The organism is uncultured Empedobacter sp. (assembly GCF_937930195.1).
Classification (GTDB): domain Bacteria; phylum Bacteroidota; class Bacteroidia; order Flavobacteriales; family Weeksellaceae; genus Empedobacter; species Empedobacter stercoris.
Window position 1 is genome coordinate 1 of sequence record NZ_CALGVK010000175.1, and the last position, 50,816, is coordinate 50,816.

At 32.7% G+C, this 50,816-nt stretch carries 61 protein-coding genes and 1 other RNA gene; 12 read left to right on the forward strand and 50 right to left on the reverse strand.

Annotation, left to right across the window (positions count from 1 at the left end; translation table 11 throughout):
* Positions 1-112: 112 nt before the first annotated feature.
* Both Q0616_RS10025 and Q0616_RS10030 read right to left on the reverse strand, forming a co-directional pair.
* Complete coding sequence (locus tag Q0616_RS10025; protein WP_298776821.1) at positions 113-946, reverse strand: GLPGLI family protein; 834 nt, start codon at positions 944-946, stop codon at positions 113-115.
* Positions 947-1,016: 70 nt separating this feature from the next.
* Positions 1,017-1,259, reverse strand: a complete 243-nt coding sequence (locus tag Q0616_RS10030) for a hypothetical protein (protein ID WP_298776822.1) — start codon at positions 1,257-1,259, stop codon at positions 1,017-1,019.
* 255 nt (positions 1,260-1,514) lie between these two features.
* On the opposite strand from Q0616_RS10030, the gene Q0616_RS10035 reads away from it, so the two are divergent.
* Complete coding sequence (locus tag Q0616_RS10035) at positions 1,515-1,931, forward strand: hypothetical protein (protein ID WP_225541315.1); 417 nt, start codon at positions 1,515-1,517, stop codon at positions 1,929-1,931.
* 69 nt (positions 1,932-2,000) lie between these two features.
* On the opposite strand, the gene Q0616_RS10040 is transcribed toward Q0616_RS10035, so the two are convergent.
* From Q0616_RS10040 to rpsL, 37 genes are all read right to left on the reverse strand, one after another.
* On the reverse strand, positions 2,001-3,293 hold the full coding sequence (locus Q0616_RS10040) for a glycosyltransferase (protein ID WP_298776824.1): 1,293 nt from the start codon (positions 3,291-3,293) through the stop codon (positions 2,001-2,003).
* A 7-nt stretch (positions 3,294-3,300) separates the two neighbouring features.
* Positions 3,301-5,946, reverse strand: coding sequence for a YfhO family protein (locus Q0616_RS10045; RefSeq protein ID WP_260544473.1), 2,646 nt, complete (start codon positions 5,944-5,946; stop codon positions 3,301-3,303).
* Positions 5,936-6,193, reverse strand: a complete 258-nt coding sequence (locus Q0616_RS10050) for a hypothetical protein (RefSeq protein ID WP_171623158.1) — start codon at positions 6,191-6,193, stop codon at positions 5,936-5,938. The genes Q0616_RS10045 and Q0616_RS10050 overlap by 11 nt, the downstream gene beginning before the upstream one ends.
* 1 nt (position 6,194) lies before the next feature.
* Positions 6,195-7,262, reverse strand: a complete 1,068-nt coding sequence (locus tag Q0616_RS10055) for a DUF6263 family protein (RefSeq protein WP_284584154.1) — start codon at positions 7,260-7,262, stop codon at positions 6,195-6,197.
* A 164-nt stretch (positions 7,263-7,426) separates the two neighbouring features.
* Positions 7,427-8,074, reverse strand: coding sequence for a porin family protein (locus Q0616_RS10060; protein ID WP_260544475.1), 648 nt, complete (start codon positions 8,072-8,074; stop codon positions 7,427-7,429).
* Between the two features lie 99 nt (positions 8,075-8,173).
* Positions 8,174-8,647: a 50S ribosomal protein L17 gene (rplQ, locus tag Q0616_RS10065; RefSeq protein WP_171623156.1), complete on the reverse strand. Its 474-nt coding sequence runs from the start codon at positions 8,645-8,647 to the stop codon at positions 8,174-8,176.
* Positions 8,648-8,659: 12 nt separating this feature from the next.
* Complete coding sequence (locus tag Q0616_RS10070) at positions 8,660-9,652, reverse strand: DNA-directed RNA polymerase subunit alpha (RefSeq protein WP_171623155.1); 993 nt, start codon at positions 9,650-9,652, stop codon at positions 8,660-8,662.
* 22 nt (positions 9,653-9,674) lie between these two features.
* The gene (rpsD, locus tag Q0616_RS10075) at positions 9,675-10,277 is read right to left on the reverse strand and encodes a 30S ribosomal protein S4 (RefSeq protein WP_171623154.1); all 603 of its coding nucleotides are present in this window, start codon (positions 10,275-10,277) and stop codon (positions 9,675-9,677) included.
* 47 nt (positions 10,278-10,324) lie between these two features.
* Positions 10,325-10,714 (reverse strand): 30S ribosomal protein S11, encoded by a 390-nt coding sequence (rpsK, locus tag Q0616_RS10080; protein ID WP_019974178.1) that lies wholly within the window; start codon positions 10,712-10,714, stop codon positions 10,325-10,327.
* 11 nt (positions 10,715-10,725) lie between these two features.
* Positions 10,726-11,103, reverse strand: a complete 378-nt coding sequence (gene rpsM / locus Q0616_RS10085) for a 30S ribosomal protein S13 (RefSeq protein WP_038335547.1) — start codon at positions 11,101-11,103, stop codon at positions 10,726-10,728.
* 12 nt (positions 11,104-11,115) lie between these two features.
* Positions 11,116-11,232, reverse strand: coding sequence for a type B 50S ribosomal protein L36 (ykgO, locus tag Q0616_RS10090; RefSeq protein ID WP_013598490.1), 117 nt, complete (start codon positions 11,230-11,232; stop codon positions 11,116-11,118).
* A gap of 75 nt (positions 11,233-11,307) precedes the next feature.
* Entirely contained in the window at positions 11,308-11,523 is a 216-nt protein-coding gene (gene infA, locus Q0616_RS10095) for a translation initiation factor IF-1 (RefSeq protein WP_171623153.1), read from the reverse strand.
* Between the two features lie 22 nt (positions 11,524-11,545).
* Entirely contained in the window at positions 11,546-12,916 is a 1,371-nt protein-coding gene (gene secY / locus Q0616_RS10100) for a preprotein translocase subunit SecY (RefSeq protein ID WP_171623152.1), read from the reverse strand.
* A gap of 15 nt (positions 12,917-12,931) precedes the next feature.
* The gene (gene rplO, locus Q0616_RS10105; RefSeq protein ID WP_171623151.1) at positions 12,932-13,387 is read right to left on the reverse strand and encodes a 50S ribosomal protein L15; all 456 of its coding nucleotides are present in this window, start codon (positions 13,385-13,387) and stop codon (positions 12,932-12,934) included.
* A 29-nt stretch (positions 13,388-13,416) separates the two neighbouring features.
* Positions 13,417-13,596 (reverse strand): 50S ribosomal protein L30, encoded by a 180-nt coding sequence (gene rpmD / locus Q0616_RS10110; RefSeq protein ID WP_135835261.1) that lies wholly within the window; start codon positions 13,594-13,596, stop codon positions 13,417-13,419.
* An 11-nt stretch (positions 13,597-13,607) separates the two neighbouring features.
* Complete coding sequence (gene rpsE / locus Q0616_RS10115; protein WP_280062069.1) at positions 13,608-14,132, reverse strand: 30S ribosomal protein S5; 525 nt, start codon at positions 14,130-14,132, stop codon at positions 13,608-13,610.
* Positions 14,133-14,145: 13 nt separating this feature from the next.
* Positions 14,146-14,499, reverse strand: a complete 354-nt coding sequence (gene rplR, locus Q0616_RS10120) for a 50S ribosomal protein L18 (RefSeq protein ID WP_284584155.1) — start codon at positions 14,497-14,499, stop codon at positions 14,146-14,148.
* Positions 14,500-14,512: 13 nt separating this feature from the next.
* Positions 14,513-15,058 (reverse strand): 50S ribosomal protein L6, encoded by a 546-nt coding sequence (gene rplF / locus Q0616_RS10125; protein ID WP_171623149.1) that lies wholly within the window; start codon positions 15,056-15,058, stop codon positions 14,513-14,515.
* A gap of 22 nt (positions 15,059-15,080) precedes the next feature.
* Positions 15,081-15,482, reverse strand: a complete 402-nt coding sequence (rpsH, locus tag Q0616_RS10130) for a 30S ribosomal protein S8 (protein WP_135835489.1) — start codon at positions 15,480-15,482, stop codon at positions 15,081-15,083.
* Positions 15,483-15,746: 264 nt separating this feature from the next.
* Complete coding sequence (gene rpsN, locus Q0616_RS10135) at positions 15,747-16,016, reverse strand: 30S ribosomal protein S14 (RefSeq protein ID WP_135835265.1); 270 nt, start codon at positions 16,014-16,016, stop codon at positions 15,747-15,749.
* Between the two features lie 6 nt (positions 16,017-16,022).
* The gene (gene rplE, locus Q0616_RS10140) at positions 16,023-16,586 is read right to left on the reverse strand and encodes a 50S ribosomal protein L5 (RefSeq protein WP_188319624.1); all 564 of its coding nucleotides are present in this window, start codon (positions 16,584-16,586) and stop codon (positions 16,023-16,025) included.
* 2 nt (positions 16,587-16,588) lie between these two features.
* Positions 16,589-16,903, reverse strand: a complete 315-nt coding sequence (gene rplX, locus Q0616_RS10145; RefSeq protein WP_171623147.1) for a 50S ribosomal protein L24 — start codon at positions 16,901-16,903, stop codon at positions 16,589-16,591.
* Positions 16,904-16,912: 9 nt separating this feature from the next.
* On the reverse strand, positions 16,913-17,281 hold the full coding sequence (gene rplN, locus Q0616_RS10150; protein ID WP_171623146.1) for a 50S ribosomal protein L14: 369 nt from the start codon (positions 17,279-17,281) through the stop codon (positions 16,913-16,915).
* Positions 17,282-17,289: 8 nt separating this feature from the next.
* Positions 17,290-17,544 carry a 30S ribosomal protein S17 gene (gene rpsQ, locus Q0616_RS10155; RefSeq protein ID WP_171623145.1) on the reverse strand — a complete coding sequence of 85 codons (255 nt, stop codon included), beginning with the start codon at positions 17,542-17,544 and terminating at the stop codon, positions 17,290-17,292.
* Between the two features lie 16 nt (positions 17,545-17,560).
* On the reverse strand, positions 17,561-17,749 hold the full coding sequence (gene rpmC / locus Q0616_RS10160) for a 50S ribosomal protein L29 (protein ID WP_038335494.1): 189 nt from the start codon (positions 17,747-17,749) through the stop codon (positions 17,561-17,563).
* A 22-nt stretch (positions 17,750-17,771) separates the two neighbouring features.
* Positions 17,772-18,191 (reverse strand): 50S ribosomal protein L16, encoded by a 420-nt coding sequence (gene rplP / locus Q0616_RS10165; RefSeq protein WP_171623144.1) that lies wholly within the window; start codon positions 18,189-18,191, stop codon positions 17,772-17,774.
* Positions 18,192-18,227: 36 nt separating this feature from the next.
* A complete protein-coding gene (gene rpsC / locus Q0616_RS10170; protein ID WP_019974200.1) occupies positions 18,228-18,950 on the reverse strand; it encodes a 30S ribosomal protein S3 in 723 nt (240 codons plus the stop codon).
* Between the two features lie 5 nt (positions 18,951-18,955).
* Positions 18,956-19,372 carry a 50S ribosomal protein L22 gene (gene rplV, locus Q0616_RS10175; protein WP_171623143.1) on the reverse strand — a complete coding sequence of 139 codons (417 nt, stop codon included), beginning with the start codon at positions 19,370-19,372 and terminating at the stop codon, positions 18,956-18,958.
* Between the two features lie 9 nt (positions 19,373-19,381).
* A complete protein-coding gene (gene rpsS / locus Q0616_RS10180; RefSeq protein WP_171623142.1) occupies positions 19,382-19,660 on the reverse strand; it encodes a 30S ribosomal protein S19 in 279 nt (92 codons plus the stop codon).
* Between the two features lie 3 nt (positions 19,661-19,663).
* Entirely contained in the window at positions 19,664-20,488 is an 825-nt protein-coding gene (gene rplB, locus Q0616_RS10185; protein ID WP_225541310.1) for a 50S ribosomal protein L2, read from the reverse strand.
* Between the two features lie 15 nt (positions 20,489-20,503).
* Positions 20,504-20,788, reverse strand: a complete 285-nt coding sequence (gene rplW, locus Q0616_RS10190; protein ID WP_171623140.1) for a 50S ribosomal protein L23 — start codon at positions 20,786-20,788, stop codon at positions 20,504-20,506.
* A 10-nt stretch (positions 20,789-20,798) separates the two neighbouring features.
* On the reverse strand, positions 20,799-21,428 hold the full coding sequence (rplD, locus tag Q0616_RS10195) for a 50S ribosomal protein L4 (RefSeq protein WP_284584156.1): 630 nt from the start codon (positions 21,426-21,428) through the stop codon (positions 20,799-20,801).
* Entirely contained in the window at positions 21,419-22,048 is a 630-nt protein-coding gene (rplC, locus tag Q0616_RS10200) for a 50S ribosomal protein L3 (protein ID WP_026357390.1), read from the reverse strand. Before rplC ends, rplD begins: the two co-directional genes overlap by 10 nt.
* Positions 22,049-22,298: 250 nt before the next feature.
* Positions 22,299-22,604 carry a 30S ribosomal protein S10 gene (gene rpsJ, locus Q0616_RS10205; protein ID WP_019974208.1) on the reverse strand — a complete coding sequence of 102 codons (306 nt, stop codon included), beginning with the start codon at positions 22,602-22,604 and terminating at the stop codon, positions 22,299-22,301.
* 10 nt (positions 22,605-22,614) lie between these two features.
* Positions 22,615-24,738: an elongation factor G gene (fusA, locus tag Q0616_RS10210; RefSeq protein WP_260544489.1), complete on the reverse strand. Its 2,124-nt coding sequence runs from the start codon at positions 24,736-24,738 to the stop codon at positions 22,615-22,617.
* A gap of 6 nt (positions 24,739-24,744) precedes the next feature.
* Positions 24,745-25,221: a 30S ribosomal protein S7 gene (rpsG, locus tag Q0616_RS10215; protein WP_019974210.1), complete on the reverse strand. Its 477-nt coding sequence runs from the start codon at positions 25,219-25,221 to the stop codon at positions 24,745-24,747.
* Between the two features lie 12 nt (positions 25,222-25,233).
* Positions 25,234-25,617: a 30S ribosomal protein S12 gene (gene rpsL / locus Q0616_RS10220; RefSeq protein ID WP_019974211.1), complete on the reverse strand. Its 384-nt coding sequence runs from the start codon at positions 25,615-25,617 to the stop codon at positions 25,234-25,236.
* A 219-nt stretch (positions 25,618-25,836) separates the two neighbouring features.
* On the opposite strand from rpsL, the gene Q0616_RS10225 reads away from it, so the two are divergent.
* The 4 genes from Q0616_RS10225 to Q0616_RS10240 all read left to right on the forward strand — a co-directional run bounded on the left by Q0616_RS10225 (position 25,837) and on the right by Q0616_RS10240 (position 31,154).
* A complete protein-coding gene (locus Q0616_RS10225) occupies positions 25,837-27,993 on the forward strand; it encodes an inorganic phosphate transporter (protein WP_298776836.1) in 2,157 nt (718 codons plus the stop codon).
* A 186-nt stretch (positions 27,994-28,179) separates the two neighbouring features.
* Complete coding sequence (locus Q0616_RS10230; RefSeq protein ID WP_286482997.1) at positions 28,180-28,824, forward strand: DUF47 family protein; 645 nt, start codon at positions 28,180-28,182, stop codon at positions 28,822-28,824.
* Between the two features lie 23 nt (positions 28,825-28,847).
* Entirely contained in the window at positions 28,848-29,954 is a 1,107-nt protein-coding gene (locus tag Q0616_RS10235) for an inorganic phosphate transporter (RefSeq protein WP_225539827.1), read from the forward strand.
* Positions 29,955-30,056: 102 nt separating this feature from the next.
* The gene (locus Q0616_RS10240; RefSeq protein WP_260544496.1) at positions 30,057-31,154 is read left to right on the forward strand and encodes an inorganic phosphate transporter; all 1,098 of its coding nucleotides are present in this window, start codon (positions 30,057-30,059) and stop codon (positions 31,152-31,154) included.
* Between the two features lie 61 nt (positions 31,155-31,215).
* On the opposite strand, the gene Q0616_RS10245 is transcribed toward Q0616_RS10240, so the two are convergent.
* Positions 31,216-32,595: a tetratricopeptide repeat protein gene (locus Q0616_RS10245; RefSeq protein WP_298776840.1), complete on the reverse strand. Its 1,380-nt coding sequence runs from the start codon at positions 32,593-32,595 to the stop codon at positions 31,216-31,218.
* A 92-nt stretch (positions 32,596-32,687) separates the two neighbouring features.
* The gene (gene glmM / locus Q0616_RS10250; protein ID WP_188319619.1) at positions 32,688-34,070 is read right to left on the reverse strand and encodes a phosphoglucosamine mutase; all 1,383 of its coding nucleotides are present in this window, start codon (positions 34,068-34,070) and stop codon (positions 32,688-32,690) included.
* A 115-nt stretch (positions 34,071-34,185) separates the two neighbouring features.
* Here glmM and Q0616_RS10255 point away from each other — a divergent pair, with 115 nt between their 5' ends.
* Positions 34,186-34,500 carry a GlsB/YeaQ/YmgE family stress response membrane protein gene (locus Q0616_RS10255; protein ID WP_260544502.1) on the forward strand — a complete coding sequence of 105 codons (315 nt, stop codon included), beginning with the start codon at positions 34,186-34,188 and terminating at the stop codon, positions 34,498-34,500.
* 65 nt (positions 34,501-34,565) lie between these two features.
* Here Q0616_RS10255 and Q0616_RS10260 read toward each other — a convergent pair whose 3' ends face one another.
* The 7 genes from Q0616_RS10260 to Q0616_RS10290 all read right to left on the reverse strand — a co-directional run bounded on the left by Q0616_RS10260 (position 34,566) and on the right by Q0616_RS10290 (position 41,628).
* Positions 34,566-35,132: an acetate uptake transporter gene (locus Q0616_RS10260; RefSeq protein WP_171623131.1), complete on the reverse strand. Its 567-nt coding sequence runs from the start codon at positions 35,130-35,132 to the stop codon at positions 34,566-34,568.
* A 215-nt stretch (positions 35,133-35,347) separates the two neighbouring features.
* Complete coding sequence (gene yidC, locus Q0616_RS10265; RefSeq protein WP_225539830.1) at positions 35,348-37,192, reverse strand: membrane protein insertase YidC; 1,845 nt, start codon at positions 37,190-37,192, stop codon at positions 35,348-35,350.
* On the reverse strand, positions 37,170-38,822 hold the full coding sequence (locus Q0616_RS10270; protein ID WP_171623129.1) for a CTP synthase: 1,653 nt from the start codon (positions 38,820-38,822) through the stop codon (positions 37,170-37,172). The genes yidC and Q0616_RS10270 overlap by 23 nt, the downstream gene beginning before the upstream one ends.
* A gap of 82 nt (positions 38,823-38,904) precedes the next feature.
* An RNA gene (ffs, locus tag Q0616_RS10275) (signal recognition particle sRNA small type) lies at positions 38,905-39,003 on the reverse strand.
* Positions 39,004-39,127: 124 nt separating this feature from the next.
* Positions 39,128-40,252, reverse strand: a complete 1,125-nt coding sequence (locus Q0616_RS10280) for a hypothetical protein (RefSeq protein ID WP_298776845.1) — start codon at positions 40,250-40,252, stop codon at positions 39,128-39,130.
* Entirely contained in the window at positions 40,249-41,208 is a 960-nt protein-coding gene (locus tag Q0616_RS10285; RefSeq protein WP_225541302.1) for an AraC family transcriptional regulator, read from the reverse strand. Before Q0616_RS10285 ends, Q0616_RS10280 begins: the two co-directional genes overlap by 4 nt.
* A 144-nt stretch (positions 41,209-41,352) precedes the next feature.
* Complete coding sequence (locus tag Q0616_RS10290) at positions 41,353-41,628, reverse strand: hypothetical protein (RefSeq protein WP_225541301.1); 276 nt, start codon at positions 41,626-41,628, stop codon at positions 41,353-41,355.
* A gap of 178 nt (positions 41,629-41,806) precedes the next feature.
* Here Q0616_RS10290 and Q0616_RS10295 point away from each other — a divergent pair, with 178 nt between their 5' ends.
* From Q0616_RS10295 to Q0616_RS10320, 6 genes are all read left to right on the forward strand, one after another.
* Positions 41,807-42,376: a DUF4199 domain-containing protein gene (locus tag Q0616_RS10295; RefSeq protein ID WP_188319614.1), complete on the forward strand. Its 570-nt coding sequence runs from the start codon at positions 41,807-41,809 to the stop codon at positions 42,374-42,376.
* Positions 42,377-42,379: 3 nt separating this feature from the next.
* On the forward strand, positions 42,380-43,342 hold the full coding sequence (locus tag Q0616_RS10300) for a glycosyltransferase family 2 protein (RefSeq protein ID WP_298776848.1): 963 nt from the start codon (positions 42,380-42,382) through the stop codon (positions 43,340-43,342).
* Positions 43,343-43,357: 15 nt separating this feature from the next.
* Positions 43,358-44,062, forward strand: coding sequence for a DUF2807 domain-containing protein (locus tag Q0616_RS10305; protein WP_171623123.1), 705 nt, complete (start codon positions 43,358-43,360; stop codon positions 44,060-44,062).
* Between the two features lie 8 nt (positions 44,063-44,070).
* Positions 44,071-45,786 (forward strand): phospho-sugar mutase, encoded by a 1,716-nt coding sequence (locus Q0616_RS10310; RefSeq protein ID WP_286482988.1) that lies wholly within the window; start codon positions 44,071-44,073, stop codon positions 45,784-45,786.
* A gap of 112 nt (positions 45,787-45,898) precedes the next feature.
* Positions 45,899-46,486 carry an ACP phosphodiesterase gene (locus Q0616_RS10315; RefSeq protein ID WP_298776850.1) on the forward strand — a complete coding sequence of 196 codons (588 nt, stop codon included), beginning with the start codon at positions 45,899-45,901 and terminating at the stop codon, positions 46,484-46,486.
* Between the two features lie 69 nt (positions 46,487-46,555).
* On the forward strand, positions 46,556-48,184 hold the full coding sequence (locus Q0616_RS10320) for a carboxyl transferase domain-containing protein (RefSeq protein ID WP_225540365.1): 1,629 nt from the start codon (positions 46,556-46,558) through the stop codon (positions 48,182-48,184).
* A 49-nt stretch (positions 48,185-48,233) separates the two neighbouring features.
* On the opposite strand, the gene Q0616_RS10325 is transcribed toward Q0616_RS10320, so the two are convergent.
* Both Q0616_RS10325 and Q0616_RS10330 read right to left on the reverse strand, forming a co-directional pair.
* Positions 48,234-48,809: a sugar transferase gene (locus Q0616_RS10325; protein WP_298776851.1), complete on the reverse strand. Its 576-nt coding sequence runs from the start codon at positions 48,807-48,809 to the stop codon at positions 48,234-48,236.
* Between the two features lie 5 nt (positions 48,810-48,814).
* Positions 48,815-50,816 (reverse strand): polysaccharide biosynthesis tyrosine autokinase (locus tag Q0616_RS10330; RefSeq protein ID WP_298776852.1); only part of this gene is annotated, 2,002 nt, incomplete at its 5' end.

A 50,816-nucleotide genomic window follows, 5' to 3' on the forward strand; every position in this document is an offset into this window, starting at 1 on the left:
CACCAGAAACAGGTTTCCCCTCTTCATTTTTTACAACGCCAGAAATGGTAAGTTGAGCAAAAATAAAGTGAGAAATTAGAGCAAATAATAGTGTTAATTGGGTTTTCAAAAATTATAAAATAAATGGTATGGATGGGTTTAAATAAATATACTTTCTTTTTTTATTTCTTTCTTGTCTTTCTTTTATCTCTTGTTCTGTCAGTTGCAAACCTGCCTGCATAAGAATATTAGTCTTATTTTCTTGAAAAGATTTACCAAAGTTATAAACTTCATCTTTATTCATTTTAACAAAATCATTTCTTCTTCTTTGTGATATTGTTGTTTCTTTTAAATTAATGAAATCTTTTTTTGATTTATAACTCGTTAATTCGAATTTATAATTACTATTCTCATCTTCTAATTTTATGATAACTCCAGGTAAACCATAAAATAAGTATGGTGCAACCTGAATAGGTAATTCTTCTGAATAATATGCTGTCCAATTTCTACCTAAAAAAAATGTTGTTGCTTTTGTCACTTTTTTTCCATCAATTTCAGATGTTTCATTAGAAATGTTCCATATTGGTAGTTCTATTTTTTCTTCATTATAAAAAGGTAACTCTAAATTAAAGATATAGTGCTTTTGTATTTCTTTTTCTAAATCAATTTCTAAAGTATAATTTTCCACATTATTTTTTAAACCCATAGTCTGTTCCATGACAGAACTAATATTACTTGCATCAACTTTTCGCTTTGTATAAGCTATAGAATCATAAATAATATGATTTTCCCCTCTGTAAATCCGTTGTTCACCTTCAATGATAACATTCATAATATCAGTATACTTTTTTTTACTGACACTATCTTTTTTAAATTCATATAAGTATGTAAACTCATATTGAGAATAACCATTTATACTAATAAGTATAAAACTTATAACTAATACTATTTTATTTAAATACTTCATTTACGAATAAATTATATAGATATGATTTAAGAAAATTCCTAAGTCATATACTATAATTATTAATATTTAATTAATCTTCAATTTCTGGTGCATCTTGCTCATTTTCTATATCTTCACAAGCTTTATCTCTAAAATTACTTAATTTATCAGGATCAAGTTCTCCTTGCCAACAATAAATAAGCGCAATTCCACAATCATTTTTAACTCCTGTACATTGCCTATTATTATATTCTTCATCTACAAACTCTACTTCATTTGCCATTGCAAACGTTCCGATAAGTGCAAAAGCACTTGCTAATAACATTTTCTTCATTTTAATGTAATTTTTAGTTTTTAATTTTCAATTATAGTTTGCAACCTATAATTGTTGTCTTAACGTTAATTACATCAATAATAATAATAATAATAATAATAATAATAATAATAATAATAGAAAACAAATCTTTGAGTAATTTAAGTAATTAAAAACGAATAATTTGTGTTAAATTCATTCCAATTATAGCGGATTATAAGGGATAGCACCTAATATTTTGATTATCTTTATATTAATTAAAACAATGAGGATTTTATGAAGAAGTTATTAATTCTATACACAATCATAATCTCTTCTATTTGTTCTGCACAAATAAAAGAGATTTCTGATTCTTATTCCAACTATATATTGGCAACTATATACCGAACAGATTACCTAAATTACCAAATTTATAACAGAAGTCTTTTTTTGAATATTTTTTCGATAAACGATTCTAAAGGAACTTCTACTGATTCTTTTAACGAAACTGACGAAGTTTTGCAAGCGCTAATAATATCTGTATCTCCAGACGGCGATTATTATACAACAAGTAAATTATATAAAATAGATGAACTAATTTTTCCGAAAATAGTAGAAATTAATGAAACTAAATATCCAGAATTTATTATTAAAATTGAAACAGGAATGAATAATAATAGAATTGTAAAAGAATATAAAATTAATTCGAATTGATAATAAATTATAAAACCATCTTTCATGATATACAAAAGATGGTTTTCTATTTTTTTAAATTTAACAACTTTACAAACTATTGACCACTTCAACTAATTTAGAAGTCAAGTTTTTACGATTGAATTGTTGAACTTCATTTTCGTTCGTTTCAAATTTTTGGTTTGGATTTTTTAACCATTGATTATAAATCGAGAGAATATAATTTTTCATTTCCGCCACTTGTTCGTGACTAAAATAATTTCCGGCTTTAGTTTTATGAAGTATTTTTTCGACATCTGCATCAGCAGGTCCAATCGCTAAAATTGGATTTCCAGTAGCCATATATTCGAATAATTTACCAGGAATTATTCCTTTCGAAGCAACATTATCAAAGTTTGTCAAAATTAAAATATTTGCTGAATTGATCGCGTTCAACGATTCTTGATGCGAAACATATCCGTGAACAATTAAATTAGTTTGTAAACCTTGTTTAACAATTGATTGTTTGACATCATCAGCTAAAGAACCATAAAAATTAAGTTTAAAATCTTCTCTGAAAGATTGATTTTCGTTACTAATTTCAGCTAAAGCTTTCCACAAAGCAACAGGATTTCGAAGCATTTCCAAACCTCCAGAATACGTCAAATGAAAATAATTATGCTCTTTCTCTATTTGCTGTTTTACTTCTTCGAAACCATTTGTAATCACTTCTACTCGCTTTGCTCCAATTTTTTTAAAGTTTTCACCATCAGCATAACTTGTTGCTAAAACAACGTCGGCTTTTTGCATCACTTCTCGCTCTAAATCTTCGTGTTTTTTAGCAGCCCAATACGTTAATTTCAATTCTTTGTGATAACTAATTTGTGTCCAAGGATCTCTAAAATCTGCCAACCAGTTAAGGTTTGGTAATTGTTTTTTCAATTTCAAACCGATCAAATGTAAACTATGAGGCGGACCAGAAGTTACAATGGTGTCAATATTTTCTTTTTGTAAAAAATCTTTTAAATATTCTGCAGAAGGATTCACCCAAAACTTACGCGCATCAGGAATAAAGAAATTTCCTCGCACAAAAACTGACAATTTCGACAAAAAAGATTGGTTTTCATTTTTCTCGAAATGTCCACCTTTATAAGCTTTATTTTTTGGATTCAGTTTTTCAGCCAACTGATAAGGTTCCCAAATTTTGTTTTTAACGATTTTAACTTTCGGATTAATGTCTTTCGCTAAAGTTTCGTCGAGAATTGGATAAGAAGGATTTTCTGGAATATATACATAGGTTTCATATCCAAATTCAGGAAGATATTTTGTGAATTTCAACCATCTTTGAACACCAGGACCTCCCGCAGGAGGCCAGTAATAGGTGATGATTAATATTTTTTTCATTCTAAAATTAAGCCTTTTGAGTGGCTAAGTTTACATTCTCTTTTGGTGAACATTTTTTATATCCCAAATAAACACCTCCCAACACAATGATTAGAAGTAAGATATTTGAAATTATCACAATCATATTTCCTGTAGAAATAACTTGTGGCTTAAATTCCATGACAATCGTATGATTTCCTTTCTGAACTGGTACTGCACGCAATACGTAATTCGCTTTTTCGATCGGAACTTCCTTTCCATCAACTGTTGCAGTCCATCCATGTGGATAATAAACTTCTGAAAAAACTGCAATTTGATCTGTATTAGAAGACGATTTGTAGGTAATTTTCATTGGTGAATAATCAACCAATTCAATTTTCGCGTTTGCATCAGCTGAAACATTTAGGTTTTTATTCTCAACCAAATCTTTACGTAAAATAACTGTATTATTAATTGGTGTAGAATTTATGGCTAAGATTTCGTCATTTGCATTATCTGTCCATTTGATGTTCGAAGCTAACCAAGCACTACCTAAAGCAGTTGGATTTTGTTGAACCTGCGGTTCTGTAGGACTTCCATGAATAATGTATTTCGTATTCATCATATTCAATACATTAATCAAACCTGTTTCATCTTTGATTCCGTATTTTTTTAATTGCGGATCTTGCGAAAAATAGATATCTACAACGTCTTGGTATTTCCCTAATTTAGCGGCATGATAACCACCAATTGAAGGAACAAAATATGAAGTTCCAGCTTCGTTAAACGTACTCAAAACCGTATTGTACACACGGAAATGTGATTGATCTTGTTTTGCTATATTCGACAATAAGTTATTCAACGGAACCTTGTAAGCTATTTGTGCAACATTATTGTTATTTTCTGCTTCGGTTTGTAAACGTGGTGACATTTCCGTTGGGAAAGGGTTGTCAACAATATATTTTGACACAAAATTATCTTCGTTCAAATATCTTTTGTTCACTGTAAATCCATCAATAAATGCCAAAGCACCTATCGTTAATATCACAACAATTGGTTTTTTGATCAACTTGAATAAATAAGCTAACAATAATCCCATTGTACACAACACAAAAATTAGTGTTCGTAACGTATCTGCTTTAAACATTGAAATTCTATCCTGAATTAATGCTTCATCTAAACGTTTCATTAAGCCATCCCATAGTCCAACTGCATTTGGATTAGCTTGTTGAATTTGTCCGATTAATTGCTCAGTCATGAACTTTTCATTCTCTGATGTAAATGGAAAAATCATTCCACCAAATAAGAAGAAAATAATCAAAATTCCGATTGTAGAACCACCAGCTATATAAAGTACTTTCTTTTTGAAGTCGTCAGATTCATCTGAATTAAAGAAATAATATAGCGTCAAAATTGCTAAGAAAGGCATTGTAAATTCGGCAATCACCAAGATGGAAGAAACTGCTCTGAATTTATCATACATTGGGAAATAATCGATGAATAAGTTGGTAACGAATGGTAAGTTTTTACCCCAAGCCAAAATGAAACTTAAAATCGTTGCACCTACTAACCATTTTTTATAGGTCGAGTATTTTCCACGAACCATAAAAACTCCGATAATAAATAAAAATACAACAACAGCTCCTTGATACGCTGGACCAGAGGTTCCTGGTTGATCTCCCCAATAAGCACTTCTTGGTTGACTTGCTACCGCTTGAAAAACTTGTTGATTAAACTCGTCTTCTCCTAAACTATATTGTGTATTTTGTAATTCGGATATATAATGTTGTAAATCCTCTGGATCAGTTTGTGAACCACCACCCATTAAATTTGGAATAAATAGATTTAATGTTTCTAATTTTCCATAACTCCATTGTGTGATATAATCATGATCTAATCCGTTTGAATTCTTTTTCAACAACGTCATTTCAGATTTTCCACGCGTCGTCTCTTTACTGTATTCGTATGTCGATAATAATCGATTTGCATTTAATCCCGCAGCAATAATAACCGCTACAACAACCAATGCAGATGATTTGAAGAAATCGGGTAATTCTTTTCTCTTGAAACTGTCTACAAACTGAACAATTGCAAAAACTAACATCGCCAAAAACAAATAGTAGGTCATTTGAATATGGTTCGCTTGTAATTGCAAGCCCATAAATAGCGTCGTTAAAACAAAACCTGCGATATATTTTTTACGATACAACAAAAGAATACCAGCAACTAAAGGTGCAAAATAGCCTATTGTATGTAATTTCCCGTTATGTCCGGCTGCAATCAATTCGAAATAATACGAACCAAATGCAAAGAAAATTGCACCAACTAAAGCGTATTTCCACTTCTTAAAAACAGTTAAACCCAGAATAAAAAAACCAGTAAATACTAAGAAAATATAGTCTGCTGGACGTGGTAAAAATCTAAATAATCCATCAATCGTTTTGATTACATCAAAATTATATTTAGCACCTGTTTGATAGGTTGGCATACCACCAAACATAGCGTCAGACCAATAGACATTCTCACCCGTTTTTTCTTGGTAAGTCAACATTTCTTGCGCACTACCTTTGTAATTGATAATATCGGGTTGAATAACAGATTTTCCCGATAAAACTGGCGCACAATACACCAATGCAATCACCACAAAAAGTAGCAATGAGATAAGAATGTAGAGTAAATTCTTTTTATTTTTCATGCTTTTTTTCCTCGATTATTTCGTAATCTACCGTTTCGGCGTCTATATTGTATTTCGGCTTATCGAAAGACGTATTTTGTTTCGATTCGTTGTACGAATCATTCGAATTTTGACTTTGATTATAAGCATTTCTTTGCTGATTAATGGCTTCTTGAAAAACTTTTTTAACAGCAAATACTTTTCTTAAAAATCTAAAAATGAATAAGAAAATAATACTTAAAATTAAAATCCAAAGAATTGTTTTCATTTTAGTTGACTGTTGTGACAGTAGTAACCGATTCCGTCATTGTTTGTTTTTGACCTTGTGCTTCTACTGTACGTTTTAATGTTTCCTTTTTCGTTAAATTAACTTTGTTGATCCAACCAGATTTAGTGTCCAACAAAATTTTCCCATCGACATTCGCACTACTATTCGCTGACATTGTAACACCTTCTTGTGACTCATTACCTTTCAAACTCTGTGTTCCATTCACCGTAATTGTCGTATTTGTAGGTTCTACACTTGCTAAAGTTCTTTTCATCGAAATATTTCCTTTCATTGGACCTTGATCAATTTTTTGGCTATCACTCCAAGATTCTTTTAAAGCCAATGTTTTATTCGGAAAAATATTCATCGTTTCCTCAAATTGAGATGAAATCGCTTCTTTGTTTAATGAATTATTGATGACTTGCGTAAAGAATTTAAATTCTTCTGCATTTACTTGCGATTTTACAGAATTAAGAATTGACGTTTTGATAGATTCTAATCCATCAACACTTACAACTTTTCCTTTCTCATCAACTTTCATTGTATACGTTTTTCCCGTCATCGCTTTATAGATTGACCAAGAAACGGCAATATCTTTATTTGCAGGTTTTGCAGCATTTGTATCATACGAAATTGATTTTCCAGATGGATCAGTCATTTTTTCGCTATACTGTTTTGATTTTACTTCTAATGTATATACACCATTTTTAAAATCTTTTACGGTATAATCAATCTGTTTTTTACTTTCGCTTGACATTTTCTGAGATTGCTTCCCGTCAGTAGCTGAATGTGTTGTTTTAATACCTAATGTCATCGGATACGTTTTTCCGATCTCTAAATTATATTTGTATGCATATTTGTCATCAGCACCTTTTGCTATAGCTACAACTTCTGCAACTACAGGTGATTCGACTACCAAAGAATCTGTTGTTTCTGCTTTGGTAACGGTATCACCTTTTTCATTTACAATTAATTCTTTACCATCTTTATCTTTACCTACGACTTTATCCTCTTTTTTGCATGAAACTACTGTCATTGCGACAGCCATCATGAATAGTAATTTTTTCATATCAAATTTATATGTGATAATTGGTTTATTGCCAAAATCAATCCAAAAATAAGGATTTTAGTTGATTTTTTAACACTAAGATTCTAAAACTATCATACATAAATATTTACAGTATTTTCTATTTAAAAACAAAAAAGCCATTCAACTGAATGACTTTTCTTTATTTAATTAAATGGTACTGCAACTGACAAACTAAAATAGTTGTTTCGTGATTTTAAATCATCAGCTTTGTTGAAATTTGTAATTCCGTACGTATAACGTACATTAATAGAAGCACCAAACTTAAAATCATAACCAATTCCACCTACAATAGAGAAATCTAAATCTTTAAAATCATCTGTATCATTTTTCAAATCTATATTATCAGAAATTGTTTCTATAATTCCTTGGTTATTTCTGATATCAATTTGACGTGTATATTTTCCTAAATAAAAATAAGAAAGTTTAGGACCAACTTCGAACGTCATTCCGTTTTCTATTTTATACTTTGCAAGAACTGGTAAAGTTATATAATCTGTTTTAAATTTACCTTCCGATTCATAAGTTAAACCATCAAGATGAATAGTCTCTTTGGTTTTGAAACCTTGAGAAGAATATAAAAGTTCTGGTTGAATAGCAACTGATTTATTAACTGGTATATTAAAATATACTCCAACTGTAGGACCAAATTTGAATTTGGAATCTATTAAATCATTATCGTCCGAAAAATTAACATTCGACAAATTAGCTCCTAATCGCATTCCTAATGTAGTCTGTGCTTGAGAAATAGTAATAAAACTTAAAAAAGTTAATAAAGTATAGATTTGTTTCATACAATAATATTTTAAAGTAAAAATATACTTATTTTTTTAATCTTCCATATAAAAAAAGCCTCCCAATTTGGGAGGCTTTTCATATTATAATCGAATAGATTATGCTTCTTCTGTACTTTCAGTTTCAGCAGCTGGAGCAGCTTCTTCTGTTTTCGTACTTTTTCTACTACGACGTGTAGTTGCTTTCTTTTCAACTTTCGTGTTAGTGTAGATATCATTGAAATCTACTAACTCGATCATTGCTGTATCAGCACCATCACCTAAACGGAAACCAGTTTTGATGATACGAGTGTATCCTCCTGGGCGATTAGCAATTTTAGGAGCTACAGTTCTGAATAATTCAGTTACAGCTTCTTTATCTTGTAAGTATGAAAATACAACGCGACGGTTGTTCGTATCGTCTGTTTTAGACTTTGTCAATAAAGGCTCAACATATGTTTGTAATGCTTTCGCCTTTGCTACTGTTGTGTTGATTCTCTTGTGAGTAATCAACGCTATAGCTAGATTAGATAATAAAGCTCTTCTATGAGAGGCAGTTCTACCTAAATGGTTAAATTTTTTTCCGTGTCTCATTTTTTAATAAAATTATTCTACGTCTAACTTATATTTTACGATGTCCATTCCAAAGTTAAGACCTTTGCTGTCCACCAATTCTTCTAACTCTGTAAGAGATTTCTTACCAAAGTTTCTGAATTTCATTAAGTCAGACTTAGCGAAAGAAACTAATTCGCCTAATGTTTCAACTTCAGCTGCTTTTAAACAATTTAATGCTCTTACTGATAAATCCATATCTACCAATTTTGTTTTCAATAATTGGCGCATATGTAACGCTTCTTCATCGTAAGTTTCACCAGATGCAACTTCTTCCGCTTCTAATGTAATTCTCTCATCTGAGAACAACATAAAGTGGTGAATTAAGATTTTAGCTGCTTCAGTTAAAGCATCTTGAGGTGTTATAGATCCATCTGTAGTAATTTCGAAAACTAATTTTTCGTAATCTGTTTTTTGTTCTACACGATAGTTTTCAATTGCGTATTTTACATTCTTAATAGGAGTGTAAATAGAATCAATTGCTATAGTCCCGATTGGCGCAGAAGCCTTTTTATTCTCATCAGCTGGTACGTATCCTCTACCTTTTTCGATTGTAAATGTAATAGTTACATTAACTTTAGCGTCTAAGTTAGCGATTACTAATTCAGGGTTTAAAACTTGGAATCCAGAAATAAATTTCCCTAAATCACCTGCTGTTAATTGATCTTGCCCTGAGATAGTAGCAGTTACAGTTTCAGCATCTGATTCATCAATTTGTTTCTTAAAACGAACCTTTTTCAGATTTAAAATGATCTCTGTAACATCTTCCACTACTCCTGGAATAGTTGAAAATTCGTGCTCAACACCTTCAATTTTGATCGAAGTGATGGCATATCCTTCCAAAGAAGAAAGTAAAACTCTACGTAGAGCATTTCCAACTGTAATCCCGTATCCTGGCTCTAATGGACGGAACTCAAATTGTCCGAATTGCGAGTCAGACTCTACTAAGATTACTTTGTCAGGTTTGATGAAATTTAAAATAGTCATTTTATTAGTCTGATTTTAAGGTTTATTTAGAATATAACTCGACGATTAATTGCTCTTTGATATCTTCTGGGATTTGAACTCTTTCTGGAGCTTTTGTAAAAGTACCAGCTTTTTGCTCATCATTCCAAACTAACCAATCGTACTCGCTACGTGCGTGTAAAGAGTTTGTGATTGCAGTTAAAGATTTAGATTTTTCTCTAACAGCGATAACGTCACCAGCTTTCAATTGATAAGATGGGATGTTCACGATTTCTCCGTTTACAGTTACGTGTTTGTGCGATACTAATTGACGTGCAGCACTACGTGAGTTTGCAATACCTAAACGGTAAACTACGTTATCTAAACGAGATTCACATAATTGTAATAATACTTCACCTGTAATTCCTTTAGAAGCATTTGCTTTTTTGTATAAGTTAGCAAATTGTTTCTCTAAGATACCGTAAGTATATTTCGCTTTTTGTTTTTCAGTTAACTGAATAGCGTATTCTGATTTTTTAGCTCTTCTTTTGTTAGGTCCGTGTTGCCCTGGAGGATATTTCTTTTTCTCAAAAGATTTATCGTCTCCGAAAATTGGTGCTCCAAATTTTCTTGCAATTTTAGTTTTTGGTCCTGTATATCTTGCCATGATTTGTTACTATTAAATATATTAAATAATTAAATTGAGAAAAATGATTAAACTCTTCTCTTTTTAGGTGGACGACATCCATTATGTGGTAATGGAGTAACATCAACGATTTCAGAAACCTCGATACCACCGTTATGAATTGTTCTAATAGCAGATTCACGACCTTGACCTGGTCCTTTCACGAATACTTTAACTCTTCTTAATCCTGCTTCGTATGCAACTGTTGTTGCATCTTGAGCAGCTACTTGAGCAGCGTAAGGCGTGTTCTTTTTAGATCCACGGAATCCCATTTTACCTGCTGAAGACCAAGAGATAACTTCACCGTTTTTGTTCGTTAATGTAACGATAACGTTGTTAAACGATGCTTGAATATGAGCTTGTCCAGTAGCTTCAATAACTACTTTTCTTTTCTTTACTACTTTCTGATTTTTTGCCATGATCCTATTTATTATTTAGTGGCTTTTTTCTTGTTAGCAACTGTTTTCTTTTTACCTTTTCTTGTACGTGAGTTATTTTTTGTTCTTTGACCACGTAATGGTAAACCTAATCTGTGACGAATACCTCTCTGACATCCGATATCCATTAAACGTTTGATGTTTAATTGGATTTCTGATCTTAATTCACCTTCAACTTTGAAAGTTTCATTGATCGATGCACGGATTGCGTTGATTTCTTCATCAGTCCATTCGCTAACTTTAGTATCTTCTGAGATATTGTTCTCAGCTAAGATTTTAGAAGCACTGCTTCTTCCGATCCCGTAAATGTATGTAAGTCCGATTACCCCTCTTTTATTTTTAGGTAAATCTACACCTGAAATTCTTGCCATAATTCTAAATAATTAACCTTGTCTTTGTTTAAACTTAGGATTCTTTTTGTTGATCACATACAAACGTCCTTTACGACGCACAATTTTACAGTCAGCACTTCTCTTTTTAATGGATGCTCTAATTTTCATCTTTGTAAATTTATTTATAATCCGATAGAGTTAACGTATTTACATTAACTCTATCACCAGTCGTTATTATTTCTTTTAGTATCTATAAGATATTCTACCTTTTGATAAATCGTAAGGAGACATCTCTATTTTAACTCTATCACCTGGTAATAATTTGATATAGTGCATTCGCATTTTACCAGATATGTTACATGTTACAACATGCCCATTTTCTAATTCTACACGAAACATTGCATTAGATAATGCTTCTGTAATCGTACCGTCTTGTTCAATATGTTTTTGTTTAGCCATAAATCTTTTTAATAAAATCTTATTAGATATCTCTTGAAGTTCTACCTGAAGACATTAAACCATCGTAACGGTGATTTAATAAATATGTATTAATTTGTTGTACAGTATCTAAGATAACTCCCACCATAATTAACATTGATGTACCTCCAAAGAACATTGCAAAGCTTTGTTCTACACCTAATAATTTTACAATCGCTGGCAAAACAGCAAGCAAAGTTAGTAAAATTGCTCCAGGTAACGTAATTTTTGATAAAATTTCGTCTAAATAATTTGCAGTTTCTTTTCCAGGACGTATTCCAGGGATAATTCCTCCGTTACGTTTTAGATCTTCAGCCATTTGGTTTACTGGGATTGTAATCGCAGTATAGAAATATGTGAAGATAATAATTAATAATCCGAAGATCAGATTGTATTCCCATGTAAATGGATCAGCCATTTTTGCAAAAAATGCTTTCACGGCACTTCCTTCGTCTAAGAAATAACTTGCTAATGTTCCTGGTAAAAACATAATTGCTTGCGCAAAAATAATAGGCATTACACCTGCCGCATTTACTTTTAGAGGAATATAAGAACGTACAGAATCTGTAACAGATCTCATATAAGAACTACTAGAAGTTTGCGCTCTTCTTACATATTGCACAGGTACTTTACGCACAGCTGCTACAATCATAATACACATTGCAATAACTAGGATTAACCCTACCATTTCTATCAAGAAGAAAATACCATTTGAATCGTCAACTTCAAATGCATTGAAAACTGCTTTAGGTAAATCGGCTAAGATACCAATCATAATTAAGATTGAAATACCGTTACCTATACCTTTGTCTGTAATTTTTTCTCCCATCCACATGGCAAAGACTGTCCCCGTAATCAAAATGATTGTTGAAGGAAACCAGAACCAAAAGTTTGTTGGAGGAATAACATAAATAGCGTATGACGAAGCTGGATCGTAAGGTAAAATCTGAGAAGTAATTAACGTTAAATATGCTGGTGCTTGTACCAAACATATACCTATCGTTAACCACCTTGTAATTTGATTTACTTTATTTCTTCCACTTTCTCCTTCTTTTTGTAGTTTTTGGATGTAAGGTACTGCTAATCCCATCAATTGTACAACAATTGAAGCAGAGATATAAGGCATAATCCCTAACGCAAATACGGAAGCTCTACTAAAAGAACCTCCGGTAAAAGAGTTTAATAATCCTAAAATTCCTGAATTTGCATTTGTTTGGTCTGCAACAAAACGATTAACCTCGTTAATATCGACACCTGGAAGTGGAATATGAGAACCGAATCTATAAACCAACAATAGAAGGATAGTTACAAGTAACTTATCCTTCAATTCTTTTATGCTCCAGATATTTTTTATGGTCTGTATAAACCCTTTCATCTATAAAATATATTCTTAAGCGTTAACTAATTCTACTTTACCTCCTGCTTTCTCAATAGCTTCTTGAGCTGATTGAGAGAATTTATCAGCAGTTACATTAACAGCAGCTTTTAACTCTCCACGACCTAAAATTTTCACTAAGTCATTTTTGTGAGCTAAACCTAATTCTACTAATGTTTCTTTGTTTAAAGTATCTGTAATTTTATTGTTGTCAACTAATTGTTGAATTGTGTCTAAATTGATTCCAGTGTACTCAACACGGTTGATGTTTGTGAAACCAAATTTAGGTAAACGTCTTTGTAAAGGCATTTGTCCTCCCTCGAAACCGATTTTTCTTGAATAACCAGAACGAGATTTAGCACCTTTGTGTCCACGACCTGCAGTCAAACCGTTTCCACTACCTTCACCTCTACCTTTACGGAATTTATTTTGTACTGAACCAGCAGCTGGTTTTAAATTACTTAAATTCATTTTTAATAATTTTTAAAAGGTTAAAGCGATTAAGCTCTTTCTACTACTACTAAGTGTGAGATTTTACGAATCATTCCTTCGATTTGAGGAGTTGATTCGTGCTCTACTACTTGATTCAACTTTCTTAAACCTAAAGCAACTAATGTAGCTTTTTGAGATTTATCACGGTTGATTGCACTACGTGTTTGTTTTACTCTTACTTTGCTCATTTTACTTTTTTTTATCCGTTGAACACTTTAGTTACAGAAATACCTCTTTGACGTGCAATAGTTTCTACAGAACGTAAGCTTAATAAAGCGCTGAATGTAGCTTTTACTGCATTGTGAGGGTTAGAAGAACCTTTTGATTTTGATAATACATCATGTACACCAACTGATTCTAATACCGCACGTACTGTACCACCTGCAATTACTCCTGTACCTTTTGCTGCTGGACGGATGAACACTTGTGCACCACCGAAACGAGCTTCTTGAGCGTGAGGAATTGTATTGTTAAATAATGGGATACGTACTAAGTTTTTCTTAGCATCTTCGATAGCTTTAGCGATTGCAGATGCTACGTCTTTAGATTTCCCTAATCCGTAACCTACTACTCCGTTTCCGTCACCTACTACTACGATTGCAGAGAAACCAAATGCTCTACCTCCTTTTGTTACTTTAGTAACACGTTGTACTCCAACTAAACGATCTTTTAAATCTAAACCTGTTGGTTTTACTCTTTCTACGTTTTTAAATCCTAACATAATTTCTTTCTCTTTTTTAGAATTTTAATCCACCTTCTCTAGCACCGTCTGCTAAAGCTTTGATTCTACCATGATACACGAAACCGTTACGATCAAAAACGACAGTTTCAATTCCTTTTGCGATAGCTTTTGCAGCTAAAGCTTTACCAACTGATGCAGAAACTTCAGATTTTGTACCTTCTACAGCAACACCTTTTTCACGAGATGATGCAGAAGCTAAAGTTACTCCATTGTTATCGTCAATAATTTGAGCGTAAATTTCTTTGTTAGAACGGTAAACTGACAAACGAGGTTTAGTTTCTGTTCCAAAAATATTTCGACGCACGCGTCTTTTTATTTTTTGTCTTTTTTCTACTTTAGATAATGCCATTTTTCAATGATTTTTATGCAGATTTACCTGCTTTTCTTCTAATAATTTCTCCTACGAACTTAATTCCTTTTCCTTTGTAAGGCTCTGGCTTACGGTAAGAACGGATTTTAGCTACAACCATTCCTAATAATTGATTATCATGTGATGATAATGTAATAATAGGGCTTTTACCTTTCTCTGTTAAAGTTTCAACTTTAACTTCTGTTGGTAATTCGATAATGATGTTGTGAGAGAAACCTAATGACAAATCTAATTTTTGTCCTTGGTTAGAAGCTCTATACCCAACCCCAACTAATTCTAATTGTTTTTTGAAACCTTCAGTAACACCGATAATCATGTTATTGATTAATGCACGGTATAAACCATGTAAAGCTTTGTTATCTTTAGAATCATTTGGACGAACTACAGTTAAAACTCCGTCTTCGATAGTTACATCAAATCCTTCGTTTAACTCTCTTGTCATTGTAATGTTGTTACCTTTAACCGTAACTACGTTATCTTTAAATTCAACAGTCGCTGCTGCAGGGATGTTGATATGTGCGTGTCCTATTCTTGACATAATTTCTTAATTTTTTAAAAGATTAATAAACAAAACATAAAACTTCACCACCTACATTCTCTTGACGAGCTTGTTTATCTGTCATAACTCCTTTAGAAGTTGAAATAATAGCAACACCTAATCCGTTTAAAACACGAGGTAATTCTTTAGATCCTGCGTATTGACGTAAACCTGGAGTTGAAGCTCTTTTGATTTTACGGATAGCTGGCTCTTTAGTTACTTTGTCGTACTTTAAAGCGATTTTGATTGTTCCTTGAGGTTTGTCTTGTCCTTCGAATTTGTAGTTCAAGATGTAACCTTGTTCAAATAAGATCTTAGTGATCTCTTTTTTAATTTTAGATGCAGGGATTTCCACTACTTTGTGTCCTGCCATCATTGCATTTCTAACGCGTGTTAGAAAATCTGAAATTGGGTCTGTATACATAATATAATTCTATAGTATAGCGCTGATGCACTACTTTTAAAATTAAAGTTTCACCAAAATGCACTATGCATTTGGGTTGCAAATATATTGCATATTTTTTAATTACAAACTATTTATCTCAATAATTTATTTTTAATCCATTAAGGCATAAGCGAAACCTTGTTATAGTGTTATTAAAAATATTTCTTATAAAGAAATTGATTAAAAAAAAATCCTTACTCAATAAAAGAGTAAGGATTTAATATTTCTAAAGCGTTTGGTAGATTACCAAGATGCTTTTTTAACACCTGGGATTAACCCTTCGTTTGCCATTTCACGGAATGTAACACGAGAGATCCCGAAAGTTCTCATGTATCCTTTTGGACGACCTGTTAATTTACAACGGTTGTGTAAACGTACAGGAGAAGCGTTTTTAGGTAATTTTTGTAATGCTTCGTAGTCACCAGCTTCTAATAAAGCTTGACGTTTCGCAGCATACTTAGCAACTAATGCTTGTCTTTTGCGCTCACGCGCTTTCATTGATTCTTTAGCCATGACTTCTTATTTTTCTTTTGTAAATGGTAATCCGAATTTAGCTAATAAAGCTTTCGCTTCTTTATCTGTATTCGCTGAAGTTACAAAGGTAATATCTAAACCTTGAATTTTCTTGATTTTATCAATATTAATTTCTGGGAAGATAATTTGCTCTTTGATACCTAAGTTATAGTTACCTCTACCGTCGAAACCTGTAGAAGAAATACCGTTAAAATCACGTACACGAGGTAAAGCTGCAGATACTAAACGATCTAAGAATTCGTACATTTTCTCACCACGTAAAGTTACACGAGCACCAATTGGCATTCCTTTACGTAATTTGAAAGCTGCTTCGTCTTTCTTAGAAATTGTTCCTACTGCTTTTTGACCTGTGATTAATTCTAACTCTTCGATAGCGTAATCAACGATTTTTTTGTCAGCTGTAGCAGCACCTAAACCTTGAGATAATACAATTTTCTCTAATTTAGGAACTTGCATAATAGATTTGTACCCGAACTCTTCTTTAAGAGCAGCTACAATCTCTTCTTTATATTTAACCTGCGGACGAGGTGTGTATGTTGTTGTACTCATTCTTAAATAGCTTTACCAGATTTTTTAGCAATTCTTACTTTTTTACCTCCTTCTTCTTTGATTGCTACTTTCGTTGCTTTTCCAGTTTCAGGATCTACTAAAGCCAATTTACATAAATAGATTTGAGCTTCTTTTTCAACAACTCCACCTTGTGGATTTTGTGCGCTTGGCTTTACACGTTTTTTTGCAATATTAACCCCTTCAACGATAGCTTTAGCTTTGTCAGGGAATACGCGTAACACAGTACCAGTTTGTCCTTTTGAAGAACCTGATAATACGACTACTTTGTCTCCTTTTTTAATTTTTAACTTTGCCATGTTGTTCTATTATAATACCTCTGGGGCTAATGATACAATTTTCATATATTCTTTATCACGTAACTCACGAGCAACTGGACCGAATACACGAGTTCCACGCATTTCTCCTTGAGTGTTCAATAATACACATGCATTATCGTCGAAACGGATATATGAACCGTCTTTTCTACGAACTTCTTTTTTAGTTCTAACTACAACAGCTTTTGATACAGCACCTTTTTTAACGTTTCCTGCAGGTGTAGCTTCCTTGATTGCAACTACGATTTTGTCACCTACTGATGCGTATCTTTTTTTAGTACCACCTAAAACGCGGATTACTAATGCTTCACGAGCTCCTGTGTTATCTGCAACTTTTAATCTAGATTCTTGTTGTAACATAACTTATATTATTTAGCTCTTTCAATGATTTCTACTAATCTCCATCTTTTGTTTTTAGACAAAGGACGAGTTTCCATGATACGCACTGTGTCACCTTCGTTACATTCGTTAGATTCGTCGTGCGCTGTATATTTCTTCGTTTTTAAAACGAATTTCCCATAAAATGGGTGCTTTTGTTTCTTCGTTTCAGCTACAACAATGGTTTTTTCCATTTTGTTAGATGTAACTAAACCTACTCTTTCTTTTCTTAATTTTCTTTCCATCAGTTACAGATTACTGTTATGATTGTTTTTCGTTTAACACGGTATTCAAACGAGCAATTGTTCTGCGTAAGTCTCTAATACCGATTGGATTTGCTACAGGAGAAACAGCGTTCGTCAATTTTAATTGATCGTAGTTCGCTTGTTCTTCAGCTATTTTAGCTTGTAACTCCTCTACACTTAGATTTCTAATATCTGCTGCTTTCATTTTTTCTTAATTTTTGAAATTATTAATTTTGGAAATCACGTGCAACGATAAACTTAGTCTTAACAGGTAACTTCTGAGCTGCTAAACGCAATGCTTCAGATGCAACCTCTACTGGCACACCTCCTACTTCGAATAAGATACGACCTGGTTGTACAGGAGCTACCCAATATTCTGGTGCACCTTTACCTTTACCCATACGTACCTCTGCTGGTTTCTTAGTAATTGGTTTATCTGGAAATATTTTAATCCATAATTGACCCTCTCTCTTCATGAAACGAGTTGCAGCAATACGAGCTGCCTCGATTTGACGTGCTGTAATAAACGCTTCGTCTAAAGATTTGATCCCGAAAGTCCCGTAAGCTAATTGAGTTCCTCTGTGAGAAACACCTTTCATCTTACCTTTTTGGGTTTTTCTAAACTTTACTCTTCTCGGTGATAACATATCTACTTAATTCTTTATGTTAGTTGTTAAACTAAATTATCGCTTTCTATTATTAGATCTCTCACCTCCTTTTCTGTTGTTATCAGATTTTTTTTGTTTTTTCTGTAAACCAACTAATGGAGATAATTCTCTCTTACCATATACTTCACCTTTCATGATCCATACTTTGATCCCTAAACGACCGTAAGTTGTATGAGCTTCTGAAATGTGGTAATCAATGTCTGCACGGAATGTAGACAAAGGAATACGTCCGTCTTTATAAGTTTCAGAACGTGCCATCTCTGCACCGTTTAAACGACCAGAGATTTGAACTTTAATTCCTTCAGCGTTCATTCTCATTGCAGATTGAATAGCCATTTTGATTGCACGACGGTAAGAAATACGATTCTCAATTTGACGAGCGATACTATCACCTACTAAGATTGCATCTAATTCTGGTCTCTTAATTTCGAAGATGTTAATTTGAACCTCTTTACCAGTGATTTTCTTTAACTCTTCTTTTAATTTGTCAACTTCTTGTCCACCTTTACCAATGATGATACCTGGACGAGCAGTAGTTACTGTAACTGTAACTAATTTTAAAGTACGATCGATATAAATACGAGAAACACCGGCTTTAGATAAACGCGCTCTTAAATAAGTACGAATTTTTGCATCTTCTGCAATTTTATCACCGTAATCATTTCCACCGTACCAGTTAGAATCCCATCCTCTGATGATTCCTAAACGATTTCCGATTGGATTAGTTTTTTGTCCCATATCTATTAATCTTGTACTTTTTGTTTATCTTCTTTAGTTCCTAAAACCAAAGTCACATGGTTTGAACGTTTTCTGATTCTATGTGCTCTACCTTGAGGAGCAGTACGAATTCTTTTTAATTGACGTGCACTGTCAACAGAGATTTCTTTTACATATAATCCAGCTTCTTCTACATCAGCTCCTTCGTTTTTGATTTGCCAGTTAGCGATAGCGCTTAATAACAATTTTTCTAAACGGATTGAAGCGTGGTTTTTAGTATATTTTAAAATACCTAAAGCTTTTTGAATTTCAACTCCACGGATAATATCTACTACTAATCTCATCTTACGAGGAGAAGTAGGAACATTATTTAATTTCGCAAAAGCCAACTGCTTGTTAGCTTCTTTGATTTTTTCGTTACTTAATCTTTTTCTAGATCCCATGGCCTTCTACTATTTTTTTCCTTTGTTTTTAGCTCCGGCATGACCTCTAAAAGTACGTGTAGGAGCGAACTCACCTAATTTATGACCTACCATATTCTCAGTTACATAAACTGGGATAAATTGTTTCCCGTTGTGTACTGCGATAGTTTGACCAACAAAATCAGGAGAAATCATAGATGCTCTTGACCATGTTTTGATCACGTTTTTGCTACCCGCTTCTACGTTAGCTAAAACTTTCTTTTCTAATTTATAGTGGATGAATGGTCCTTTTTTTAATGAACGTGCCATAAATTATTTTTTTCTTCTTTCAACAATATATTTGTTAGACGCTTTCTTTTTGTCACGAGTTTTGTAACCTTTAGCTGGAATACCGTTACGAGAACGAGGGATACCTCCTGTCGCACGACCTTCACCACCACCCATTGGGTGATCAACTGGGTTCATAACCATTGCACGAGTTCTTGGACGACGACCTTGCCATCTTGAACGTCCTGCTTTACCAGAAACTTCTAACTGATGATCTGTGTTAGAAACAACACCTACTGTTGCTTTACACTCCACTAAAATCATTCTTGATTCACCACTTGGTAACTTAACGATAGCATATTTACCATCACGCGCAACTAATTGAGCATAAGTACCTGCACTTCTTGCCATAACCGCTCCTTGCCCTGGACGTAACTCAATACAAGAGATTACTGTACCTAATGGGATGTTTTTAAGCTTCATAGCATTACCTACTTCTGGTTCTACGTTATCTCCTGAAACAATTACTTGTCCAGCTTTCAAACCATTTTGAGCAATAATGTAACGTTTTTCACCATCTTCGTAAGATAATAAAGCGATGAATGCAGTTCTGTTTGGATCGTATTGTACAGATTCTACAGTTGCAGCACCTTCTTTATCACGTTTGAAGTCGATGATACGATATTTTTGTTTGTGTCCACCACCGATATAACGCATTGTCATTTTACCAGTGTTGTTACGTCCACCCGATTTAGATTTTCCTTCAACTAATGTCTTTTCTGGCTTAGCACCTTTGTCTACTGCCGCAAATTCATTAACCACTCTAAAACGTTGTCCCGGGGTGATAGGTTTTAATTTTCTTACTGACATTTTTTAATTCTTAAATTATCCGAACAACTCTATTTCTTGACCTTCAGCTAAGCTAACGATCGCTTTTTTCAACTTATTTGTTTTTCCAGTTTGAAAACCTGTTTTTGTGTAACGAGTTTTCACTTTTGGAGCAGAAACTAAAGTACTAACAGAAACCACAGATACACCGTACGTTTTTTCTACAGCATCTTTGATTTGAATTTTGTTAGCTTTTGTGTCTACATAAAACGAATATTGCCCTAATAACTCACTGTTATTTGTAGCTTTTTCTGAAATTACTGGTTTAATTATGATTCCCATTTTCTTCGTCTTATTTTGTTAAATTTTCTTGAACTGTTGCTAAAGAACCTTCTAAAAATACGATTTGAGAAGCATTGATTAAATCAAATACATTTAATTCCTCAGTTGTAACAACTTTAACTTTTTGCAAGTTACGAGAAGATAAATATACATTGTTATTAGACTCTCCTAAAACGAATAAAGATTTTGTGTTCTCTAATCCTAAATCAGCTAAAACTGTTTTGAAGTCTTTCGTTTTTGGAGCTTCAAATGAGAAGTTCTCAACAACTTTGATTTCGTTCTCAGCTAATTTTTGTGATAACACAGATTTTTTAGCTAATCTCTTTTGTGCTTTATTTAATTTGAAAGAATAGTTTCTTGGACGTGGCCCAAAAATTCTTCCTCCTCCTCTAAACACTGGAGATTTAATAGAACCTGCACGAGCTGTACCAGTTCCTTTTTGTTTTTTGATTTTACGAGTAGATCCCGCAATCTCAGCTCTTTCTTTTGCTTTGTGAGTTCCTTGGCGTTGAGCTGCTAAATATTGCTTAACTTCTAAGTACACTGTGTGTGTAGAAGGCTCAATTCCGAAAACTGCCTCGTCTAAAGATACTGTTCTTCCAGTTTCTTGACCTTTGATGTTTAATACTACTACTTCCATCTTCTAACGATTACGTATGAATTTTTAGGACCTGGGATAGCACCTTTAACAATTAAAAGATTTTTCTCAGTATCCACTTTAAGTACTTTTAAGTTCTGAACAGTAACTTGTTTACCACCCATTCTTCCAGCCATACGCATTCCTTTGAATACACGAGATGGATCTGAACCAGCACCGATAGAACCTGGAGCTCTTAAACGGTTATGTTGACCGTGTGTAGCTTGACCTACTCCACCGAAACCATGACGTTTAACTACACCTTGGAAACCTTTTCCTTTTGAAGTACCTGTAACACTTACAAATTCTCCTTCGTTGAATAACTCAACGTTAACTTCTCCTCCTAATGTTAAAGAGTTTACGAATTCTTCACCGTAAAACTCAACTAACTTACGTTTTGGAGTAGTTCCTGCTTTTTTAAAGTGACCTTTTAAAGCATTAGTCGTGTTTTTTTCTTTTGCGTCATCGAAACCAAGTTGAGCAGCAACGTACCCATCTTTCTCTACGGTTCTGACTTGAGTAACCACACATGGCCCAGCTTCTACGATAGTCACAGGAATATTTTTCCCGTTCTCATCAAATAAGCTAGTCATCGCGATTTTTTTACCAATGATACCTGACATTTGATTAAAATATGTTAATAATTTGTTTATTATTTTAGAGAATGTGCACTTTCGAACACTAGAGATCTTCTCTAAAATTAGCATGCAAATGTAAGAATTATTTTGTAAACCACAAACTTTCAATTAATTATTTTTCAAAAGATTACAAACCGAGAAAAACAATGTTAAAAACTGATTCCAAATATATCTTACAAAAAAGCCTCGAGATGTGCACGTCTCGAGGCTTATATTTATTTAAAGCGTTGTTTAACTACACTTTAATTTCTACTTCAACACCACTAGGTAATTCTAATTTCATCAAAGCATCAACTGTTTTAGATGAAGATGAATAGATGTCTAATAATCTTTTGTGAGCTGATAATTGAAATTGCTCACGAGATTTTTTGTTTACGTGTGGAGATCTTAAAACTGTAAAGATTCTTTTGTGAGTTGGTAATGGAATAGGACCATTCACAACAGCTCCTGTCGCTTTAACAGTTTTTACGATTTTTTCAGCTGATTTATCAACTAAAGAATAATCGTAAGATTTTAATTTTATTCTAATTTTTTGACTCATTTTTCTTGAATTAAGCGTTACCTTTTGCTTTAGCGATTACAGCTTCAGCCACATTTGTTGGCGCTGGAGCGTAGTGATCGAATTCCATAGTCGATGTAGCACGACCAGAAGATAATGTACGTAATGATGTTACGTATCCGAACATTTCTGCTAATGGAACCATAGCTTTAATAACTTTTGCGTTATTTCTATCATCCATACCAGAAACTTGTCCACGTCTTCTGTTCAAGTCACCAACGATGTCACCCATGTTTTCTTCTGGAGTTAAAACCTCTAACTTCATGATAGGCTCTAAAATTTGAGCACCAGCAGCTTTAGCAGCAGCTTTGTACCCCATTTGAGCAGCTAACTCGAAAGATAATTGGTCAGAATCCACAGGGTGGAAAGATCCATCTTTTAAAGTAACTTTTAACGAATCCATTTCGAATCCTGCTAAAGGTCCATTCTTCATTGCAGCTTTGAAACCTTTCTCAATAGAAGGGATAAATTCTTTTGGAACGTTACCACCTTTTATCTCAGAAACGAATTCTAAACCTGTTTTACCTTCATCTGCTGGTCCCATTGTGAAAACGATATCAGCAAATTTACCACGTCCACCAGATTGTTTTTTGTAAACTTCACGGTGATCTGCTGGTCTTGAGAATGATTCTTTGTACTCTACTTGAGGCTCACCTTGGTTAACCTCTACTTTGAATTCACGTTTTAAACGGTCAACGATGATATCTAAGTGTAACTCACCCATACCAGAAATAACTGTTTGACCTGAAGCCTCATCAGTTTTTACTTGGAATGTTGGGTCTTCTTCAGCTAATTTAGCTAAAGCCATACCTAATTTATCAACGTCTGCTTTTGTTTTAGGCTCAACTGCGATACCAATTACTGGATCTGGGAAGTCCATAGACTCTAATACGATAGGTGCTTTTTCGTCACATAAAGTATCTCCTGTTTTGATATCTTTGAATCCTACTGCAGCTCCAATGTCACCAGCTTCGATGTATTCGATTGGCTCTTGTTTTTGAGCGTGCATTTGGAAGATACGAGAAATACGTTCTTTATTACCAGAACGAGTATTTAACACGTATGAACCTGCATCTAAGTGTCCAGAATAAGCACGGAAGAAAGCTAAACGACCTACGAATGGGTCAGTAGCAATTTTAAATGCTAATGCTGAGAACGGCTCATCTACAGATGGTTTTCTAGAGATTTCCTCATCTGTTTTTGGATCTGTCCCTGGAATCGCTTCTTTGTCCATCGGAGATGGTAAGTAACGACAAACAGCATCTAACATGAACTGTACACCTTTGTTTTTGAACGAAGATCCACAAGTCATTGGGATGATAGACATATCTAATGTTGCAGCACGTAAAGCAGCATGAACTTCTTCTTCAGTAATAGAATTTTCATCTTCCATGTACTTCTCTAATAAGTTTTCATCGTACGCAGCTACTTCTTCGATTAATTGACCACGGAATTGTCTTACATCGTCAACCATATCAGCTGGGATTTCAACAACATCAAATGTAGAACCATGATTCTCATCATGCCATACAATTGCACGGTTTTTAATCAAATCAACCACTCCTTTAAAGTCAGCTTCATCACCGATTGGTAAAACGATAGGAACAGCATTTGATCCTAACATCTCACGTACTTGACGACAAACATTTAAGAAGTCAGCTCCTTGACGGTCCATTTTGTTAACGAATCCTAAACGAGGAACTTTATAGTTATCTGCTAAACGCCAGTTTGTTTCAGACTGAGGTTCAACTCCATCTACTGCTGAAAATAAGAAAACTAAACCGTCTAAAACACGTAAAGAGCGGTTTACCTCTACTGTAAAGTCAACGTGACCAGGAGTATCGATAATATTAAAGTGGTATCCTTTAGCATCTGGTAATGGTTTACCTTGCTCTGTTGGGAAAGTCCAATCAACAGTAACAGCAGCAGAAGTAATTGTAATCCCTCTTTCTGCTTCTTGCTCCATCCAGTCAGTTGTAGCTGATCCTTCGTGAGTTTCTCCTAACTTGTGGTTCTTACCTGAATAGAATAAGATACGCTCTGTAGTCGTAGTTTTTCCTGCATCGATGTGAGCAGCAATACCAATATTTCTTGTGTATTTTAAATCTCTTGCCATCGTGTATTAGAATCTAAAGTGAGAGAATGCTTTATTTGCTTCTGCCATTTTGTGAGTATCTTGACGTTTTTTAACGGCAGAACCTTCTTCTTTAGCAGCTGCAATAATTTCTCCAGCTAATTTTTGAGCCATCGATTTCTCGTTTCTGTTACGAGAATATTTGATTAACCATTTCATTGCTGTTGAAATTTTACGATCTGGGCGAATTTCCATTGGAATTTGGAATGTAGCTCCACCTACACGGCGAGAACGTACTTCTACGTGAGGCATTACATTAGATAATGCTTCTTTCCAAATGTCTAATGAAGTTTTTTCAGCATCTTCTTTGCGAGAATCTACGATTTCTAACGCATCATAAAAGATTTTGAATGCTACAGATTTTTTTCCGTCGTACATTAAGTTGTTTACGAAACGAGTTACTAACTGATCATTAAATTTAGGATCTGGAAGTAAAGGTCTTTTTTTAGCTCTTGTCTTTCTCATCTTACCTTAAATTTATTTTTTAGCATCTTTAGGACGTTTCGCTCCATACTTACTTCTACGTTGAGTACGTCCGTTTACTCCCGCAGTATCTAACGCTCCACGTACAATGTGGTAACGCACACCTGGTAAATCTTTAACTCTACCACCTCTAACCAATACTATCGAGTGCTCTTGAAGATTATGACCTTCACCACCGATGTACGCGTTAACTTCTTTCCCGTTTGTTAATCTAACACGAGCAACTTTACGCATTGCTGAGTTAGGTTTTTTAGGAGTTGTAGTGTAAACACGTGTACAAACACCGCGGCGTTGTGGACATGATTCCAATGCAGCCGATTTACTCTTCTTGGTTAGTTTTTTTCTACCTTTTCTAACTAATTGTTGAATTGTTGGCATACTAATTAAATTTCCTTTTAAATTTGGATTAAACCCATTTTTTGGGCATGCAAATCTACAATTAATTTTTCAAAAACAAAATATAATTCGTTTTTTTCTATTGATTTTGATACTTTTAAAAAAACATTTAGAGTTAAATTTACATTAGTAACAATTAATTAACATTAAATATAAATAAAACATAGAATTTTGCACTTTATGTATTTTTAAAACATTTTCATGGAACTCATATTTATCATTATCCTTGTCACAGTCGTTCTATTAGCCATTTTAGACATTATGGTAGGAGTTAGTAATGATGCTGTTAATTTTTTAAATTCAGCGATAGGATCTAAAGCTGCAAGTTTTAGAACAATTATGATAATCGCATCATTCGGTTTACTGATTGGTGCAGTTTTTTCAAGTGGAATGATGGAAATTGCCCGAAGTGGGATTTTCACTCCCTCCATGTTTACATTTTACGATGTAATGATTATTTTCTTAGCAGTGATGATTGCCGATGTTATTCTTTTAGATTTATTTAACTACATTGGTTTTCCTACTTCAACAACCGTTTCTATTATCTTCGAATTATTAGGCGCTGCAACCTGCTTAGCTTTAATAAAAGTTATTACAAATGACGACTCATTCATTACAATACTTAATTATATCAATACAGAAAAAGCATCTGAAATTGTTTTTAGCATTATACTTTCTGTCTTTTTATCTTTTTTATTAGGTTCGATTATACAATACATCACACGTTTAATCTTTACATTCAACTCAGAAGCTCGCATCAAAAAATATGGAGGAATTTTTGGAGGAATTGCAATTACAGCAATTTCATTTTTCTTATTAATCAAAGGAGCTAAAAACTTAACCTTCTTAAGTGGAGATATTAAAAGTTGGATTTCAGCTAATCAAATTTTATTGATCGGAATTAATTTTGTTTTATGGACAATTGTTTCACAAACTTTAATCTACTTTAAAGTCAATATTTTACGAATCATTATCCTCATCGGGACATTCGCATTAGCTTTAGCTTTTGCTGGAAATGATTTGGTTAACTTTATTGGTGTACCAATTGCCGCTATTCAGTCTTACGATATTTTCACAGCCTCTGGCGTTACAGATCCAACAGGATTTATGATGGGAGATTTAGCAAATAATGATATTGTTGCTCCGTCCTACTATTTAGTAATTGCAGGTCTTATCATGATTGTAACACTTTGGACATCGAAGAAAGCACGAAATGTAATTGAAACAGAACTTAATTTAAGTAAACAAAACGACGGAGAAGAAAAATTTAAACCCAACTTCTTATCACGTGGAATTGTTCGAGCTGTAATTATATTAGGAGGTTTGATTGATAAAATTTTACCTAAATCATTGCAATTAAAAGTAGACAAACGTTTCGAAAATCCGAAAAAAAATCTTTCTATCAAAGATCAAACAACTGATGAAGAAGCTTTTGATATGATTCGTGCTTCAATCAATTTAATTGTCGCTTCAATCTTAATTTCGATCGGAACATCGATGAAGTTACCTTTATCTACAACTTACGTTACTTTTATGGTTGCAATGGGTTCATCATTTGCAGACCGTGCATGGGATAGGGATAGTGCTGTTTTCCGTGTAGCAGGAGTATTCAACGTTATTGGAGGATGGTTTTTAACTGGAATTTCTGCATTCACAATGGCTGCTATTGTTGCCGTAATTATGTTCTTTGGAAAAGCGTACGGTATTATCGGAATGATTTTGTTATTAGGATTTATCTTATTCAAATCAAATCAAAGCTACAAGAAAAAGAAGAAGGAAAAAGAGGAAATTATCATCAGTTTTACAGAAGAAGATATTGATTCTATTCAAAAAATCTTTACGAAAAACAAAAAACAGATCAGCAAAGCTTTATCAAAATCAGCATATAGTTTTGAATTAAGTATTCGCGGAATCGAATTTGAAAACCTAACGCACGCAGCAGAAAATAAAAAGAAAATCAAGAAATTAATCAGTTCTATCGAAGAATTAAAATCTAATTTCTATCGTATTTTGCGTGATATGGATAGAGAAAATATTAACTCGTGTAAAGTATTCGTGCAATCTTTTGGCTATTTACAAAATATCACGACGAGTATCAATTTTATCAACACATCCATTCATACCTATATCTATAACAATCATCGTACGTTAAACGAAGAACAATTAATTGATTTAAAATCAATTAATATTGAGTACAAAAAATTATTAAATCATACTTCCAAGAGTTTTGCGAATAACAACTTGAATGAATTGGAATCATTTGATAAATTGCGCCAATCGATTGACAATAAAATTTCGATTGCATTGAATAATCAAATTGAACAGATACAACTAGCAAACGTCAGTCAAAAACGTTAGACATTATATCTCACTCTCCTTACAGAAGTAGAATATACGGTTGACAGAATCGAAAAATTAGTTCGTTTATATATCGATATTGACAAACAAATTAATGACTAATAAGTTAAATGATTTAAAACCATATTAATTTTACATTAACTTAACATTAATTACTTTAATTTTGCACCTCAAAACATTATTTAAATGTCGGTAAACTCATTTTTCAAATTATTTACTCCAAAGGATAAGGTATTTTATCCTTTGTTTGAGGAGGCTTCAAAAAGTTTAATCAAATTAGCTGAGTTGTTACATGAATGTGTAAATGCTCCAATTGAGGAACGCGAAGATTACATTGCTCAAATATCTAAAATCGAAAGTAAAATTGAATATTTAACTCAAAAAACAAATATAGAGTTAAGCAAAAATTTTATTACTCCTTTTGACAGAGAAGATATTTACCAATTGGTAAAATCGATTGATTATGTTGCTGACAATTTGAATGGCGCAGCGAATCGCATCAATATTTATCAGGTTGATAAAATCACGAAGTCTATTCGTAAAATTACGGCTGTTAACTTAGAAGCTTGTCAATTAATCGGTGAAGGAATCGAACAGTTGAAAGATTTGAGTAACGTGAATCGTATTTATGAAATTTGTGAGCGTATCAATAAATTAGAAAACAAATCTGATCGTATTTTTGATAAAGCGGTTCAAGAAATTTTTGAGAACGAAACTGATGCCAAAAACATCATCAAATACAAGGAAGTTTTATCTTCATTAGAATCTGCAACAGATAAATGTAAGAGTGTTGCAAATGTATTAGAAGCAGTAGCAGTTAAGCATTCGTAAAATTAAATCTTAAACATTAAGATATGACTGAATTTTTCACAGCGTTTTCGAGCATGCTCACGTCTACGCCAGGAATCTTATTGATTACTATTATCTTCTTAGCATTTGTTTTTGATTATATTAATGGTTTTCATGACGCTGCAAATTCTATTGCGACAATTGTTGCAACTAAGGTTTTAACCCCTTTCCAAGCTGTTTTATGGGCTGCTGTATTTAACTTTGCTGCCTACTTTATTTCAGTATATTGGATTGGAGAATTTAAAATCGGTAATACGATTGCTAAATCAGTAAATGAGAACTTTATTACTTTAGAAGTTATTCTTGCTGGAATTATCGCTGCCATTTCATGGAATCTTTTGACTTGGAAATTCGGTATACCATCTTCTTCTTCTCATACATTGATTGGAGGATTTATTGGTGCTGCACTTGCGCACGCAGGAGGTTTTTCAGCAGGCGGAGAAGATGTGATTGTTTACAAAAAAGTAATTCCAATTATTTGCTTTATCGTTTTAGCACCTTTAATCGGTATGATTATCGCATCGATTTTAACCATTCTTACACTTCATATTTGTAAAAAAGCAAAACCCGCAAGAGCTGAATGGTGGTTCAAGAAATTACAATTAGTCTCTTCTGCCCTATTCTCTTTAGGACACGGTATGAATGATGCGCAAAAAGTAATGGGTATCATTGGAGCTGCAGTGATTTTTTACCATATGAATGTGGATTTTGATCCAGAGTACATGCAAGCTGAAGATAAATTTCAGTATTTTGTTGCGCATTGGGGATGGGTTCCTATTACATCTTTTATCGTAATCGCTTTAGGTACGATGGGTGGAGGATGGAAAATCATCAAAACAATGGGATCTAAGATTACAAAAGTTACACCATTAGAAGGTGTAGTTGCTGAAACTTCTGGTGCAATGACACTTTACATTTCTGAACATTTTGGAATCCCAGTTTCTACAACACATACCATCACAGGATCTATCATTGGTGTTGGTTTAACAAAACGTGTTTCTGCAGTACGTTGGGGAGTAACAATTAGTTTACTTTGGGCATGGGTACTAACCATTCCAGTTTCAGCGCTATTAGCTGCATTAATTTACTACGTTGTCACATTATTTATATAACACATTATATTTCTAAAGGAGCTTAAAATTAAGCTCCTTTTTTATTTAAAATATTTTTACAAAATCGACATTTTAAAATTAAGAAATTGTTAAATTTGCGCAATGCAACTAACTGTATTATTTATCATTATCGGCTTAGCCATTTTATTTGATTTCTTGAATGGTTTTCATGATGCCGCAAACTCTATTGCAACAGTCGTTACAACTAAAGTACTCACTCCAATTCAAGCAGTTATTTGGGCTGCATTTTTCAACTTTGTTGCCTTTTTCATAGCAAAATATATCATCGGAGAATTTGGAGTCGCAGATACAATCGCTAAAATTATTAAAGAAGATGTCGTTGTAGCATTTGGATCTAATCCATCTGTTGTCGTTATGGCCGCACTATCTGCTGCAATTACTTGGAATATTTTAACATGGAAATTAGGTATTCCTTCCTCTTCCTCGCATACGTTAATTGGAGGATTAGCTGGAGGTGCTTTAGCTGCAACTGGTTTCGATTTTTCGGCTGTTAACAGTACAATTATTTTAACCATAATTGCTTTCATCTTTGTTGCACCGATTATTGGTTTAATTGCCGGAAACGTAATTTACATTATCACACTTAATCTTTGTAGAAATGCTAAACCACATAAAGCTGATGCATGGTTCAAAAAATTGCAATTGCTTTCTTCTGCTATGCTAAGTATTGGTCATGGATTAAATGATTCGCAAAAAGTAATGGGAGTAATCACGTTCGCTTTACTTGCAAACCAAACTGCCATTGCAAATACTGATATGAATGACTGGGTTTTGAATGATATCTTTCATTGGAAAGATTGGTTCATCACTTCAAGTAGTACTGATATTCATGATTGGGTGCCAATTTTATGTTTCTCCGCAATCGCTTTAGGAACATTAGGAGGAGGAATGAAAATTCTTAAAACAATGGGTAACAAAATTACAAAAATAACCCCTATCGAAGGTTTTACTGCACAAACAGCTTCAGCAATTACATTATTCTTTACAGAACACATCAAAATGCCTGTATCAACAACACACGTCATCACAGGTTCTATCATTGGTGTTGGAATGGTAAAACGAGTTTCTGCTGTTCGTTGGGGTGTAACAATAAGTTTACTTTGGGCTTGGATTTTGACAATTCCTGTTTCTGCACTTATAGCTAGTGGTTTTTACTTCCTATTCACATTATTTTTCTAGAACAAAAAATTTTAAACATAATATAATAGGCGGTCAAATTTGATCACCTATTTTGATTTAATTAATCATCATTTTCAAAGATATCGTTTATTTTATCTTGAAGAATCGGATAATTTTCAAACATCATTTTTTTGATTGTAATATCCATACTCAAAGCATTTCTTAATGCTTCGTTCCCAAGTCTATCCTCATCTATCAAATAATAAACATTACTTAGTTGATAAAAAAATTCGGCTCGGTTAAAGTTCTTCAAAGCCCCTGTTAACAAAACTGCAATTGCTTGCTCATATTCTCCAATTGCAATTAAGGTCTCTACATAGGCAAACCAAGTATTAAAAACCAAAGGTTTCAATTCAACCAATTTTACTAAACTACTTAATGCTTCCTCAAACTTCATTTGTTTCAAGAAATAATACGTAGAATTGGTATAATATTCAGAGTTGTCATCATTTAACTCAATTGCACGCTGAATATAATACTCTGCCTCATCCAAATTTCCCATCTTATCATACAATGCAGCAGATTTTGCCCAAACTTTATCCAATTGCGGGTCTTCTTTTATGGCAATATGATAAGCTTTTAATGCCTTTTGAGGTTTTTTCAATTTTTCATACAATTCCCCAATTTTAAAATGCGTCAACGCAGGAGAATCATCATACTCTAAAGTTTCTTCTAGCGTTTCAATGGCTTTGTTGTAATCCCCTAACTCTTCAAAAGAAAACGCCTTATTCGTATGACCAACTATAGAGTTTGGGTTAATTGCAATAACATAATCTAATGCGTTTATAGCTTCTTTAAACATCTTTTTATGATTATACAATAACCCAAGTTGCAACCAAGCTACTTCAGAATAAGGATTATCATCAATAAAATCTTTCAAAAAGTCGATGCATTCTTCTGGATTATGAATTTCTTCGAAGCATTGTATAATCGAATAAAAAGAATAGTCATTTTCTGGATTAAATTTTAAAGCTTTTCTAAATGCGATTAAAGCTGACTGAACTTCATCTAAATTTAAAAATTCGTTTCCGATACAATTGCAAATAAAATCAGTTTCATCATCATCTATCGACAACGCCTCTTCATAAAAACGAATTGCTTTTCGAGACATATTTTTCATTCCCCAAAAACGTGCTTGTACTAATAAATAATCCAATTCATTAGCCGCAATTACTTTTAGTTCTTGAATTAATTTCGCCGAACGTTTCAACTCATTAATCAAAAGTAGATATTCTATCTTCTTTATCTTGATTTCTATATTTTCAGGATGCATTTTCTCTGCAAAATCCAATGCACGTTTGGCATATTCGCTATCATTTACTTCAATATAGAATTCAATTATTTCGACCAAATCTTCCGAATCGTAATATTTATACTCACAATTCTCAAGCATTTGTTCAAAACGTTCAATCAGTTCGTTATTAAAAAAATCTTCGTCCATAATATCAAACTAATTTACAAAATAAAATGTGCAAAATTCACAACGAATTGTAAGAGTTTTGCACATTTATTAAACAATTAAAACAGATTGTTTTAAATAATATTTTTGATACTTTCGATCATTTTATCTGCTAATTTATTCGCATTTTCTTCTGAAGTACTTTCTGTGTAAATACGAATAATTGGCTCTGTATTCGATTTTCTTAAGTGAACCCATTCGGTTGGAAAATCTATTTTAACACCATCAACAGTGTTGATTTCTTCATTTTTGTAAACTTCTTGAATCTTCATTAACAATTCGTCTACGTTAATTTCTGGAGTTAATTCGATTTTCTTTTTTGCCATAAAATAAGCAGGATAAGATGCTCTCAATTCAGAAACTGGAATATTTCGTTCAGCTAAATGTGTCAAGAATAAAGCGATACCAACTAAAGAGTCGCGTCCGTAATGTAATTCTGGATAAATAATTCCTCCGTTACCTTCTCCACCGATTTTAGCTTCAACATTTTTCATCTCCACCACAACATTCACTTCTCCAACTGCTGAAGGCGAATATTTTTGACCATATTTCTCCGTCACATCGCGTAAAGCACGAGAAGAAGATAAATTAGAAACCGTTGCTGAAGGTGTTTTGGACAATACATAATCTGCCACTGCAACCAATGTATATTCTTCACCAAACATTTCACCCTTTTCATCTATAATCGCCAAACGATCTACATCTGGATCAACCACAATTCCAAAATCAGCTTGTTCATCAACCACCTTTTGACAGATGTCGCCTAAATGTTCTTTTAACGGTTCTGGATTGTGTGGAAAATGTCCGTTTGGTTCACAATACATATCGTAATGAATCACTCCTAAGCGTTGTAACAACTTGGGAATTGCTATTCCTCCAGTCGAATTTACTGCATCAATTGCAACTTTAAAATTTTTGTTACGGATAGCTTCTGCGTCAACTAAAGGTAAAGATAAAATTTTCTCGATATGTAAGTCAATTGCATCATCAAATGTTTCGTAAGATCCTAAATTATCGACTTCTGCAAATGTATAATCGTCTTTATCAGCAAAAGCTAAAATTTGTGCACCATCTTCAGCAGAAACAAATTCACCTTTGGCATTTAACAATTTCAAAGCATTCCATTCTTTTGGATTATGAGAAGCTGTTAAGATTATTCCTCCATCTGCGTGTAAATGTGTTACCATTACTTCGACTGTCGGGGTAGTAGACAATCCTAAATCAACCACATTTATACCCAATCCCTGTAAAGTAGAACAAACTAATTGAGAAACCATTTGACCTGAAATACGAGCATCACGGCCAACAATCACTTTATACTCTGATTGAGTTGATTGATTTTTTAACCATGTTCCGTAAGCAGCAGCAAATTTTACTGCATCAATGGGCGTTAAGTTATCTCCTGGCTTTCCTCCGATTGTTCCACGAAAACCCGAAATTGATTTTATTAAAGACATATAATTTATTTTATAAGTAATACAAAAATACAAAAAAGTTTTCTTATCTTTTTGGAACGATTTTAGTTAAGTTTTGCTTAACATTATTTTACAACCTTTAAAAATATTATTAATTATGATGACAACTTCATTTATTATGTTGACTATTACAGGAGTTTGGAGCTTCTTAGTTTACCTTGTTTTCGGGCTTATTTGTGCAGGAATTGCAAAAGCCATCATGCCAGGAAAAGATCCAGGAGGTTTTTGGGTAACAGCTTTAATTGGTATTGTTGGTGCTTATTTAGGAGCTTATATGCGAACTATATTAGGAATTTCTCATGATGGAGAAGTAAGTTTCTTTAGTCCATTTGATTGGATGTTCTCTATTTTAGGAGCGTTGATTTTACTATTTATTTGGAAAAAATTTTTAGCACCAATGTTTAATAAATAATTCGTTATTCTTTATATAAAAAAATCCTTTCGCAGTTTTGCGAAAGGATTTTTTTTATGTTTATTTTATAATGGAAGAATTGTTTTTTCGTACTTCTGATTAATCATAATAGCCGATGCTTCGTAAAAAGCTATAAATCCACAAATAATTCCGGTCCAACCAGCAAAATTTAGGATAGCTTCGTCACCCGTAAAGTTTGCAGCAGCCAATAAAAAGAATAATAAGGTTAATGATCCAAATAGTAATTTACCAACCAAACTACCTTTTAACGTTTGTAAAAAATTAATTAAGGAAAAAAATCCCCACATTCCTAAATAGCAACCCATCGAATTTCCGTCGGCTTTTTCCACTCCAAACATTGGTGCTAACCAAGTAAAAACAAGTGATAACCAAAATGCTCCATAAGACATAAAAGCAATGCTACCAAAGTTATTTCCTTTTTTCCATTCCATCACTCCAGCTACAAACTGCGCTCCGCCTCCAAAGAAAACTCCCATTCCCATGATCATACTATTGACGGGAAAAAAACCTGCGTTATGAATATTTAGTAAAATTGTAGTCATGGCAAATCCATACAAACCAAGCGGTCCAGGATTTGCTGTTTGGTCTTTAATTGAGTAAATATTATTCATCTTATTTATTATTTAAAGACAATAATAATCTGAAAATAATAAATAAAAAACATTTTATTCAAAAAAAGTGTATTTTATACACTACAAACATTTTACAAAGACACTAACCATTTTATTAACAATAGATTAATTATATAAAAACCTTACTGTCTTTAATGAATAAAAAATCCGTTAATTATTATTAACGGATTTTTAGAATGATCTTTTAGAAATTATTATTTCTTTTTATTTTTTTGTTGTTGCTCTTGCATCTCTTGAGCTTGCTTCATCATTTCTTGCATACGAGTAGCAAATTTACCTTGTTTTTTAGGTTTCGTTTTATTCGTTTCAATAATTTGATGAATTTTTGCTTCATGAATCATGAACCTCTTAATGTATAAGACGATAAAGATGTTAATCGTATTAGAAACTAAATAATACCATGATAGTCCAGAGGCATAATTATTAAGGAATACAAAGAAGAAAACTGGCATCACATACATCATGTATTTCATGAATTGCATATTTGGCATTCCTTCTTGTTGTGGCATTTGGAAGTTGTCCATAGATCCTGATACTTTAAAATAAACCATCATTGCAACGATATATAATAAAGCAAATACACTTAAGTGACCATTTAAGAACGGAACCCATTCTGGCAAACTGATGATATCATCATAAGCTGTTAAATCTTCTACGAACCAGAAAGGAGCACCTCTTAAGTCGATTAAGTTTGGGAAGAAACGGAACAACGCATAGAAAATAGGAATTTGTAGTAAAGCTGGTAAGCATCCTGCTAATGGATTAATTCCTGCATTACGATAAATAGCCATCGTTTCTTGTTGTTTCTTCATTGCATCTTTCGGATCCTTGTATTTTTCGTTGATTTCATTCAATTCAGGACGAACAACTTTCATCAATGCTGATTGACGGTATTGTTTGTACATAATTGGAGATAAAACCAATTTCACAACGATTGTCATCAAGAAGATTACCCATCCGTAAGTGATTCCTACAGAAGCTAACCATTTGAAAATATTCAAGAAGAAATATTTATTCAACCAACCAAATAATCCCCAACCAAAATCGATTAAGTTTTGGAATCCTTTGTCGTTGTAATCTTTCAACATTTTATAATCCAATGGAATAAAATCCCATGTGAATTTTGAATTGATTTCACTATTTTTTAAATCGATTTGAGAACTTAAATTGTAATGTTTACTATACGTTAAGTCTTCTTCAGCCGAATTGATAGATCCACCTTTTGTATTCTTGAACCCTTCGTCATTAGATAAAACTGTCGCAAAGAATTGTTGTTTATTTGCTACCCAAGAAATTGCTTCCTCTTCTTGCCATTCATCAGCTCCAAATAATTCGTATTCGATGTCTTTGTTTCCTTTGAACTGAAAATAAGTATGTGACCAATATTTCTCTTGATCTTTCCCTTTCTCTGTACTGAAACCGTCCATCGTCCACGCTAAATCGACTTTATTTTCTGAAGTAATATTAGATAAACCTTGAGTTTTTACTTCAAAATCAATCCCATAAGAATCTCCTAATGTATAGATGTATTGAATTTGACTATTTTCCGCATTGGCTGTAAACGTCACAATTGTATTGTTCGCATTTTTTTGCACCTGTGGTACAAATACCAAATCCGAAACATTAAGAACAGCTCCTTGTTTCGTTTTGAATGATAAGTTGAATTTACTTGATCCATTTTTTACTAAATGTAAAGGATCTTTGTTTCCATCTTTTTTCGCATCAAAAGCATCATAACCGATAATTTGAACATCAGCAATCTGAGCTCCTTTTGGCGAAAACTTAACTTTAAGTTTATCATTACTCACTTCAACATCTTTTGCTAATGTAGGATCTACAGTTTGAAAAGCTTGTGTTGTAGCTGTTTTGTTTAATTGTTCCTGTTTTTTTGCTTGCTCTTGCTTTTGGACTAATTCTTTCTTTTGAGCTTCGACTTGTTCTTCCGAAGGTCTGTTAAGATAATAGAATACGCCAAAAAGAATAGCAATTAAAATAAAACCAATCGTTTGGTTAAAATCAAATTTTTTCTCTTGTTGCATTTAATAAATCATTTTGTTTATTCAATAAAGAAGCTTCGATAAAACTTATAAATAAAGGATGTGGCGAAGCAACTGTACTTTTATATTCCGGATGGAATTGTACACCAATATAAAATGGGTGTTGATTATGTTCTAAAATTTCTACTAATTCTGTTTCTGGGTTTTTACCAACTGGGATAAAATTATGTTCAACAAATTCATCATAAAATTCGTTGTTAAATTCATAACGATGACGATGACGCTCTAAGATTTCTTCAGAATTATAAATTGCTTTGATTTTTGAATGCTCAGCTAATTCACATTTCCAATTTCCTAAACGCATTGTTCCTCCTTTGTCCGATACATCTTTTTGATCTTCCATCAAACTAATGACTGGATAAGGCGTTGTTAAATCCATTTCTGCTGAATCTGCTTTTTCGTAACCTAATACATTACGTGCAAATTCGATTGCCATAATTTGCATTCCCAAACAAATTCCTAATGTTGGAATATTATTTCTTCGTGCATAATTTGCAGCAATTATTTTACCTAAAATTCCACGATCCCCAAAACCTGGTGCAATCAAAATTCCTGCAACACCTTTCAGTTGCTCTCCAACGTTGTCTTCTGTAATTTCTCCAGAATACACCCAACGAACTTTTACACTTGTTTCACAAGTTGCTGCAGCATGTACAAACGCTTCTGTAATTGATTTATAAGAATCATGTAACGAAACATATTTACCTACTAAAGCAATTTCAATTTCGTTTTTAGGATTTTTATGGTTTGATAAGAATTTGTTCCAAACTGTAAAATCTGGTTCTTGATCAGTTGGCAAATCTAAGCCTTTTAAAACAACTTCGTCAAAATTTTGTTCATGTAATAAAAATGGAACCTCATAAATTGTGTCTGCATCCATACTTTCGATTACGTTTTCTTTGCGAACATTACAAAATAATGCCAGTTTAGCTTTGACATCTTTTGGTAAATGATGTTCAGTTCTTGTCACTAAAATATTGGCATGAATACCATTTTCCATTAAAGTTCGAACAGAATGTTGTGTTGGTTTTGTTTTCAATTCACCTGCAGCAGCTAAATATGGTACTAATGTTAAGTGAATTACTGAAGAGTTATGTTCACCTAATTCCCAAATTAATTGTCGAATTGTTTCGATATATGGTAAAGATTCTATATCACCCACTGTACCTCCAATTTCAGTAATGATGATATCGTAATCACCTGTATTACCTAATAATTTGATACGACGTTTGATTTCGTTTGTGATATGAGGAACAACTTGAACTGTTTTTCCTAAATAATCTCCACGACGTTCTTTTTCTATAACTGTTTGATAAATACGACCTGTAGTAACTGAATTAGCACGAGATGTAGCGCGGTTCAAGAAACGCTCATAATGTCCTAAATCTAAATCGGTCTCTGCACCATCTTCCGTCACGTAACATTCTCCATGCTCGTAAGGATTAAGTGTTCCTGGGTCTATATTGATATAAGGATCTAATTTTTGAATTGTCACTCTATATCCTCTAGCTTCTAATAGCATTCCTAATGAAGAAGCTACGATTCCTTTTCCTAACGACGATGTTACTCCTCCGGTAACGAAAATGTACTTTGGTGTCTTGTTTGTTTCCATTGAATTCTTTAAATCAATGGTTGCAAATTTATGAATAAATAATGGGGTAAAAAAAAGTGGGAGTGAAATTTAGAGAAATAAAAATAGGCAAGCGATCTACATCACACCGCTACGACCGTATACCTTTGCTACGTTCCCGTCCTGGAGGATTCAACAGGAGCTGGTTGTGTAGGACTTGCCTGATGCAAAGGTAAGAATGTTTTGATAAAATAAAAGTATTTTGAAGATTTTTTTTCTTCGTTTAACAATCGAAAGAACATTTCGTTTTCATTATGAATAAATTATATTAGAAAAAAAAATTACTTTTAACGAAGAAGATCAACCAATTCTTCTTGATTTTGAAGAATACATTTATTTAATTTTTTTTGTTTATTATAAAAAACATAAGTCATAAGAATCAAAATAAAAAGAGAAAAAATACCAACTAACTGGGCATTGAACAATGTTTTCTTGGTACTAACTTTGGCTTCGTGATTTAAAGATTGAACTGCTATACTAATGGTTTTGTTCTCGGAATTCAACACTTTTTTAGCATACAAAGTACTCAAGCTATCTGCTTTCTCGAATTGCTTCCATTCTTGTTGTGCAATACTATTCAACCCTATTAAACTATAGATATTTCGTTGCAAAACAGAATCATCAATATCACCCAATACAATTAATGCTTCATTCAGCTTTTTATTTGATGTTTCATAATTATTTAATTTAAAATAATATTCTCCTAACCCCTTTAAAGAATAAGCAATCAAGATTTTTGTAGCTGTTAATTTTGATAATTCGTAAGATGTGATAAATGATTTTTCAGCGGTATTCAAATCTGTTTTTAAATAACAATATCCTAAATTATAATAAATAACACTTTTATTAGAATTTGCAACAAAACTATTCTCTATTTGATTATAACTCCTAATGGCTTTGTTAAAATAATTTATTGCGCTATTGGTATTATTCAGATCTTTAAAAATCAACCCTCTTACGGTGTAATTATAGGCAACCGATTCTAATTTTTCCTGTCTATTTTCTAAATTCTGAATTGTTTTCTCAGCTTCATTCAGGTAAACAAGCGATTTATCATATAATTTTAAACTATGATAAATAGATGAAATCCGATGAAGCGCAGCTACTTTTTGTCCTTTATTTTCTAAAACATTAACCAATTCATAGGTTTTATTCAAATGTTCCAATGCTTTCTCATTGTCTCTTAAATTAGAATATGCAGTAGATTTTAAAAAGTAAATATCAACCAGCTGTTTAGCATTTATGTTTGATTGAGTTATCAAAACATCGATTTGTTTTATTGCTTGTTTTGGGTATTTATAAACATTTGTCTTGGCTTCTTCGTAAAGATTTTTAATTTTAATCGAATCACTTTGCGCAAAACCAATAAAACTACCATACAACATCAGCCACATCAATAGTATTTTTCTCATAATTCTGCTGTTCGACTTAAAGTGTTAATGAAAAGTGTTGGTGTAGTTCCTGTAAAAGTTTTAAATGCAGACACAAAACTACTGTGCGAAGAAAACCCCGCTTCTTCCGCTAAATAACTGATTTTATAATTCAAATAATTAGAATCGGTTGTCAACTTATTCAGTATATATTTTATTCTAAGTTCGTTTATATAAGTGTTGAAATTCTTTTTCTTATGACGATTAATCACCTCACTCAGATATTTTGTATTGGTATCAAGTTTAGATGCAACAAGCCTTAACGAAACATTTTTGGATAAAAATTTATTCGTTTTCTCAAAAGAATCTAACTTTTGCAAAAGCGCGTATTCTTTATCTTTAGACAACAAATCTGTTTTTTGCGAATATTTAGTTTCCAAATCAGCTTGTACAACTTCATTTTTAGATTCTTTTATGGTTTGTAAAATTGTAGTAACAACACCTAATTTTTCCTTTTTTTTGTTCAGAATATAACCATAAATAAGGATAGTTAAGAATAACACAACAAAGGAAAAAATGATAAGTCTTTGTAATAAATCTTCTGTTTTTTGCTGCTTTAATTGGATTATTTTTGATTGATGATAAAAAATTTCATTATTAATTTTCTGATTCATCAATAAATTCAACGTAGAAATGGAGTCATACTTTTCGCTATAATAATTAATTTCGTGAATAGAATGAGTTGCTAAATACAAGCTTCCCAAATTGTAATAAACATCGTTAATTAAATAAGGATGATTTAATTTCTTGGCCAAACTCAACGCAATTTTATAATGATTTAGCGCTTTATCTGTCTCCCTTTTATCAAAGTACAATTCTCCCAAATACAATTCTATTCTTGTTTTAAAATACAAACCAAGTGCATCATTTTGATTCAGATTTTGAAGTAATTGAAAGGCTTTATCATATTGATGATTTTTAAGATAAGCCTTTGACAAAATAAGTTTTTCCTCAATCGTCAATTTTTTTTACCTAAAAACGTTTCAATACATTTCCCAAAATTTCCTTGATTAAAAAATTGTGAAGCCTTTATTGAAATTCCATTCTCTGAATGATTTTCAGCAATATATTTTTCAGAAAAATCATATAAATGATACTGTTGATAGATTCAATTCTGAATCATCAATTAGCTTTATATTCGATGTTTTTAATGCTTCCAGATTAGCAAGAGCAGCATTTTCTAAAGCTTTATCATTTTTCCCAGCATAAAAATGACCATAAGCTAAAAGCAGATAAGTTTCGGCAATATTTTTTTTATTATCCAAATTTCGAATCAGAAACTCTGCATTCGAAATAACTTCTGAAGGATTGTTGTATAAAACAGAATTATAATCATGTAAATATTCGTCTAAAGGCATCGTTTTATCATTCACTTCTACTATTAATAGAGACGAAGTGATGAGAGATACAGCTAAAAAAATATTTAAATAATGAAATCATTTACAAACAAAAATAATTTATTTCTTAATATAAATTACCTTTTAAATCATACAAAATAAACTATCATAGAATAAAGGATATATTTATCTTTGCAAAATGATTAGTTTTAATAAAATTTTCAAAAATTCATTAGTGCTGGCGGGAATTACCTTAGTATTGTTTTTTGCACTATACTTTTATTTCTCTCTTAACGGAACCGTTTCTGTACAAGATTATTACACCTACAGCTTCATGATTTGCTGTTTCGTAGTATTACCATTGTATGCAGTATACTGTTTCTTCACTATTTTCAATTTATCAAGAGCGAAAGCTAAAAATCATCAAACTTCAGAAGATTTAATGACCTTTAAAGAAGGATTCAAGATTGGTTTTTACACCATCTTCTTTGGTGGAATCATTAGTTTGATTGTCATCTTTGTATTTTTTAATACGTATGGTGAATGGGCTCAAGATAGTTTGAAACAAGGATTATTAGACACTTTTACATCAAATATGTCTGATCCTAAAATCGCAAAAGATATCGAAACATTTAGAAATTCGGATGATTATAAAACATTAAATTTATTTACTGTTAAAAACTTTTTTGGATTATTCTCAATTTTCTTATCTTTCTACATTGCAATTTCAGCAATGTTTTCACAATTCTTAAAAAAACGTGTTTTTTAACATATGAATATTTCAGTTGTTGTTCCTTTGTTGAACGAACAAGATTCCTTAGAGGAATTATTCTACAGAATCAAAAAAGTCTGTGAGCAGAATGATTTTACATTCGAAGTTATTTTCGTTGATGACGGAAGTACAGATGATTCGTGGCAAATTATCGAATATATTGCCAACTTCAATCCTGAAGTAAAAGGAATTAAATTCCGTAAAAATTATGGAAAATCTCCTGCACTAAGCGCCGCTTTCAAAGAAGTAAAAGGCGATGTTGTGATTACGATGGATGCCGATTTACAAGATTTTCCTGAAGAAATTCCGTCGTTATACAAAATGCTTAAAAATAACAAAGCAGATATTGTATCGGGTTGGAAAGAGAATCGTCAAGACAACAAACTGAAAAAGAATCTTCCTTCAAAATTATTTAACGGTGTAGCACGCAAAACTTCGGGTGTAAAATTGCATGATTTTAACTGTGGTTTGAAAGCTTATCGTTGGGAAGTAACGCAAAATATCGAGTTGTATGGAGACATGCATCGCTATATTCCTGTTTTAGCTAAAAACGCAGGCTATTCTCGAATTATTGAGAAAAAAGTAAAACATCAAGCGCGTAAATATGGCGTTTCAAAATTTGGTGCAAATCGTTTTGTCAATGGTTTCTTAGACTTGATTACACTATTTTTTGCTTCAAAATTTGGGAATAAACCCATGCATATTTTCGGTTTATTAGGAACTTTGATGTTTATCTTAGGATTTTTTGCCTCTTTTTATTTAGGAATCGAAAAATTATACAAAGTTTATATTTCACATTCCCCTGCAAGATTAATTACAGACAGTCCCTATTTCTACATTTCATTGGTTTTTATGATTTTAGGAACACAGCTATTTTTGGCGGGATTTTTGGGCGAGTTAATTGTTCGTAACAACAGAGAAAAACAATTGTATTTAGTTCAAAAAGAATTGAATTTAAACTAATTAAAACCCACAACTATGAAAAAGATTATTTTATTAGGATTTTTAGGTTTAATTGCCACTTCTTGTTCATCGTCTATTGATGGAGAAGGCGTAGCAACAGCTCAAAAAGAATATACAGCTGACAACATCAAAGATTTGAGCGTTTCATGTAATTGTAATGTTATTTTAGTTCCAGGAAATACAACTGGAGTTAAAGTAGAATCGCACCAAAATATTATCGATAATTTAGAAGTTACAGCAAATAATCAAACGCTTTCAATCAAAGAAAAATCAAATGTAGACCAATACAGCGCTTATGATTTGTATGTTTATGTAACACGTGATTTAGAAAAAATTGATGTGAATAAACAAACTTCTTTGACCACTTCAGGAACATTAAATGTTGATGAATTAGAGATGAATGTCACAGATCAAGCACGAATAAGTCAAACTTTTTTGATTACCAATGACTTTAATTTGAAAGCGGATGACCAAACTAATATCATGTTAGAAGGAACTGCAGGAACAATGAAAGTAAAAGCCTATGGAGAAGCAAAGTTAGATTTGTTTAAATATGAAGTGAATGAAGCTAATTTCACAACAGACGATAATGCTTTGTTAGATATCAATGCTCGTCAAACATTATATGGTGCTGCAAAAGGAAACTCAATCGTAAATTTCATGGGCGATCCAAACAAGGATACAAAAGTAACTGACCGCGCCCAAGTACTTAAAAAATAAAAACAAGAATGATTTCAAGTTTAGAAAATGCTCAATTATGGCTTTCTGACGCGTACGATGCGGAAACAAGAAAAGCTGTTCAAGATTTAATCGATAACAATCCAACCGAATTAGACGATTCTTTTTACAAAAACTTAGAGTTTGGTACAGGAGGAATGCGTGGAATAATGGGCGTTGGAACAAATCGTTTGAACAAATATACACTTGGTGCCGCCACTCAAGGTTTAGCAAATTATATCAATCAACAATTTCCAAATAAAGAGAAAAAAATAGCCATTGCATACGATGTGCGTCACAATTCGGATACGTTTGCAAAAATGGTTGCTGATGTTTTAACAGCAAACGGAATCAATGTTTACTTATTCGAATCTTTCCGTCCAACACCAGAATTATCGTTTACAGTTCGTCATTTAGGTTGCGATGCAGGAATTGTTTTAACAGCTTCTCACAACCCTCCTATTTACAATGGATACAAAGTATATTGGAATGATGGTGCGCAAATTGTTCCACCACAAGATGGTGAAATTATCAACGAAGTAAACAATGTAAAAGTTGAAGAAATTAAATTTCAAGGAAATGATACCTTATTAACTTACATTGGAAAAGAGATTGACGAAGCCTTTATTGATGCATGTGTAGCAAACGGTAGTTTTACGCAAGAAGGTAAACAAGATATCAAAATTGTATTTACATCTATTCACGGAACTTCTGTTGCCATTACACCAAAAGCATTTGAAAAAGCTGGTTTCACACAAGTTCATCAAGTAGCTGAACAAGCAATTCCAAGTGGTGATTTCCCTACAGTAAAATCGCCAAATCCAGAAGAACCAGAAGCATTAACTATGGCGGTTGCTTTGGCAAACGAAATCGGTGCTGATGTTGTCATTGGTACAGATCCTGATGCCGATCGTGTTGGTGTTGCAACGCGTAACAACGAAGGTAAAATCGTTTTATTAAATGGTAACCAAATGAATACTGTTTTGGCTTATTATTTATTAGAAAAATGGCAAGAAGCTGGTAAATTAATTGGAAAAGAATTTATTGGTTCAACTATTGTAACGTCTGACATCTTCTATGATATCGCAGCAAAATTCAATGTTGATTGTAAAGTTGGTTTAACAGGTTTCAAATGGATTGCAGATATGATTCGTAAATTCGAAGGCCAAGAAAAATTTGTTGGAGGAGGTGAAGAATCATTCGGATTTATGGTGGGTGATTTTATTCGAGACAAAGATTCTGTTACAACAGCTTTATTAGTTTCTGAAATTGCAGCTGTACAAAAAGCAAAAGGAAGTTCTTTATATAACAAGTTAACTGAAATCTACCTTGAATTAGGAAAAGCATATCAAGAAGATTTAATTAGCATTGTTAAACCAGGAAAAGAAGGTGCTGAATTGATTGCGCAAATGATGGTAGAATTCAGATCAAATCCTCCAAAAGAATTGGCCGGTTCTAAAGTTATTCGTGTAAAAGATTTCCAATCTTCAATCGACAAAAATTTAGTTTCTGGAGAAGAGAAAACGATTAATATCCCTCAATCAAATGTCTTAATTTTCTACACAGAAGATGGCAGTAAAGTAGCGTGTCGTCCTTCGGGAACAGAACCTAAAATTAAATATTATTTCTCTGTCAATGCTCCTTTAGCATCGCAAGAAGAATATACAACTGTTCAACAACAATTATTAGCAAAAATTGATTTATTGAAAGTCGATTTCAGTAAATAAATCTCAACTAAAATAATTCAAAAGCCATCTTTTCAGATGGCTTTTTTCATGATTATAAAATAACATGGTATCATTTAAAAAAGAATTAACTTTATGCAACTAAATAAGCCATATGAACTTTGTCGCACACCAATTTTTATCGTTCGGAAATCAATCGCTCCAAATCGGAAATTTACTTGGAGAAATCGTTAAAGGAAATCAATTCATGAATTATGAAACTGAGATTCAGAAAGGAATTTTACTTCATCGATCGATTGATTCATTTACCGATTCGCACGAAATTGTGAAACGAAGCTCGAGTTATTTTCACAACACACAACATAAATTTTCACCGATTATTATTGATGTGATTTACGATTATTTTTTGATTAAACATTGGAATGATTTCTCAGAAATTCCGTTCGAAAATTTTAAAACAAATTGTTATCAACTTTTTGAAGATAAATATCCTTCATTCCCAAAAAAATTACAAGAAATCATTTTTTACCTTTTAAAATATGATTGGTTCGAAAACTATTCAACAATAGAAGGTGTTCAAAAAACTTTGAAAGGAGTTGGAAGTCGAACTAAATTCAAAAATAATTTACATCATATCATTCCTGAATTTGAACTAAATTATTCAAAATTAGAAAACGATTTTCAGCACTTTTTTCCTCAATTGCAATCGCATTGCAAAAACTTTGTATGTACAGGTTTGTAAGTTTAAATTTGATTTTAAGAATTGGAGAAAATTCATTAGTTTAGAGCTGTAAACAAACAGAAAACCACAATGGATTTAACTTTTAATAAAAGAGAGGATCATAACAAATTATTACTTTCTAAACTGCGTAACAAACTAAATGAAGTTTACCTTGGCGGAGGTAAAAAAAGAATTGATGCGTTGCATAGCAAAGGAAAAATGACAGCTCGTGAACGTGTTGACTATCTATTCGACGATAAAAAACCAAGCATTGAAATTGGTGCTTTAACAGGCGATGGAATGTACAAAGAACATGGCGGTTGCCCTTCAGGAGGTGTTGTAGTAAAAATTGGATACATTTCGGGAAAACAATGTATTGTTGTAGCAAATGATGCAACAGTAAAAGCTGGCGCTTGGTTTCCAATTACTGGAAAAAAGAATTTGCGAGCGCAAGAAATTGCCATGGAAAATCGATTACCAATTATTTATTTAGTCGATAGTGCAGGAGTTTATCTACCTATGCAAGACGAAATATTTCCGGATAAAGAAAACTTTGGACGTATTTTCCGAAACAATGCCATCATGTCTTCAATGGGAATTACACAGATTGCTGCGGTCATGGGAAGTTGTGTTGCTGGAGGAGCCTATTTACCAATCATGAGCGATGAAGCAATGATAGTAGATAAAACGGGTTCTATTTTCTTGGCGGGGAGCTACTTGGTAAAAGCGGCAATTGGAGAAGACATTGACAACGAAACTTTAGGAGGAGCAACAACACATTGCGAAATTTCTGGTGTAACAGATTATAAGGCCAAAGATGATAAGGATGCGTTGGATCGAATAAAATCGATTGTAGGAAAAATTGGAGATTACGATAAAGCTGGATTTAATCGAATTGAAGCTGCAAAACCAGCATTAGACGAAAAAGAAATCTATGGCATTCTGCCTGAATCTCGTGCCGAACAATACGATATGTATGATATTATTAACCGACTTGTTGATAACTCTGAATTGGATGAATACAAGCCCGATTATGGAAAGTCAATCATTTGTACTTATGCGCGAATTGATGGTTGGGCGGTAGGAATTGTAGCCAATCAACGTAAAATTGTAAAATCTAAAAAAGACGGAATGCAATTTGGCGGTGTTATTTATTCAGATTCTGCTGATAAAGCCACTCGATTTATTGCGAATTGTAATCAAAAGAAAATCCCATTGGTTTTCTTACAAGATGTCACTGGATTTATGGTTGGTTCGAAATCAGAACATGGTGGAATCATCAAAGATGGCGCAAAAATGGTTAATGCAGTATCAAATTCTGTTGTTCCAAAATTTACAATTGTAGTTGGTAATTCTTACGGTGCTGGAAACTATGCCATGTGTGGAAAAGCTTATGATCCACGATTGATTGCTGCCTGGCCATCAGCTCAATTAGCAGTTATGGGAGGTGAACAAGCAGCGAAAGTATTGTTCCAAATCAAAGAAGCTTCTTTGAAAGCACAAGGTGTTGAAGTAGATGAAGTGAAAAAACAAGAATTATTAGACGAAATTACGGCAAAATACAACGATGAGACGAGCCCATACTATGCTGCAGCACGTTTGTGGACAGATGGAATTATTGATCCGTTAGATACACGAAAATGGATTTCGATGGGAATTGAAGCAGCGAATCATGCACCAATTGAAAAACAATTTAACTTAGGTGTCATTCAAGTGTAATATTACTCTATTTTCAAAAATAAAAGAGAATCCAATTTAGGATTCTCTTTTATTTTTTTATAAGTGTTTGAACCATATAAATTAAATCTTGTTTAAAACTCCAATTCTTCACATAGTCGACATTAATCTTCACTTTATCTGGCCAAAGAACTTCATCATTGTAAGCTTTTGGATTTGTAACATCGGATAAGAGTTCTTCTTCGTGTCGATATTTTAATTGAGCAGGCCCAGTTAAACCAGGTTTTACCTGAAGCATTATCCGATCTTCTCCAACCAATACATCAGCATAACCTTTTACATCAGGACGAGGACCAACGAAGCTCATTTCACCTTTTAGAATATTAATTAACTGTGGCAGTTCATCTAATTTATAATCTCTTAAAACTTTTCCAAATTTTGTAATATGATGTTGATTGGTGGTAATTGTATTTTCAGAAAAACCTTTAATTGTTCTGATTTTGTAAATAGTAAAAAACTTGCCGTTCTTCCCTACTCTTTTTTGAGTAAAAACACCAAATTGATTCGTATCAAAAGAACTTATGATAACTAACAAAACAATTAATCCCACTAAAAAAAATAGTAGGATTAATGCAAGTATATAATCAAATATGTTCTTTAATAACATTTTAATTAAAAAAATTTACTTTTAATACGAGTAGCTAATCGTTTAAGTTTACCAAAGAATGAATTATCAAAATCTTCGTCACCAGCAAAATAGCCATAACCGTAACCATAACCGTAGCCATAACCGTAACCATAGCCGTAACCATAGCCATAACCGTAACCCGTTTTGATTTGGAAGTCGTTGAATATAATTCCAACATTCGACACTTCTCCTTCATCGTATTTATTCGAAATCGCCGTAATAAAGTTTTTCTCTGAATAATTGTAACGCGTCACATACAATGTACAATCAGCATAACACATCAAATCATAAGAATCTGTTACCAATCCAATTGGTGGCGAATCTATAATCACAAATTCATATTTTTCTTTCAATTCAGCAAACAATTGATCCATTCGTTTACTCAAAATCAATTCAGAAGGATTTGGAGGAATTGGACCAGCTGTAATAACGTCTAAATTAGGTAAAATTGTATGTTGTATAATTTTATTTAAATCTAAATAACCTGCTACATAATCTGTTACCCCAACTTTATTGTTGATATTAAAATCATCAAATATTTTTGGCTTACGTAAATCTAATCCAATCAGAATCGTTTTCTTATCCATCGAACCGATTGAACTGGCGATATTCATCGCGTTGAACGTTTTACCTTCACCTCCAATAAATGAAGTGACTAAAATGGTTTTATTATGCTCGTCGAGTCCTGGATGTTTATATAAATACTTTAAATTAGAACGAATAGATCTAAATGATTCTGAAATTCCAGATTTAGGATTATTGATAACAACTAATGGTGAATTGTCCCCTAACGGACCAACCAAACCAATAATTGGAATATTTGTACGTCCTGTGATATCCTTTAATACACGAACTTTAAAATCTAACAATTCTTTAATCACCACATAAATAAGAGGAATCAATAAACCAATTCCTAAAGCAATCAAGTAATTACGATTTGGATTTGGGTAAATAAATCCTTGACCTTGATTCTTCGCAGGATCAATGATTGTAATATCAGAGACAATAGAGGCTAAAGACAAATCGGTTGTGTTTAACTGATTGATCAACGTAGAATACATTGTACTATTCAACTCAAACCCACGATTTGCTTCCACAAATTCTATTTCTTCGTATGGTAAATCTTTTGCTTTGAATTCAGACTCCGCTAATTTGGCATTAATCATGGACAAATCGGTGTTCAACTTTTGTAAATGCGCATTGACAACATTCGAAATATTGTTTCTTGTTTTCGCTAATTGACGATCTATTTCTCTAATCTCATCCGTATTTGATTTGTAAACCTTAAGCATTTGCTCTCGTTGGTTTTCAAGATTATCCAATTGATCTACATTTGTCATGTAGTACGAAACATCAAGTCCTGCAATATTAAGCGCTATTAAATTATCAACACTACTCGATTTTTTAGGCATTAAACGGTGCAAAGCATTAATTTTCTCTTCTACTTCTATACGTTCTTTATCTAAAGCTGTTAATTTTCCTAAAAGTTCACTTTTCTTTGTATTAAAATTATAAACTCCTGTTTGTTTTTGCAGTTCTTGCAAATTATTCGTCGAACTATCTAACTTTAGCTTTACTGCTGCAATTCTTTCTTGTAAGTATTTTTTGGTCTGATATGCCGATAAATTTCTCTCTGCAAGTTCATTTTCTATTAAAACCTGAATTGAATTATTTAATAAATCGACTGCTTCATTTAAGCTTTCAGCATTTTTAGAAACCGAAATAATACTTGAAATTTTAGATGGATTTGACACACTAAAATTCTTAACCGCTCTAGATGTTGCATCTTTAATAGTCACTAACTTAAATGAAATTGTACTTTCTGTGAACGGTACATTTGAGCGAGTTAATTTTATTTTATAGTGATTATACCAGTAGATATACTCATCAAGTGTTCTAATCAGATCTGACAAAGATTTAACCTTGTGTAAGTAGATGGTTTCGCATTTAAGTGTCCCGAAGAAGCTTTCAACCACTGCATTATCA

Coding starts and splice junctions, on each gene's coding strand:
- infA (WP_171623153.1), bottom strand. CDS start 11,523: ATGGCTAAACAAAAACATATTGAACAAGACGGTACGATTACAGAAGCA.
- Q0616_RS10230 (WP_286482997.1), top strand. CDS start 28,180: ATGTCGGTAAACTCATTTTTCAAATTATTTACTCCAAAGGATAAGGTA.
- rplR (WP_284584155.1), bottom strand. CDS start 14,499: ATGGCATTATCTAAAGTAGAAAAAAGACAAAAAATAAAAAGACGCGTG.
- Q0616_RS10315 (WP_298776850.1), top strand. CDS start 45,899: ATGAACTTTGTCGCACACCAATTTTTATCGTTCGGAAATCAATCGCTC.
- rpsH (WP_135835489.1), bottom strand. CDS start 15,482: ATGTATACAGACCCAATTTCAGATTTTCTAACACGCGTTAGAAATGCA.
- rplF (WP_171623149.1), bottom strand. CDS start 15,058: ATGTCAAGAATAGGACACGCACATATCAACATCCCTGCAGCAGCGACT.
- Q0616_RS10050 (WP_171623158.1), bottom strand. CDS start 6,193: ATGAAAACAATTCTTTGGATTTTAATTTTAAGTATTATTTTCTTATTC.
- rplO (WP_171623151.1), bottom strand. CDS start 13,387: ATGAATTTAAGTAATTTAAAACCAGCTGCTGGTTCAGTACAAAATAAA.
- rpsS (WP_171623142.1), bottom strand. CDS start 19,660: ATGGCACGTTCATTAAAAAAAGGACCATTCATCCACTATAAATTAGAA.
- rpsJ (WP_019974208.1), bottom strand. CDS start 22,604: ATGAGTCAAAAAATTAGAATAAAATTAAAATCTTACGATTATTCTTTA.
- rpsL (WP_019974211.1), bottom strand. CDS start 25,617: ATGCCAACAATTCAACAATTAGTTAGAAAAGGTAGAAAAAAACTAACC.
- rplD (WP_284584156.1), bottom strand. CDS start 21,428: ATGGAAGTAGTAGTATTAAACATCAAAGGTCAAGAAACTGGAAGAACA.
- glmM (WP_188319619.1), bottom strand. CDS start 34,070: ATGTCTTTAATAAAATCAATTTCGGGTTTTCGTGGAACAATCGGAGGA.
- Q0616_RS10070 (WP_171623155.1), bottom strand. CDS start 9,652: ATGACTATTTTAAATTTCATCAAACCTGACAAAGTAATCTTAGTAGAG.
- rplW (WP_171623140.1), bottom strand. CDS start 20,788: ATGGGAATCATAATTAAACCAGTAATTTCAGAAAAAGCTACAAATAAC.
- rplP (WP_171623144.1), bottom strand. CDS start 18,191: ATGTTATCACCGAGAAGAGTAAAGTTTAGAAAAACCCAAAAAGGTAAG.
- rplC (WP_026357390.1), bottom strand. CDS start 22,048: ATGTCAGGTATCATTGGTAAAAAAATCGCGATGACTAGCTTATTTGAT.
- Q0616_RS10040 (WP_298776824.1), bottom strand. CDS start 3,293: ATGAAAAAAATATTAATCATCACCTATTACTGGCCTCCTGCGGGAGGT.
- Q0616_RS10320 (WP_225540365.1), top strand. CDS start 46,556: ATGGATTTAACTTTTAATAAAAGAGAGGATCATAACAAATTATTACTT.
- Q0616_RS10240 (WP_260544496.1), top strand. CDS start 30,057: ATGCAACTAACTGTATTATTTATCATTATCGGCTTAGCCATTTTATTT.
- rplB (WP_225541310.1), bottom strand. CDS start 20,488: ATGTCAGTAAGAAAATTAAAACCTATCACCCCGGGACAACGTTTTAGA.
- Q0616_RS10045 (WP_260544473.1), bottom strand. CDS start 5,946: ATGAAAAATAAAAAGAATTTACTCTACATTCTTATCTCATTGCTACTT.
- rplV (WP_171623143.1), bottom strand. CDS start 19,372: ATGGGATCTAGAAAAAGATTAAGTAACGAAAAAATCAAAGAAGCTAAC.
- Q0616_RS10245 (WP_298776840.1), bottom strand. CDS start 32,595: ATGGACGAAGATTTTTTTAATAACGAACTGATTGAACGTTTTGAACAA.
- Q0616_RS10225 (WP_298776836.1), top strand. CDS start 25,837: ATGGAACTCATATTTATCATTATCCTTGTCACAGTCGTTCTATTAGCC.
- rpsK (WP_019974178.1), bottom strand. CDS start 10,714: ATGGCAAAAAATCAGAAAGTAGTAAAGAAAAGAAAAGTAGTTATTGAA.
- Q0616_RS10290 (WP_225541301.1), bottom strand. CDS start 41,628: ATGCCTTTAGACGAATATTTACATGATTATAATTCTGTTTTATACAAC.
- ykgO (WP_013598490.1), bottom strand. CDS start 11,232: ATGAAAATTAGAGCATCCATTAAAAAGAGAAGTGCTGACTGTAAAATT.
- Q0616_RS10055 (WP_284584154.1), bottom strand. CDS start 7,262: ATGAAAAAATTACTATTCATGATGGCTGTCGCAATGACAGTAGTTTCA.
- rpmC (WP_038335494.1), bottom strand. CDS start 17,749: ATGAAAGCAGCAGATATTAGAAATCTAAGTGTAGAGGAGTTACAAGCT.
- Q0616_RS10025 (WP_298776821.1), bottom strand. CDS start 946: ATGAAGTATTTAAATAAAATAGTATTAGTTATAAGTTTTATACTTATT.
- Q0616_RS10325 (WP_298776851.1), bottom strand. CDS start 48,809: ATGTTATTAAAGAACATATTTGATTATATACTTGCATTAATCCTACTA.
- rpsQ (WP_171623145.1), bottom strand. CDS start 17,544: ATGGAAAGAAAATTAAGAAAAGAAAGAGTAGGTTTAGTTACATCTAAC.
- rpsN (WP_135835265.1), bottom strand. CDS start 16,016: ATGGCTAAAGAATCAATGAAAGCGCGTGAGCGCAAAAGACAAGCATTA.
- Q0616_RS10060 (WP_260544475.1), bottom strand. CDS start 8,074: ATGAAACAAATCTATACTTTATTAACTTTTTTAAGTTTTATTACTATT.
- rplN (WP_171623146.1), bottom strand. CDS start 17,281: ATGTTACAACAAGAATCTAGATTAAAAGTTGCAGATAACACAGGAGCT.
- fusA (WP_260544489.1), bottom strand. CDS start 24,738: ATGGCAAGAGATTTAAAATACACAAGAAATATTGGTATTGCTGCTCAC.
- rplQ (WP_171623156.1), bottom strand. CDS start 8,647: ATGAGACACGGAAAAAAATTTAACCATTTAGGTAGAACTGCCTCTCAT.
- Q0616_RS10310 (WP_286482988.1), top strand. CDS start 44,071: ATGATTTCAAGTTTAGAAAATGCTCAATTATGGCTTTCTGACGCGTAC.
- secY (WP_171623152.1), bottom strand. CDS start 12,916: ATGAAAGGGTTTATACAGACCATAAAAAATATCTGGAGCATAAAAGAA.
- rpsG (WP_019974210.1), bottom strand. CDS start 25,221: ATGAGAAAGACAAGAGCTAAAAAAAGACCTTTACTTCCAGATCCTAAA.
- Q0616_RS10235 (WP_225539827.1), top strand. CDS start 28,848: ATGACTGAATTTTTCACAGCGTTTTCGAGCATGCTCACGTCTACGCCA.
- rpsM (WP_038335547.1), bottom strand. CDS start 11,103: ATGGCAAGAATTTCAGGTGTAGATTTACCTAAAAATAAAAGAGGGGTA.
- Q0616_RS10035 (WP_225541315.1), top strand. CDS start 1,515: ATGAAGAAGTTATTAATTCTATACACAATCATAATCTCTTCTATTTGT.
- Q0616_RS10255 (WP_260544502.1), top strand. CDS start 34,186: ATGATGACAACTTCATTTATTATGTTGACTATTACAGGAGTTTGGAGC.
- Q0616_RS10030 (WP_298776822.1), bottom strand. CDS start 1,259: ATGAAGAAAATGTTATTAGCAAGTGCTTTTGCACTTATCGGAACGTTT.
- Q0616_RS10300 (WP_298776848.1), top strand. CDS start 42,380: ATGAATATTTCAGTTGTTGTTCCTTTGTTGAACGAACAAGATTCCTTA.
- Q0616_RS10260 (WP_171623131.1), bottom strand. CDS start 35,132: ATGAATAATATTTACTCAATTAAAGACCAAACAGCAAATCCTGGACCG.
- rpmD (WP_135835261.1), bottom strand. CDS start 13,596: ATGAGCAAAGTAAGAGTAAAACAAACACGTAGTGCAATCAACCGTGAT.
- yidC (WP_225539830.1), bottom strand. CDS start 37,192: ATGCAACAAGAGAAAAAATTTGATTTTAACCAAACGATTGGTTTTATT.
- Q0616_RS10305 (WP_171623123.1), top strand. CDS start 43,358: ATGAAAAAGATTATTTTATTAGGATTTTTAGGTTTAATTGCCACTTCT.
- rpsD (WP_171623154.1), bottom strand. CDS start 10,277: ATGGCAAGATATACAGGACCAAAAACTAAAATTGCAAGAAAATTTGGA.
- rplE (WP_188319624.1), bottom strand. CDS start 16,586: ATGAGTACAACAACATACACACCTCGTCCGCAGGTTAAATATAAAGAA.
- rplX (WP_171623147.1), bottom strand. CDS start 16,903: ATGGCAAAGTTAAAAATTAAAAAAGGAGACAAAGTAGTCGTATTATCA.
- rpsC (WP_019974200.1), bottom strand. CDS start 18,950: ATGGGACAAAAAACTAATCCAATCGGAAATCGTTTAGGAATCATCAGA.
- Q0616_RS10280 (WP_298776845.1), bottom strand. CDS start 40,252: ATGAGAAAAATACTATTGATGTGGCTGATGTTGTATGGTAGTTTTATT.
- Q0616_RS10270 (WP_171623129.1), bottom strand. CDS start 38,822: ATGGAAACAAACAAGACACCAAAGTACATTTTCGTTACCGGAGGAGTA.
- Q0616_RS10295 (WP_188319614.1), top strand. CDS start 41,807: ATGATTAGTTTTAATAAAATTTTCAAAAATTCATTAGTGCTGGCGGGA.